The sequence below is a fragment of the Micromonospora sp. NPDC047521 genome (assembly GCF_055587305.1).
Genome location: NZ_JBVJGN010000009.1, coordinates 166,835 through 222,640, shown reverse-complemented (window position 1 = coordinate 222,640; position 55,806 = coordinate 166,835). Strand labels below are relative to the sequence as shown.

At 72.7% G+C, this 55,806-nt stretch carries 56 protein-coding genes (1 of these 56 running past the window's edge); 22 read left to right on the top strand and 34 right to left on the bottom strand.

The features are described from left to right. Nucleotides 1-1,038 carry the 5' portion of an MFS transporter gene (locus ACZ6N8_RS20975; protein ID WP_466012063.1) on the bottom strand. It extends 480 nt beyond the left edge of the window, so 1,038 of the gene's 1,518 nt are visible here — the first part of the coding sequence; its start codon is at nt 1,036-1,038; its stop codon lies beyond the left edge, outside the window. A gap of 79 nt (nt 1,039-1,117) precedes the next feature. Between ACZ6N8_RS20975 and ACZ6N8_RS20970 the strand changes: the two genes are divergently transcribed. From ACZ6N8_RS20970 to ACZ6N8_RS20960, 3 genes are all read left to right on the top strand, one after another. Next, entirely contained in the window at nt 1,118-1,552 is a 435-nt protein-coding gene (locus ACZ6N8_RS20970) for a winged helix-turn-helix transcriptional regulator (protein WP_357989438.1), read from the top strand. Between the two features lie 100 nt (nt 1,553-1,652). Then, nucleotides 1,653-2,240, top strand: a complete 588-nt coding sequence (locus ACZ6N8_RS20965; RefSeq protein ID WP_466012061.1) for a TetR/AcrR family transcriptional regulator — start codon at nt 1,653-1,655, stop codon at nt 2,238-2,240. Next, nucleotides 2,240-4,441: an MMPL family transporter gene (locus tag ACZ6N8_RS20960; protein ID WP_466012059.1), complete on the top strand. Its 2,202-nt coding sequence runs from the start codon at nt 2,240-2,242 to the stop codon at nt 4,439-4,441. Before ACZ6N8_RS20965 ends, ACZ6N8_RS20960 begins: the two co-directional genes overlap by 1 nt. 66 nt (nt 4,442-4,507) lie before the next feature. Here ACZ6N8_RS20960 and ACZ6N8_RS20955 read toward each other — a convergent pair whose 3' ends face one another. After that, nucleotides 4,508-5,764, bottom strand: a complete 1,257-nt coding sequence (locus ACZ6N8_RS20955; RefSeq protein WP_466012057.1) for an erythromycin esterase family protein — start codon at nt 5,762-5,764, stop codon at nt 4,508-4,510. Nucleotides 5,765-5,864: 100 nt separating this feature from the next. On the opposite strand from ACZ6N8_RS20955, the gene ACZ6N8_RS20950 reads away from it, so the two are divergent. Next, nucleotides 5,865-6,056: a DUF2795 domain-containing protein gene (locus ACZ6N8_RS20950; protein ID WP_400307814.1), complete on the top strand. Its 192-nt coding sequence runs from the start codon at nt 5,865-5,867 to the stop codon at nt 6,054-6,056. Nucleotides 6,057-6,064: 8 nt separating this feature from the next. Here ACZ6N8_RS20950 and erm read toward each other — a convergent pair whose 3' ends face one another. Continuing rightward, a complete protein-coding gene (erm, locus tag ACZ6N8_RS20945) occupies nt 6,065-6,862 on the bottom strand; it encodes an ErmE/ErmH/ErmO/ErmR family 23S rRNA (adenine(2058)-N(6))-methyltransferase (protein ID WP_466012055.1) in 798 nt (265 codons plus the stop codon). Between the two features lie 394 nt (nt 6,863-7,256). Then, a complete protein-coding gene (locus ACZ6N8_RS20940) occupies nt 7,257-8,159 on the bottom strand; it encodes a Gfo/Idh/MocA family protein (RefSeq protein WP_466012182.1) in 903 nt (300 codons plus the stop codon). 182 nt (nt 8,160-8,341) lie between these two features. Here ACZ6N8_RS20940 and ACZ6N8_RS20935 point away from each other — a divergent pair, with 182 nt between their 5' ends. The 3 genes from ACZ6N8_RS20935 to ACZ6N8_RS20925 all read left to right on the top strand — a co-directional run bounded on the left by ACZ6N8_RS20935 (nt 8,342) and on the right by ACZ6N8_RS20925 (nt 9,643). Then, complete coding sequence (locus tag ACZ6N8_RS20935) at nt 8,342-8,704, top strand: cupin domain-containing protein (RefSeq protein ID WP_466012054.1); 363 nt, start codon at nt 8,342-8,344, stop codon at nt 8,702-8,704. A 137-nt stretch (nt 8,705-8,841) separates the two neighbouring features. Beyond that, a complete protein-coding gene (locus tag ACZ6N8_RS20930; RefSeq protein WP_354826187.1) occupies nt 8,842-9,234 on the top strand; it encodes a hypothetical protein in 393 nt (130 codons plus the stop codon). Beyond that, nucleotides 9,227-9,643, top strand: coding sequence for a hypothetical protein (locus tag ACZ6N8_RS20925; protein WP_364373999.1), 417 nt, complete (start codon nt 9,227-9,229; stop codon nt 9,641-9,643). The genes ACZ6N8_RS20930 and ACZ6N8_RS20925 overlap by 8 nt, the downstream gene beginning before the upstream one ends. A 6-nt stretch (nt 9,644-9,649) precedes the next feature. On the opposite strand, the gene fabG is transcribed toward ACZ6N8_RS20925, so the two are convergent. Continuing rightward, nucleotides 9,650-10,408 (bottom strand): 3-oxoacyl-ACP reductase FabG, encoded by a 759-nt coding sequence (gene fabG, locus ACZ6N8_RS20920; RefSeq protein WP_466012051.1) that lies wholly within the window; start codon nt 10,406-10,408, stop codon nt 9,650-9,652. A 42-nt stretch (nt 10,409-10,450) separates the two neighbouring features. After that, the gene (locus ACZ6N8_RS20915; protein ID WP_466012049.1) at nt 10,451-12,103 is read right to left on the bottom strand and encodes an alpha-amylase family protein; all 1,653 of its coding nucleotides are present in this window, start codon (nt 12,101-12,103) and stop codon (nt 10,451-10,453) included. Between the two features lie 63 nt (nt 12,104-12,166). Between ACZ6N8_RS20915 and ACZ6N8_RS20910 the strand changes: the two genes are divergently transcribed. Together ACZ6N8_RS20910 and ACZ6N8_RS20905 are read left to right on the top strand one after the other, a co-directional pair. Beyond that, on the top strand, nt 12,167-12,781 hold the full coding sequence (locus ACZ6N8_RS20910) for a DUF1349 domain-containing protein (RefSeq protein WP_466012047.1): 615 nt from the start codon (nt 12,167-12,169) through the stop codon (nt 12,779-12,781). A gap of 70 nt (nt 12,782-12,851) precedes the next feature. Then, nucleotides 12,852-13,523, top strand: a complete 672-nt coding sequence (locus ACZ6N8_RS20905) for a DedA family protein (RefSeq protein WP_466012045.1) — start codon at nt 12,852-12,854, stop codon at nt 13,521-13,523. 12 nt (nt 13,524-13,535) lie between these two features. On the opposite strand, the gene ACZ6N8_RS20900 is transcribed toward ACZ6N8_RS20905, so the two are convergent. From ACZ6N8_RS20900 to ACZ6N8_RS20880, 5 genes are all read right to left on the bottom strand, one after another. Next, nucleotides 13,536-15,101, bottom strand: a complete 1,566-nt coding sequence (locus ACZ6N8_RS20900) for a cellulose binding domain-containing protein (RefSeq protein WP_466012043.1) — start codon at nt 15,099-15,101, stop codon at nt 13,536-13,538. Between the two features lie 107 nt (nt 15,102-15,208). Continuing rightward, nucleotides 15,209-16,594: a chitinase gene (locus tag ACZ6N8_RS20895; protein ID WP_466012041.1), complete on the bottom strand. Its 1,386-nt coding sequence runs from the start codon at nt 16,592-16,594 to the stop codon at nt 15,209-15,211. A gap of 148 nt (nt 16,595-16,742) precedes the next feature. Continuing rightward, entirely contained in the window at nt 16,743-18,161 is a 1,419-nt protein-coding gene (locus tag ACZ6N8_RS20890) for a carbohydrate-binding protein (protein WP_466012039.1), read from the bottom strand. Nucleotides 18,162-18,247: 86 nt separating this feature from the next. Continuing rightward, nucleotides 18,248-18,988, bottom strand: a complete 741-nt coding sequence (yidC, locus tag ACZ6N8_RS20885) for a membrane protein insertase YidC (protein ID WP_466012037.1) — start codon at nt 18,986-18,988, stop codon at nt 18,248-18,250. Between the two features lie 99 nt (nt 18,989-19,087). Continuing rightward, nucleotides 19,088-19,381, bottom strand: coding sequence for a DUF6412 domain-containing protein (locus ACZ6N8_RS20880; protein ID WP_466012036.1), 294 nt, complete (start codon nt 19,379-19,381; stop codon nt 19,088-19,090). 229 nt (nt 19,382-19,610) lie between these two features. On the opposite strand from ACZ6N8_RS20880, the gene ACZ6N8_RS20875 reads away from it, so the two are divergent. The 3 genes from ACZ6N8_RS20875 (at nt 19,611) to ACZ6N8_RS20865 (ending at nt 23,193) form a co-directional block, all read left to right on the top strand. Beyond that, complete coding sequence (locus tag ACZ6N8_RS20875; RefSeq protein ID WP_364374029.1) at nt 19,611-20,747, top strand: carboxylate-amine ligase; 1,137 nt, start codon at nt 19,611-19,613, stop codon at nt 20,745-20,747. A gap of 23 nt (nt 20,748-20,770) precedes the next feature. Continuing rightward, a complete protein-coding gene (locus ACZ6N8_RS20870) occupies nt 20,771-22,150 on the top strand; it encodes an FAD-dependent oxidoreductase (RefSeq protein ID WP_466012034.1) in 1,380 nt (459 codons plus the stop codon). 71 nt (nt 22,151-22,221) lie between these two features. Beyond that, nucleotides 22,222-23,193: a LacI family DNA-binding transcriptional regulator gene (locus ACZ6N8_RS20865; RefSeq protein ID WP_466012180.1), complete on the top strand. Its 972-nt coding sequence runs from the start codon at nt 22,222-22,224 to the stop codon at nt 23,191-23,193. A 21-nt stretch (nt 23,194-23,214) separates the two neighbouring features. Here the strand turns inward: ACZ6N8_RS20865 and ACZ6N8_RS20860 are convergent, their stop codons facing one another. After that, complete coding sequence (locus ACZ6N8_RS20860) at nt 23,215-24,168, bottom strand: carbohydrate kinase family protein (protein WP_466012032.1); 954 nt, start codon at nt 24,166-24,168, stop codon at nt 23,215-23,217. Beyond that, nucleotides 24,165-25,430, bottom strand: a complete 1,266-nt coding sequence (locus ACZ6N8_RS20855) for an AGE family epimerase/isomerase (protein ID WP_466012030.1) — start codon at nt 25,428-25,430, stop codon at nt 24,165-24,167. The genes ACZ6N8_RS20860 and ACZ6N8_RS20855 overlap by 4 nt, the downstream gene beginning before the upstream one ends. A 255-nt stretch (nt 25,431-25,685) precedes the next feature. Between ACZ6N8_RS20855 and ACZ6N8_RS20850 the strand changes: the two genes are divergently transcribed. Further along, complete coding sequence (locus ACZ6N8_RS20850; protein WP_466012028.1) at nt 25,686-26,552, top strand: aminoglycoside phosphotransferase family protein; 867 nt, start codon at nt 25,686-25,688, stop codon at nt 26,550-26,552. Nucleotides 26,553-26,556: 4 nt separating this feature from the next. Here the strand turns inward: ACZ6N8_RS20850 and ACZ6N8_RS20845 are convergent, their stop codons facing one another. From ACZ6N8_RS20845 to ACZ6N8_RS20835, 3 genes are all read right to left on the bottom strand, one after another. Further along, nucleotides 26,557-27,366, bottom strand: a complete 810-nt coding sequence (locus tag ACZ6N8_RS20845; protein WP_466012027.1) for an Fpg/Nei family DNA glycosylase — start codon at nt 27,364-27,366, stop codon at nt 26,557-26,559. 69 nt (nt 27,367-27,435) lie between these two features. Beyond that, the gene (locus tag ACZ6N8_RS20840) at nt 27,436-27,636 is read right to left on the bottom strand and encodes a DUF397 domain-containing protein (protein ID WP_354826237.1); all 201 of its coding nucleotides are present in this window, start codon (nt 27,634-27,636) and stop codon (nt 27,436-27,438) included. Next, nucleotides 27,629-28,516, bottom strand: a complete 888-nt coding sequence (locus ACZ6N8_RS20835) for a helix-turn-helix domain-containing protein (RefSeq protein ID WP_466012025.1) — start codon at nt 28,514-28,516, stop codon at nt 27,629-27,631. Before ACZ6N8_RS20835 ends, ACZ6N8_RS20840 begins: the two co-directional genes overlap by 8 nt. Before the next feature lie 210 nt (nt 28,517-28,726). On the opposite strand from ACZ6N8_RS20835, the gene ACZ6N8_RS20830 reads away from it, so the two are divergent. From ACZ6N8_RS20830 to rocD, 5 genes are all read left to right on the top strand, one after another. Continuing rightward, nucleotides 28,727-28,897: a hypothetical protein gene (locus ACZ6N8_RS20830; protein WP_466012023.1), complete on the top strand. Its 171-nt coding sequence runs from the start codon at nt 28,727-28,729 to the stop codon at nt 28,895-28,897. Next, on the top strand, nt 28,894-29,127 hold the full coding sequence (locus tag ACZ6N8_RS20825; protein WP_466012021.1) for a hypothetical protein: 234 nt from the start codon (nt 28,894-28,896) through the stop codon (nt 29,125-29,127). The genes ACZ6N8_RS20830 and ACZ6N8_RS20825 overlap by 4 nt, the downstream gene beginning before the upstream one ends. 140 nt (nt 29,128-29,267) lie before the next feature. Continuing rightward, nucleotides 29,268-30,092, top strand: a complete 825-nt coding sequence (locus ACZ6N8_RS20820) for a thrombospondin (protein ID WP_466012019.1) — start codon at nt 29,268-29,270, stop codon at nt 30,090-30,092. Nucleotides 30,093-30,411: 319 nt separating this feature from the next. Then, a complete protein-coding gene (gene ddaH / locus ACZ6N8_RS20815) occupies nt 30,412-31,227 on the top strand; it encodes a dimethylargininase (protein ID WP_364374304.1) in 816 nt (271 codons plus the stop codon). Further along, the gene (gene rocD, locus ACZ6N8_RS20810; RefSeq protein ID WP_466012178.1) at nt 31,227-32,441 is read left to right on the top strand and encodes an ornithine--oxo-acid transaminase; all 1,215 of its coding nucleotides are present in this window, start codon (nt 31,227-31,229) and stop codon (nt 32,439-32,441) included. The genes ddaH and rocD overlap by 1 nt, the downstream gene beginning before the upstream one ends. Nucleotides 32,442-32,491: 50 nt before the next feature. Here the strand turns inward: rocD and ACZ6N8_RS20805 are convergent, their stop codons facing one another. From ACZ6N8_RS20805 to ACZ6N8_RS20775, 7 genes are all read right to left on the bottom strand, one after another. Further along, nucleotides 32,492-33,646, bottom strand: a complete 1,155-nt coding sequence (locus ACZ6N8_RS20805) for an FHA domain-containing protein (protein ID WP_466012018.1) — start codon at nt 33,644-33,646, stop codon at nt 32,492-32,494. After that, nucleotides 33,643-33,936 (bottom strand): 4a-hydroxytetrahydrobiopterin dehydratase, encoded by a 294-nt coding sequence (locus ACZ6N8_RS20800; protein ID WP_466012016.1) that lies wholly within the window; start codon nt 33,934-33,936, stop codon nt 33,643-33,645. The genes ACZ6N8_RS20805 and ACZ6N8_RS20800 overlap by 4 nt, the downstream gene beginning before the upstream one ends. Before the next feature lie 139 nt (nt 33,937-34,075). Beyond that, nucleotides 34,076-35,125, bottom strand: coding sequence for a fatty acid desaturase family protein (locus ACZ6N8_RS20795; RefSeq protein WP_466012014.1), 1,050 nt, complete (start codon nt 35,123-35,125; stop codon nt 34,076-34,078). 129 nt (nt 35,126-35,254) lie between these two features. Beyond that, complete coding sequence (locus ACZ6N8_RS20790) at nt 35,255-38,824, bottom strand: SCO7613 C-terminal domain-containing membrane protein (protein WP_466012012.1); 3,570 nt, start codon at nt 38,822-38,824, stop codon at nt 35,255-35,257. Between the two features lie 48 nt (nt 38,825-38,872). Then, the gene (gene cutA, locus ACZ6N8_RS20785; RefSeq protein ID WP_139587248.1) at nt 38,873-39,193 is read right to left on the bottom strand and encodes a divalent-cation tolerance protein CutA; all 321 of its coding nucleotides are present in this window, start codon (nt 39,191-39,193) and stop codon (nt 38,873-38,875) included. 83 nt (nt 39,194-39,276) lie between these two features. Continuing rightward, on the bottom strand, nt 39,277-40,281 hold the full coding sequence (locus ACZ6N8_RS20780; protein ID WP_466012010.1) for a 1-acyl-sn-glycerol-3-phosphate acyltransferase: 1,005 nt from the start codon (nt 40,279-40,281) through the stop codon (nt 39,277-39,279). Continuing rightward, nucleotides 40,281-41,114: a patatin-like phospholipase family protein gene (locus ACZ6N8_RS20775; protein WP_364374065.1), complete on the bottom strand. Its 834-nt coding sequence runs from the start codon at nt 41,112-41,114 to the stop codon at nt 40,281-40,283. The genes ACZ6N8_RS20780 and ACZ6N8_RS20775 overlap by 1 nt, the downstream gene beginning before the upstream one ends. A gap of 144 nt (nt 41,115-41,258) precedes the next feature. On the opposite strand from ACZ6N8_RS20775, the gene ACZ6N8_RS20770 reads away from it, so the two are divergent. Continuing rightward, the gene (locus ACZ6N8_RS20770; protein ID WP_466012008.1) at nt 41,259-42,695 is read left to right on the top strand and encodes a serine/threonine-protein kinase; all 1,437 of its coding nucleotides are present in this window, start codon (nt 41,259-41,261) and stop codon (nt 42,693-42,695) included. Between the two features lie 22 nt (nt 42,696-42,717). Here ACZ6N8_RS20770 and ACZ6N8_RS20765 read toward each other — a convergent pair whose 3' ends face one another. The 9 genes from ACZ6N8_RS20765 to ACZ6N8_RS20725 all read right to left on the bottom strand — a co-directional run bounded on the left by ACZ6N8_RS20765 (nt 42,718) and on the right by ACZ6N8_RS20725 (nt 52,189). Next, the gene (locus tag ACZ6N8_RS20765) at nt 42,718-43,773 is read right to left on the bottom strand and encodes a glycosyltransferase family 4 protein (RefSeq protein WP_466012176.1); all 1,056 of its coding nucleotides are present in this window, start codon (nt 43,771-43,773) and stop codon (nt 42,718-42,720) included. 158 nt (nt 43,774-43,931) lie between these two features. Further along, a complete protein-coding gene (locus tag ACZ6N8_RS20760; RefSeq protein ID WP_466012006.1) occupies nt 43,932-44,591 on the bottom strand; it encodes a BON domain-containing protein in 660 nt (219 codons plus the stop codon). A 171-nt stretch (nt 44,592-44,762) separates the two neighbouring features. Then, nucleotides 44,763-46,313 (bottom strand): S1C family serine protease, encoded by a 1,551-nt coding sequence (locus ACZ6N8_RS20755; protein ID WP_466012004.1) that lies wholly within the window; start codon nt 46,311-46,313, stop codon nt 44,763-44,765. A 62-nt stretch (nt 46,314-46,375) separates the two neighbouring features. Continuing rightward, entirely contained in the window at nt 46,376-47,932 is a 1,557-nt protein-coding gene (locus tag ACZ6N8_RS20750) for a sensor histidine kinase (protein ID WP_466012002.1), read from the bottom strand. Then, nucleotides 47,929-48,630: a response regulator transcription factor gene (locus ACZ6N8_RS20745; protein ID WP_030336721.1), complete on the bottom strand. Its 702-nt coding sequence runs from the start codon at nt 48,628-48,630 to the stop codon at nt 47,929-47,931. The genes ACZ6N8_RS20750 and ACZ6N8_RS20745 overlap by 4 nt, the downstream gene beginning before the upstream one ends. An 80-nt stretch (nt 48,631-48,710) precedes the next feature. Beyond that, complete coding sequence (locus ACZ6N8_RS20740; protein ID WP_466012001.1) at nt 48,711-49,322, bottom strand: PadR family transcriptional regulator; 612 nt, start codon at nt 49,320-49,322, stop codon at nt 48,711-48,713. Further along, nucleotides 49,319-50,143, bottom strand: a complete 825-nt coding sequence (locus ACZ6N8_RS20735) for a DUF4097 family beta strand repeat-containing protein (protein ID WP_466011999.1) — start codon at nt 50,141-50,143, stop codon at nt 49,319-49,321. The genes ACZ6N8_RS20740 and ACZ6N8_RS20735 overlap by 4 nt, the downstream gene beginning before the upstream one ends. A gap of 310 nt (nt 50,144-50,453) precedes the next feature. Beyond that, nucleotides 50,454-51,386, bottom strand: a complete 933-nt coding sequence (locus tag ACZ6N8_RS20730) for a lysophospholipid acyltransferase family protein (RefSeq protein WP_466011997.1) — start codon at nt 51,384-51,386, stop codon at nt 50,454-50,456. Beyond that, a complete protein-coding gene (locus ACZ6N8_RS20725; RefSeq protein ID WP_466011996.1) occupies nt 51,383-52,189 on the bottom strand; it encodes a GNAT family N-acetyltransferase in 807 nt (268 codons plus the stop codon). Before ACZ6N8_RS20725 ends, ACZ6N8_RS20730 begins: the two co-directional genes overlap by 4 nt. Before the next feature lie 151 nt (nt 52,190-52,340). Between ACZ6N8_RS20725 and ACZ6N8_RS20720 the strand changes: the two genes are divergently transcribed. The 3 genes from ACZ6N8_RS20720 (at nt 52,341) to ACZ6N8_RS20710 (ending at nt 54,887) form a co-directional block, all read left to right on the top strand. Further along, nucleotides 52,341-52,988, top strand: a complete 648-nt coding sequence (locus ACZ6N8_RS20720; protein ID WP_466011994.1) for a hypothetical protein — start codon at nt 52,341-52,343, stop codon at nt 52,986-52,988. A gap of 142 nt (nt 52,989-53,130) precedes the next feature. Then, nucleotides 53,131-54,066 carry an ABC transporter ATP-binding protein gene (locus tag ACZ6N8_RS20715; RefSeq protein ID WP_466011992.1) on the top strand — a complete coding sequence of 312 codons (936 nt, stop codon included), beginning with the start codon at nt 53,131-53,133 and terminating at the stop codon, nt 54,064-54,066. Next, a complete protein-coding gene (locus ACZ6N8_RS20710; RefSeq protein ID WP_357984410.1) occupies nt 54,063-54,887 on the top strand; it encodes an ABC transporter permease in 825 nt (274 codons plus the stop codon). Before ACZ6N8_RS20715 ends, ACZ6N8_RS20710 begins: the two co-directional genes overlap by 4 nt. Nucleotides 54,888-54,937: 50 nt before the next feature. Here ACZ6N8_RS20710 and ACZ6N8_RS20705 read toward each other — a convergent pair whose 3' ends face one another. Continuing rightward, on the bottom strand, nt 54,938-55,342 hold the full coding sequence (locus ACZ6N8_RS20705; RefSeq protein WP_466011990.1) for a hypothetical protein: 405 nt from the start codon (nt 55,340-55,342) through the stop codon (nt 54,938-54,940). Continuing rightward, a complete protein-coding gene (locus tag ACZ6N8_RS20700; RefSeq protein ID WP_466011988.1) occupies nt 55,339-55,677 on the bottom strand; it encodes a hypothetical protein in 339 nt (112 codons plus the stop codon). Before ACZ6N8_RS20700 ends, ACZ6N8_RS20705 begins: the two co-directional genes overlap by 4 nt. Nucleotides 55,678-55,806: the final 129 nt, after the last annotated feature.

The window sequence follows — 55,806 nt, the reverse complement described above, 5'->3', positions numbered from 1 at the left end:
CAGGAAACCGACTGTCGCCAGCCCGAGCCCGGCCAGCAGCAGGCTCCGGGCACCCCACCTGGCGATGAGCCGACCGGCCAGGCTGAGCGAGACCACCGCGATCACCACCGGGGTGGGCAGGAACGCCCAGCCGGTCGCCGCGGCGTCCAGCCCGAGCACCAGTTGCAGCTCGACGGCGAGCAGGAACTGGAAGCCGAAGAACGCGGCCACCATGAGGAACTGCACGGTGTTCGCCGCGACCAGGCCCGGCACCCGCAGCACCCGGCCCGGCAGCAGCGGGGTGGCCGCCGCCCGCTGGCGTACCGCGAACCCGCCGAGCAGCAGCGCCGCGATCGCCGCCGCGCCGAGGGTCCGCGGGCTGGTCCAGCCGTGCTCGCCGGTGCCCACGATGGCCAGCACGGTGGCCATCAGGCCGGCGGTGGCGAGCAGCGCGCCGGACACGTCGAGGCCCGACCGCAGGCCGATGCCCCGTTCGGCGGGGAGCTGGCGGACGGCGACGAGCAGGATCGCCGCCCCGATCGGGAGGTTGACCAGGAAGATCGAACGCCAGCCGGCAAGGTCGGTGAGCACGCCTCCGGCCACCGTGCCGACCGACGCGCCGGCCGCGCCTGTGAAGCTGAAGACGGCGATGGCGCGGGCCCGCTCGGCCGGTTCGGGGTAGAGCCGGACGATCATGCCGAGGCTGACCGCCATGGCGAGCGCGCCGCCGACACCCTGCCCGAAGCGCGCGCCGACCAGCTGCGCCGGCCCGGTGGCCGCCGCGCAGGCCAGTGAGGCCAGGGTGAACAGGGCGACGCCGGCGAGGAAGACGTGGCGCCGGCCGAGCAGGTCGCCGAGGCGTCCGGCGAGCAGCAGCAGCCCGCCGAACGCGACCAGGTACGCGTTGACCACCCAGGCCAGGCCGGCGGGGGTGAAGCCCAGGTCGCGTTGGACGGCGGGCAGCGCCACCGAGACGACGCTGCCATCCAGGATGATCATCAGGCTGCCGGCGCAGAGCACGAGTAGGGCAGGCCAGCGGGCCGGGGCGGTACGGTCCATCGAGAATCCTCCTCCTTGGTGCACGCTTTGTTACTGACGCCATCGTCTGTGACCATGAGTCGGAGCGGAAGGAGGCACTGTGATGTCCCAGAGGAACAGCGATGTGTCCGCGCAGGTCGAGGCGGAGTTCACCTGCGCCGCCGGGAACGTGCCGTTCACCCCCGGGCAGGCCCGGGCGTGCACCGTCCGCGAGGTGCTGGACCGGGTCGGCGGCAAGTGGAGCATCGGCATCCTGGTGGCCGCGTCGAACGGCCCGGTGCGCTTCACCGAACTGGAGCGGCACATCGAGGGCATCAGCCGCCGGATGCTCACGCTGACCCTGCGCAACCTGGAGCGCGACGGCCTCCTGCACCGCACGGTCTACCCGACCGTCCCCCCGAAGGTGGAGTACACGGCGACCCCGATGGCGATGGAGCTGTACGAGTCGCTGGTCGCGCTGACGAGCTGGGCCGAGCGGCACCGCCGGGCCATCGCCGAGGCGCGGACCAGGTACGACGCCGAACACGCCGGCTAAACCAGGAGGTGGTGTGGGGAACGCCACCAGCCTTCTCTGACCGATCGGTCAGGCTCTGACCGATCGGTCAGGCATGCTGGTCCACGGAGGTGGACCGGTGATGGCAAGAGCGGTGTCCGAGACACACGGCGAGATCCTCGCCGCCGCGGCGCGACAGTTCGCGGTGACCGGCTACCGGGGCACCTCGTTGCAGGACATCGCCCGCGAGGTCGGCGTCTCCAAGGCAAGCGTCCTCTACCACTTCGCCAACAAGGAAGCCCTGCTCGCCGAGCTGATGGCCCCGGCCATCGCGATGTTGCAGTCCCTCGACGACAAGCTCGCCGGCCTGACCGGGGCCGCCGCCCAGGAGGTCGCCGCGACCGGCTTCGTCGACCTCGCGGTCCGGTTCCGCCGGGAGATCGCGGTCCTGCGCGGCGAGTTCCCCGAACTGCTGTGCCAGCCGGCCTTCATGCACATCCAGGAGATCTCCGACCGGCTGCGGAACGCGCTGGCCGGGTACTCCGACCGGCCGAGCGCCCAGATCGCCGCGCTGGTGCTGCTGGCCGGCATCTCCGAGGCGTGCGCCGAGTTCGTCGACGTGCCCGAGGACGACCTGCGCCCCGCCCTGCTCACCCTCGTCCGGCGGGCCGTCGAACCCGTCGACGCACCCCAGCCCCAAACACCCACGACCGAGGACAAGGAATCCTGATGGCCACCCTGCTCTACCGGCTCGGCCGGGGCGCGTTGCGCCGGCGACGGCTCGTCGTCGCGCTCTGGCTCGTCGTACTCGTCGGCGCCGGCATCGCCGCGGCGACCCTGCGCGGCCCGACGGCGAGCAACTTCACCATGCCGGGCACCGAGAGCCAGCAGGCGCTGGACCTGCTCTCCGAGCAGTTCCCGGCCGCCAGCGGGGCCACCGGCACCATCGCGGTCAAGGCACCAGGTGACGGCCAACTGGCCACGCCCGAGGGCCAGGCCGTGGTGCGGGAGCTGGTCCAGCAGGCCGCCACGCTGCCCGGCGTGGTCGGCGCCGTCGACCCGTTCCAGGCCGGCGCGGTCTCGCCGAACGGCCGGTACGCGCTGATCCAGGTCCAGTTCGCCACCGGTGGCGACGAGGTGACCGACGAGCAGCGCACCGCGTACGAGGAGGTCGGCTCGGCCGCCGAGGCGAAGGGTTGGCAGGTCGCCCCGGGCGGCGAGGTGCTGGGTGGCGAGCCGGAGATCGGCTCCACCGAGGCGCTCGGCGTGCTCGTCGCCGCGATCGTCCTGATCATCACCTTCGGTTCGCTGGTGGCGGCCGGGATGACGATGCTCAACGCGCTGATCGGCGTGGGCGTCGGCATGGCCGGCCTGTACGCGCTCAGCGGTGCCATCGAGTTGACCACCACGGCGCCGATCCTGGCGCTGATGCTCGGTCTCGCGGTCGGCATCGACTACTCGCTGTTCATCACGTCCCGGCACCGGCAGAACCTGCTCGAGGGCCTGTCCCCCGAGGAGGCGGTCGGCCGGGCCGTGGGCACCGCCGGTTCCGCTGTGGTCTTCGCGGGTGCCACGGTGGTCATCGCCCTCGCCGGGTTGGCCGTGGTCAACATCCCGTTCCTCACCGTGATGGGTCTCGCCGCCGCCGCCACGGTCACCATCGCCGTGCTCGTGGCGATCACCCTCCAGCCCGCGCTGCTCGGCTTCGCCGGCAACCGGGTGCTCCCGCGCCGGCTGCGCTCGGCCGTCGACGCCGCAGCCCCGGGCGACGCGGTGGGCGAGGAGAAGCTGCCGGTCGAGGACCGCTCCGGATTCGGCTTCCGCTGGGCACGCTTCGTGACCCGTTTCCGCGTACCGGTCATCCTGGTCGCGTTGCTCGGCCTGGGGCTGCTCGCGCTGCCCACGCCGGACATGCGGCTGGCCCTGCCGGACGCCAGCACGGCGACGGAGGGCTCCCCGGCCCGGGTGTCGAGCGACCTCACCACCGAGGGCTTCGGTCCGGGCTTCACCGGCCGGCTCGCAGTGGTCGTGGCGGGCGACGACGCGCAGGCGACCGCGGCCGCCGTGCCGCAGGTCACCGCACTGATCCAGCGCACCGACAACGTCCTCGCGGTCGCGCCGCCGCAGCTCAGCCCGGACGGTCGGACGGCGCTGCTCGGCGTGGTGCCGAAGACCGGCCCGACCGACGAGGCCACCGAAACCCTGGTGCAGGACGTTCGCGACGCGGTCGGCGGGGTCCAGGGCGCCGAGGTGCTGCTCACCGGCGTCACCGCGATCGGGATCGACGTCTCGGAGAAGCTCTCCGACGCGCTGCCGATCTACCTGCTGCTGGTCGTCGGGCTCTCGGTGCTGCTGCTGATGCTGGTGTTCCGCTCACTGCTGGTGCCGCTCAAGGCGGCGCTGGGCTTCCTGCTCACCGTGGCCGCCACGTTCGGCATCACGGTGGCGATCTTCCAGCAGGGCCACCTCGCCAGCCTGGTCGGGCTGGACACGCCGGCCCCACTGGTCAGCTTCCTGCCCATCCTGCTGATCGGCATCCTGTTCGGGCTGGCCATGGACTACGAGGTGTTCCTGGTCTCCCGGATGCGGGAGGACTTCGTGCACGGCGACACCGCGCGCGAGGCCACGATCAGCGGCATGGGCCACGGCGCCCGGGTGGTCACCGCCGCCGCGCTGATCATGATGTCCGTCTTCGGCGGCTTCGTGTTCCTCGACGACCCGATCATCAAGTCGATGGGCTTCGCGCTCGCCATCGGCGTGGCCATCGACGCGTTCGTGGTCCGGATGACAATCGTCCCGGCGGTGATGTCCCTGCTCGGCGACCGCGCCTGGTGGCTCCCCCGCTGGCTCGACCGGGCCCTGCCGAACGTCGACATCGAAGGCGAGGGTCTCCGCACCCACCTGGAGGACCACACTCCGACCCGGGTGTGACCCGGTAGACGAACGAAGGCGCGGTGTCCGCTCGGGCACCGCGCCTTCGTCACGTCCGGACCGTGCTCAGACGCCCGCCGGGTACGTCTCCATCTCACCGGCGGCGGCCGGGACGGGCAGCGGGTGCAGGGCAGTCGTCTCGTCGCACCAGATGAAGGCGTCGTAGCGTTCGCCCAGGCGGGTGGGCACGTAGTTGCCCCAGGACTCGAACGACGGGTCGTAGACCACCCCGATCGCCCGGTGGTCCGCCGTCCCGGTGACCCACCCCGGCTGGTCGTCGCCACCGAAGACCAGCACCGCCCGCTCGGGCATCAACTCGTGCAACCGACGCTCCACCGAGCCCTCCCGGGCCGGCGGGACGACCATCGCCTCCGACGGCGAGCCCCACCGCGGCGCGGCGATCACCGTGCCCCGGTAGCTGCCGAACCCGACGAGCGCCACCGCGTCGTCGCCGTGCCGCTCCCGCGCCAACTGACCGATGTTGACCATCCCGTCGGCGGCCATGTCGGTGGCCCGCGCGTCCCCGACGTGCGTGTTGTGCGCCCAGACGATTCCCCGCGCGTCCGGGCCGTACCTGTCGAGCAGCCGGTCCAGCGTGTCCTGCATGTGCGTGTCCCGGATGTTCCACGAATCCGGCCCACCGGCCACCATCGCCCGGTAGTAGCGCTCCGCGCCGGCCACCACCTCCGCGTTCTGCCAGGCCGAGAAGCGGTCCGGGCCGTCCGACATGGCCTGTTCCCGGGTACGGGCCAACAGCCGGACGACCTCCTCCTCACAGCGCGCGGAGACGAACCGGCTGGCCGCGCCGTACTCCTCGACCCGCTTGCCGTACGGCTCGAAGCACCGGTACGCGTCCTGCGCCGCCTCCAGCGAGGTCGGGTCCTCCTCACCCAGGTAGTCGAAGATCGCCTGCATCGACTCCCAGAGGCTGTACACGTCGAGGCCGTGGAACCCGGCCCGCTGACCGTCCGGCCGCTCCAGGTTCCAGGCGCGCAGCCAGCGGCAGAACCGGGCCACCTCGGCGTTCGCCCACATCCAGGTCGGCCAGCGTTCGAAGCCCTCAAGCGCGGTCTGCGGATCGAGGGCCCCGCCGGGCGCGGCGGTCACCGACCGGTGCACCCGGTCGCAGTCCGGCCAGTCGCCCTCCACCGCCACGAAGGAGAAGCCGCACTCCGCGATGAGCCGGCGGGTGAGCTGTTCGCGCAGCCGGTAGTAGTCGTAGCTGCCGTGGGTGGACTCGCCGATCATCACCACCCGGGCGTCCCGGACGCGCTCCAGCAACGGGTCGAAGTCGCTCGGCGCGCCGAGCCGCTGAACCAGCATGGCAGCGGCTACCCGGCGCTCGCGCCGACAAACCGTCGGCGCGCCGCCCGGCGACACGCCGTCGGCGTGTACGTGTGGTCCGAGCGGGTAGCCGGCCGGCATGACCGTCACCGGGGTGCAGTTGCAGGAGTACCTGGCCGGGCTCGACTACCCGGTCTCCCGCGAGGACCTCGTCCGCTGGGGGCAGGAGAACGGGGCCAGCACCGCCATGTTGCAGATGTTGCGGGCGTTGCCGGCGGAGCAGTTCGAGTCGCCGGCCGAGCTGAGCGAGGCGCTGACCACCCTCGCCTGACGCCCGGTTCACCTCGCGTGCAGTAGCCGGAACAGCACCAGCCACTGTTCCGGCCAGACGTACCCGACAGGGGCATCCGGCGCGATCCGCGTCGCCCGCAGGGCGGACGCGACCCGGGCCGGCGGGTGGTGTCGGCGCAGGGTCGCGGCGAGGGAACCGCCGAGGCCCTCGAACCCCAACCCCACCAGCCTCCGGTACGCCGGCAGCGCCGCAGCCGACAGCAGCGGCTCCGGCCGCCGTTCGATGCGCAGGATCCCGGCGTCGACAGCCGGCACCGGCCGGAACGCGGTACGCGGCACCCGCCCCGCCAGCCGCCACTCGACCTCCGGCCAGGTCTGCACGGTGAGCCGGGTCCACCTGCCGTAGTCGCCGCTTCGCCGACGGGCGTACTCCAACTGGGTGAGCAGGGTCGCCGAGCGTAACCGGGGCGCGGCGAGGCACCAGCGCACCACTGCCGAGGTCAGCGACCACGGGATGTTGCCGACCACAGCGAACGGCTCAGGTGGAGGCTCCGCCGCGAGGAAGTCGGCCTGCTGGTGCTCGACGTTGGGCAGGGCCGCGCAGACGGCGGCCAACTCCCGGCCCGCGGCCGGGTCCACCTCGTACGCCGTCAGTCGCCCGCAGCGGGCGGCGAGCGGCCGGGTCAGCTGACCGCGGCCGGCGCCGACCTCCAGCAGGAGCCCGGTGGGGTCGGGGTCGGCGACGCGGACCAGCCGCGCGACGGCGGCCCGGTCGGTGAGGAAGTTCTGGCTGAGTACGCGACGGGACCTGTCTCGTTCGGTCCGTCGAATGTTGCGGGGCGCCACGGGTCGTCGTCCTGTCTGTCGCCACTCGGCGACGGGCTGGACAGGCAGCCGGGATTCCGGGCCTGTCCGAGTGGATCGGGACTCGAACGGCCCTGGACGATGGCACGGGGTACGCGACGACGAGGCGGCAGCCTCGTGCCGTTGCAGAAGATCAGCGGGGTGGGGCGACGGCCCCGACTCACCGCGAGGATGGACCGATCAGCGGCAGGTTGCGTCCCAGCCGGCCAGGGCCGGACGCCGGACTCGCGGACGGGACACCAGCAGGGCACCCCGGGCGGCCGGCGCACCGACCCCCTCGATCAGGGCATGCGTGAACATGCCCGCCACCCTACCGATCCCACTCCCCCACCCCCACCGATTTCCTCCCACCCCTCCCGACCGGGGTTGGATGGGGTTACGGGAGGGGGATGGTGCGGGATTCGGTGCGGGCGGTTTCGGCGGCGGCGAGGATGGTGACCACCTCGCGGCCGAAGCGCACGTCGCAGCGGTGGTCACGGGTGCCGGCACGGACCTGCTCGACGAGCTGGTCGATGGCCACGCCGAACGCGGTCGCGGCGTCGTTCTCGCCGTACGGCACGGTCTCGATGCCGTTCTCCCCGTAGAACACGAACTCGCGGGTCATCGACTCCTGCGGCGCGTCCAGGGAGAGCGAGGCGCTGCTGGTGGCACCGCCCTCGTGGGTGAGCAGCAGGTGCACCATCCCGCTCGGCCCGTCCATCGCGGCGACCCGGGTCACCCGGCCCAGCACCGGCAGCAGGATGGAGAGCGCGTGCGGGGCGATGTCCCAGAGTGCTCCGTGCTCCCGACGCCACAACGAGCCGCCGTACGGGCTGCCGTCCTGGAAGATCGACGCGAAGGCGACGGTCCGCCCGTGCTGCCAGCCCCCGGCGGCGGCGGTGGCGGCGAGGAACGCCGTCACGTTCGGCTGGAACCGCTGCGTGAAGAAGACGACCGAGGCGACCCCTGAGGCCTCGGCGGCAGCGACCACCCGGTCGGCGTCGGCCACGCTGAGCGCCAGCGGCTTGTCCAGCAGCAGGTGCCGGCCCGCGGAGGCGGCCCGGACCGCGATGTCGGCCTGGATGTCCGGGGGCAGCGCCACGGCCACCGCCTCGCACTGCTCGATAAGCGCGTCCACGTCGCCGTACGCGGGCACCCCGTACCGTTCGGCGAGCGCGGAGGCCCGCTCCGGGTTGCGCCCCCACACCCCGACCAGCTCCGCGTCCGGGTGCGCGTGCAACGCCTTGCCGTGCGTCTCGATCGCCCAGTGACCGGTGCCGAACAACCCGAACCGCAGCACGTGTACCTCCGCTGTCTCCCCCGCCCGCGGCAACGCCACGGACGTGATCCACGCTAGTCGCACCGGCGGCCGTGACGGCGGCGGGTTCGACCAATCGAAGCAGCTCACCCTGGTCTGATCCCGGTAGCGCCGGGTCCGATTGCCGCCAGACGCACCGGGTGCGGCGAGGCAGTCTCGACGACATGCCGAGCACCAATCCAGCGATCACCAGCGGTGTCGCGACGTTTGAACACTGGTACGACTTCACCGAGGGCGGTCCCGTATACCGTGCCCTGCTGCCGTTCCCGTCGACGGCGCCCGCCCCGTTCGAGGTTGCCCGTTGGTCGGTCGCCCCGAATACCTCGAACGACCTCGACGTCCATCGGTCTCGTGAGGTGTGGATCATCGTGTCCGGTACCGGAACCCTGACGTTCGCCGACCGGACGGACGTGCTGCGGGCCGGCGACGTCGCGGCGTTCGACAGCACGGTGCCGCACCAGATCCGGAACGACGGACCGGAACCGCTCCTCGCCGTCTCCGTCTACTGGCTGCAGGCAGGCGACTGACGCCGACCCGGGAAGCGGAGGACTTGCGGAACACGGCACCTCGACGGCGCGCGTCACACGCGGAGAGGCAGGGCACGCCTTTACTACGACGGTTAGTAGGCTGTGCCGGTGACCGAGGCAACGACCGGGTGGGTCCGGTGACCGGCGTGGGCGCCGACTCGCCTGTGGACGGGATCGTCGCAACCGTGCCGATCGTGCTGTCGCTGCTCGTCGCGGCGTGGGCGCTGGTGGCGGCGGTACGCCACCGGCCACCGGACCGGGTGCAGTTCGTCGGTCTGGCCGTACTCGAGGTGGCGTTGCTCGTGTTGGGCGTGCTGGCGCTCGTCGCGGTGGGCGGCGGGGATCGGCCCGGCGAGCCCGGCGCCTTCTTCGGCTACCTGGTCACGCTTGTCTGCCTGCCGCCGCTGGCCTGGGTGCTGGCCCGGATGGAGCCGACCCGTTGGGGGTCGGCGATCGTGTGCGCCGTCTGCCTGGTGGCCCCGGTGGTGGTGGTCCGGTTGCAGCAGACCTGGGAGGTGCTCGGTGGTTGAGACCGAAACGGCCAGGCCTCGCACGAACTCCGGCCCGGGTCGACTGCTGATCGCTGTCTACCTGCTGTTCGCCATCGCGGCGACGAGCCGGGCGGGCCTGCAGATCGCCACGAAGTTCGGCGAGGCGCCTGTGGCGTACCTGCTGTCCGCGCTGGCCGCGCTCATCTACATCGTGGCGGCGGTGGGCCTGGCCCGGGCCGGGCACACCGGCCGGCGGGTCGCGTTGGCCTGCTGTTCGGTGGAGCTGGTCGGCGTGGTCGCGGTCGGCGTCCTGAGCCTCGTCGACAGGGAACTCTTCCCCGACGAGACGGTCTGGTCGCAGTTCGGCAGCGGGTACGGCTACATTCCGCTGGTGCTGCCGGTGCTCGGCCTGTTCTGGCTGTGGCGCACCCGCCACGACCACGCCTGACCAGGCTCAGTTCCGGGGGCCGCCGGCGACGTAGATGACCTGCCCGGAGACGAAGCCCGCGCCCTCGCTCACCAGGAACGAGATGGTGTGCGCGACGTCCTCCGGCCGGCCCGGTCGGCGGACCGGGATCTCGGCTGCGGCGTGCTTCTGCAGGTCCTCGAAGTCGACCTTCATCCGGGCGGCGGTGGCCGCGGTCATGTCGGTGACGATGAAGCCTGGCGCTACCGCGTTGGCGGTGATCCCGAACGGCCCCAGCTCGATGGCGAGCGTCTTGGTGAAGCCCTGGAGGCCGGCCTTGGCGGCGGCGTAGTTCGCCTGGCCCCGGTTGCCGAGCGCGGAGGTGCTGGACAGGTTGACGATCCGGCCCCACTTGCGGTCCACCATGTGCTTCTGGGCGGCCTGGCTGAACAGGAACGCACCGCGCAGGTGCACACCCATGACGGTGTCCCAGTCGGCGTTCGTCATCTTGAACAGCAGGTTGTCGCGGAGCACGCCCGCGTTGTTGACGAGCACGGTGGGCGCGCCCAGTTCGGCGGCGATCCGGGCCACCGCCGCCTCGACCTGGTCCCGGTCGGACACGTCGGCGCCCACGCCGAGCGCCCGGCCGCCGTCCGCCGCGATGGCGTCCACCGTCTCCTTGGTGGCCGACTCCTCGATGTCGACAACGGCGACGGCCAGACCGTCAGCGGCCAGCCGCCGGGCGGTGGCCGCGCCGATACCGCGCGCGGCTCCGGTGACGATGGCGACGCGGGGCTCCTCCGACATGACTACCTCCGGGTAACTTGGGGTGATCGGAGGAGCTTAGCGTCAGAACCCCCGACCCCGGCATAGGCGAATCCACCGGTATCCGTGGCCGGAGACCTTCACCGCGCCGAGCTTGCCCAGGTCGCCGTAACCCCTGTCGGCGAGCACGTCGATGGGCATGTCGGCCTCCGGCTCCAGGCTGCTCAGGTCAACCTCGACGTCGTCGGTACCGAGGTTGTGCACGAAGACCATGGTCCCGGTCGGCCCGTCCGCCCGGTGCGCCAGCACCCCGGCGGGCATCGCCACGTCGATGTGCGTCGTCGAACCGGACCCGATCTCCGGGGCCTCGCGCAGCGTACGGATCATGCGCTCGAACCAGGCGAGCAGTGACTTCGAGTCGCTCCGCTGGGCGGTGACGTTGACGTTCTGGTAGCCGAACTCACCCTTGTCGATCACCGGACGGACCAGCTTCTCCGGGTCCGCCGTGGAGAAGCCGGCATTGGGCTGGTACGACCACTGCATCGGGGTACGGATCGCCTCCCGACCGGGCAGCGACAGGTCCTCGCCCATCCCGATCTCCTCGCCGTAGCGCAGCACAGGCGTGCCGCGCATCGAGAACTGCAGGGCGTACGCCAGTTCGAGGTGCCGCCTGTCGTTGCCGAGCATCGGGGCGAGCCGGCGACGGATGCCCCGGTCGTAGATGCGCATGTTCTCGTCCGGGCCGAACTTCGCGTACACCTGGTTGCGCTGTTCGGTGGTCAACCGGGACAGGTCGATCTCGTCGTGGTTGCGCAGGAACGTGGCCCACTGACCGCCGACAGGCAGCTTCGGGGTGTCCCGCAGCGCCTCGATCAGCGACTCCGGGTCCTCGCGCGCCAGGGCGAGCATGAGCCGGCCGTTGAGCATGAAGTCGAAGAGCATGTGGATGCGGTTGCCGGAGCCGCTGCCGTCACCGAAGAACGTCGGGAGCTGGTCCGGTTCGACGTTCGCCTCGGCCAGCAGGACGGCGTCGCCGCGCCGCCACTGCACATGCTGGCGCATCTCGGTGAGGAACTCGAAGTCCTTCGGCGAGTTCGGGTTGCCCGGCTCGGTCAGCTCGATGATGAACGGCACGGCGTCCATCCGGAACCCGGAGACGCCGAGCTGGAGCCAGAACGACATGATCTTCTTGACCTCGGCCCGGACCTGCGGGTTGGCGAAGTTGAGGTCCGGCTGGAACTTGTAGAACCGGTGGTAGAACCACGCCTTGGCGGTCCGGTCGTAGCTCCAGGTCTCCTTCTGCTCGCCGGGGAAGACCATGCCCTGGTGCCTGTCGTCCGGCTCGGTGTCGGACCAGACGAACCAGTCCCGGTACGGCGAGTCCGGCGACGAGCGGGCGGACTGGAACCACGGGTGCTCGTCGGAGGTGTGGTTGACCACCAGGTCGATGATCACGCGGATGCCCCGGTTCTGCGCCTGGTGCAGCAGCTCGGCGAAGTCACCGAGGGTGCCGAAGCGCGGGTCCACGTTGTAGAAGTCGGTGACGTCGTACCCGTCGTCGCGGTTCGGTGACGGGTGGATCGGGTGCAGCCACAGGCAGGTCACGCCCAGCCGGGCCAGATAGTCCAGCCGGCCGATCAGCCCACGGATGTCACCGACCCCGTCGCCGTCCGAGTCGGCGTACGTGTCGATGTCGAGGCAGTAGACGACGGCTTCGGAATACCAACGGTCACCCATGCCGGAGGAACATCTCCCAACGATCACGGCGGCAAACCGGATCCGGCAAGTACCGTGCCGGTCATGAACACCGACCTCGTACCGCCTGGCGAACCGTTGGACTGGTCCCAGGGCCGGTGGTTGAACCCGCCGCTGCGCGCCGAGCGGGGCCCGGCCGGCGAGTTGGTCGTCGAGGCCGCCGCGGAGACCGACTTCTGGCGGCGGACCAGCTACGGCTTCGTCCACGACAACGGCCCCGCCCTGCTGGCGCCGCTGCCGGTCGGCAGCGCCATGGAGGTGAGCTTCCGGCTGGACCTGAGCGGGCAGTTCGACCAGGCCGGCGCGCTGGTGCGGGTGGACGAGCGGACCTGGACCAAGGCCGGCGTCGAGATGAGCGACGGCGAGCTGCAACTCGGCGCGGTGGTTACCAGGGAGTTCTCCGACTGGTCGGTGGGGCCCGTGCCGAGGTGGGCGGGTCGGCAGGTGACCGTCCGGGTCAGCAGGGCCGGCGACGCGCTCACCGTACGGGCCCGGGCCGACGACGAGCCATGGCAGCTGGTCCGGCTCGCCCCACTGGACCCGGCGGCCGAGGCCGTGGCGGGCCCGTTCTGCTGCGCTCCGGTCCGCGCCGGCCTGAGCGTGGTGTTCACCGGTTGGCGGCGGGGGCCGGCGGACACCGCGCTGCACCCGGAGCACTGAGCACAGGTGTGGGACAGGCGCTGCGGGGTATCACCCTCCGATCCCCGACAGCCGACCCGGAAGGACGACCATGGCGTACGCCCAGGCTGGTGACCCGTCCGAGTTCACCGGGTTGACCGGTTGGGTGGCCTCGGTGATCGAGGCGATGGGCCCGGTAGGTGTCGCGTTGCTGGTCGCCCTTGAGAGCATCGTCCCGCCGATCCCCAGCGAGATCGTGCTGGCGATGGCCGGTTTCCTGGCCCACGAGGGCCAGTTCAACGTCGTGCTCGTGGTGGTCGCCGCGACGGTCGGCTCGCTCGTCGGTGCGCTGGTGCTCTACTGGCTCGGCGCGGCGCTGGGCGAGGAACGGCTCAAGCGCTGGCTGGACCACATCCCGTTGGTCGACCGCGACGACCTGGAGAAGGCCGACCGCTGGTTCGAGCGGCACGGCCGGTGGGCGGTGCTGATCGGCCGGGTGGTCCCTGTGGTCCGCAGCCTGGTGTCCGTCCCGGCGGGGGCCAACCGGATGCCGCTTGGCGAGTTCGTCCTGCTCACCACGATCGGCAGCGGGCTGTGGAACGCCCTCATCGTCGGCGCCGGCTACGCGCTCGGCAGCCGCTGGCAGAACGTCGAGCGCTACAGCGACTGGTTCAACTATGCGATCATCGCGGTCTTCGCGGTCATGCTCGTCACCTGGGTGATCCGTAAGGTCCGCCGCCGCCGGGAACGCGACGACCGGCGGTCGGTGACCGCCGGTCGCTGATCCGCGTCGCGCTCAGTTGAACTGCGCGCTGATCGACGTGAACTCCCACGTGTTCTGCGCGATGCCTGAGCAGTTGGAGACGACTCCCCCGCCCGGGCACGGCCGGTCCCGGTTGACCGACCAGAACGTGAACCGGCTCAGCCCACGCGCCTTCGCCCAGTCCCGGATCTGGGTCCAGGTGGCCGGCGTGGTCAACTCCTGCTGGTCGGAGAGCCCGTTCATCCCGGAGATGCCCATGTGGGCGTACGCCGTCGCGTCGGACCAGCCGAAGGCCGTCTTCAGCGTGTTCTTCAGCCCCTCGGCGGCGTTGACAGTGCTCTGGTACATGTTGGCCCCGCCGCCGAAGTCGAACGGCATGATGGTGAAGGTGTCGATGTTGGCGCCGAGCGCGGCGGCCTGGTTGATCAGGCGGGTGCCGTAGTACGACGGGCCGGTGGTCGACGTGCCGAACGTGATGATCGTCTTCAGGCCCGGGTTGTTCTGCTTCACGATCTTCAGCGCGCCGAGGATCCGGTCCTGTACGACCTCGTTCTCGAACTCGTCGCTGTTCTCGATGTCGATGTCGATCGCCTTGAGCCCGAACGCGTTGATCACCTGCTGGTACGCGCCGGCCAGGGCGCTGGCCGAGGAGCAGTTCGGGCCCAGCTTGTTGCCGCTCCAGCCGCCGATGGACGGGATCACGTCGCCGCCGGCCGCCCGGATCGCCGCGATGGTGCTGGCGTGCGCGCCGCCGGTGAGCGGGCCGCCGCCGTCCCAGGCCGGGGTGCAGCCGCCACCGGAGAGCACGAAGGCGATGGTGAACCACTTCACGCCGGTCGCCGACATGACGGTCCCCGGGGCGGGCGGGTCACCCCAGCCCGGGTAGAGGTAGGGCGCGACGGCCATCGAACCGCCGCCACCGGTGCAGCCTGTGGTGTTCGCGGCGACCGCCGCCGAGCGCGCCGACTCCCCCGCCGAGTTGTACGCGGCCACCGTGTAGCTGTGCGCCGAGCAGGCGGCCAGGCCGGAGACGGTCGTCGAGGTGCCGGTGACCGTGGCGCGCACCGTCGAGCCCTCGTACACCCGGTAGCCGGTCACCGTGCCACCCACCGCGTTCCAGGCCAGCGATACCGCCGAGGCGGTCGTGCCGGTGACCCGCAGGCCGCCGGGAGTGCCGGGGGCGCCCGGGGGCGTGGTGGGGCCGCCGGAGCAGGACGCGCCGTTGACCGTGCAGTTGGTGGGGTCACCGGTGCCGGCCACGATGAAGCCGAACGAGGTGCTCGCGCCTGCCGACAGGGCACCGTTCCAGGACAGGTTGCGGGCGGTCACGTGCTGACCGGAGCTGCTCACCTGGGCGTCCCAGGCGGACCCGACGGTGCTGCCGGCCGGCAGGTCGAACTGCACGTCCCAGGAGGTGATCGCCGTGGACGTGTTGTTGGTGACTGTGAACTTCGCCTCGTACCCGCTGCTCCAGCTGCTGGTGCGGGCGAAGGCGGCGGTGGCGGCCGACGCGGCCGGCGGTGCCACGACGGTGGCCGCCACCAGTGCGGCGGCCAGCGCGACGGCGAACGTCGCCGCGCGGGGGGATCGGATTTTCACGGTGGCCTCCAGGGACCGGTGTGGTGGGGGGATGGTGCCCTGCGCGGCCGGGTGGTGCGCCGGCCGCGCAGGTGGTGCGCCGACGCCGGTACGGGCGTCGGCGCCGCTCAGGGCAGGGTGTCCAGGTGCGGGGCGACCGTGCGGGCGAAGCCGTTGCCGTTGCTGACGTCCCAGTTCACCGACCAGGTCATCGCGCCTCGGATGCCGGGGTAGGTGCGCGGCGGCCGGAAGCTGCCGCAGTTGGTGCCCCGGGCCAGGCAGTCCAGCGCGGCGTTGACCACGCTTGGCGCGACGATGCCGCCACCGGCCGCACCCGGTCCGGCGGGCAGGCCGAGGCCGACCTGGTCGGGGCGCAACCCGGCCTCCAGTTGGATGCAGGCAAGCGCGACGATGAAGTTCACGGTGCCCTGGCCGTACGCGGCGTTCTGGTCGCAGCCGAGCATCGCCCCGGAGTTGTAGAACTGGGTGTTGACGACCGTCAGGATGTCCCTGATGTCGAGCGCCAGCTTGAAGTAGCCGCCGGCCGGGTTCTGCATGTCGATGGTCTGCGGCGCCATCGCGATGATCAGACCCGACCCGATCTTGGCCCGCAGCGCGCGCAGCGCCTGTGCCATGTACGTCGGGTTGAGCCCGTTCTCCAGGTCGATGTCGATGCCGTCGAAGCCGTAGCGGGCGATCAGCGTGGCGGCCGTGTCGGCGAAGACGGTGGCCGAGGCGGCGTCGTTCACGGTGACGCGGCCGGTCTCGCCGCCCACGGAGAGGATCACCCGCTTGCCCCGTTGGTGCAGGGTACGGACGTCGGCGGTGAAGTCCGCGTCGGTGTAACCGCCGAGCGCGGCGGACAGCCCGGGGTCGATACCGAAGGTGAGCGCGCCAGGCGCCGTGGTGGCCTCGGCGAAGGCGACGGCGACGAGGTCGTACTCGGCGGGGACGTCGCGCAGTCGCAGTTCCACGGCGGGGTTGTCGAAGTTGTGCCAGTAGCCGGTGAGCAGGTGCTTCGGCAGCCCGCCGGTGGGCGGGTCCGTCGGGGGTGGCGTGGTGGGCGGTGGCGTGGTCGGCGGGGGTGTGGTGGGTGGAGGCGTGGTGGGCGGGGTGCCGCCGCCGCACGGCGCGCCGTTGAGCTGGCAGCCGGTCGGGGCGCCGGAGCCGCTGGCCAGGAAACCGAAGGAGACCGAGGCACCCGGGGCGACCGTGCCGTTCCAGGACCGGTTGGTGAAGGTGTGCCGCTGACCGGCGGAGCTGAGTGTCGCGTCCCAGTAGCTGCCCACTGTGGTGCCGGAGGGCAGGTCGAAGACGAGGCTCCAGCCGTTGATCGCCGATCCGCCGCCGTTGGTGATCGTGTACTTCCCCTCCCAACCGGAGCCCCAGTCGGCGGTCTTGACGAAGCTGGCGGTGGCCCCGGCGGCGAAGGCGGGCAGCGCGACCCAGGCCGCGCCGAGCGTCGCGGCCAACGCGGTGACCAGGGGCAGGACAAGGGATCTGGCAGGCTTCATGCGGCCCTCCGCGCCCGGCTGGGCATCCATGTACGTCAACGTTGGCGCTAATTATTAAGACAGTTAACTGTTTCTGTCCAGAGGCCGACGCGAATGATTGGGTCTCCCGCCGCGCGACGACGCGACGGGAGACCCGCACAGGCCCGCCTCAGCGGCGGAACGTGAACCAGTTGACGTTGACGAAGTCGTTCGGTTGACCGCTGGTGAAGGTGAGGTAGACCGCGTGCCGCCCGGTCACCGCCCCGACGTTCCCGGGCACCGAGCGCCAGCTCTGCCAGCCACCGGTGTTGCCGATCGCGAAGCTGCCGATGGGCGCCGCCGTCGGGCTGTCCACCCGTACCTCGACCAGGCCGCTCACCCCGCTGCCCGCCCCGGAGGCGACACGCGCCACGAAGTCCCGGGGCCCGGTGGAGCCGAACTCGACGTTGTCGTACCGCACCCAGTCCCCGTTGCGCAGCGCGCCGAGGTTCTGCCCGCCCTCGGCACACGCCTCGACGATCACACCGTTCTGGGCGCTGAACGCCTCGGCCTCGATCTGCCCGTACGCGTCCCTCGTGCCACCGGGCGGCGGCGTGGTGGGCGGCGGAGTGGTGGGCGGGGTGGTTCCGCCACCCCGGCGGTACACCGCCACGTAGTCGACGAGCATCGGTCGACCCGGGACGGTCGCCGCGGTGGGCGTGCCGCTGCCGGCCACGCCGTTCGGGAACGCTCCGCCCATCGCCACGTTGAGCAGCAGGAAGTAGCCCGCGTGCGAGGTCATCTGCGACCAGGCCGGCTCACCGACGCGACTCTGGGTGACTGTGTGGAAGAGCTGCCCGTCGACGTACCAGCGCAGTTGCTGCGGGCTGGTGGAGGCGTCCCACTCGAACCGGTAGGTGTGGAACGCGGACTGGCAGCTCGCGCCCGGGCAGGCCCGCGACGCGCCGATGCCGTTGAACTCGTCGCAGGGTCCGCCGGGAGCGACGCCGCAGTGCAGCACCCCCCACACCGAGTTGATGCCGTTGACGTTCTCCATCACGTCGAACTCGCCGATGCCCGGCCAGTTCTGGTAGTTGCCGCGGTAGGGCGCGCCGAGCGCCCAGAAGGCGGGCCAGTAGCCCGCCGCCGCGGCACCCGTGACGTTCGGCATCTGGATGCGGCCCTCGATCGCGAGCACACCGCCGGCCGGGGCCTTGAAGTCACTGCGCACGGTCTCGATGCGGGCGGAGGTCCAGCCGCCTCCACCGTCGCGCAGTGGCGTGATCCGCAGGTTGCCGCCGCCGTCGTGGCTGACGTTGGCGGTGCTGGCGGTGTAGGTCTGGATTTCGCCGGTGCCCCAGTTCGCGGGGCCGCCGGGGTAGTTGTGCCCGGTGTCGATGATCCAGTTCGCGGCCGACGGCAGGGTGCCGGCCGCGCCTGTGAAGTCGTCGCTCCAGACGGTGCTCCAGCCGGTGGGGGGAGGCGGAACGGCGGCCTGCGCGGTCACGGCGACGCCGGCCAGGGCCGTGGTGGTGGCGACGAGCAGGGCGGACGCCAGCAGGCGGCGTCGGACGGGTGGGGCGGTGGGGGCCGCCGAAGGTGGGGACATGGACGTGCCTCTCTGCGGGGGACGGTCGAGAGAGCGCTCTCTCAGTGGTTGTACGTCCCGCTGGGACAGTTGTCAACGTCGATCTGTCAGGTGCTTGCCGGAACCGCCTGCGGCCGACGGAGCACCACCTGCTCCAACGCCGACCACGCGGTCGTGGCCACCAGGTAGATCACCGCCGCGAGCGGCAGCACCAGCGCCACAAGCACGGTCGTGAACGGCAACAGCGGCAGCAGCCGGCCGAGCGTGGCGGCGCCCGGCCCCTCGGTGGGCGTACCGGCCACCGTGCCGACCGCCGCCGACGCCCGACGCGCACGGCGCGACGACCACCAGGCCAACACCAGCAGCAGGACCAGCAGAACGGCGAAGAGCGGACCGGCCGCACCTGTCAACCCGTCGCTGACATGGTGGCCCAGCGGCACACCGGCCAGCCGCTCGTCCAGCAGCCCCGTGCCGCCCTCGCTGGTGCTGAACAGCCGGTACAGCACCAGCAGGAACGGCAGTTGGAGCAGCAACGGCAGGCACCCGGCGATCGGGTTGGCGCCCGCCGAGCGGTACAGCGTGAACACCTCCCGCTGAAGCGTCGCCGAGTCGTCGGCGTACCGCCGCTGGAGCTCGCGCACCTGCGGGGCGAGCGCCGCGCGACGCCGCTCCCCACGGACCTGCGCGACTGTCAACGGTGAGATCAGCAGCCGCACGGCGACCGTGAACAACACGATGGCGGCGGCGGTGGCCATGCCGCCGGCCAGCGGTTCGAGCAGATCGGTGAGCCAGGACAGCGCCGCGCCGGCGGCGGCGACAGTGTCGTGCAGTGGTGCGAAGGCGAGCATGGGAAACCCCTCGGTCCGATTCCGGTGGGGTCCTTCCCCGGCGGCGTCCGCCGGGCGAAAGGACCGGTGACGGCGGGATCGGCCGCGCGGCGCGACGCGCTACGCGACCGAGGGGAACCCGGGTGCGCGGGGCCGGGGCCGTCCGGCGGCGTCCGGGTCGATCTGACGGGGCATCCGACGCCCCCGGGAGCGGGCCCGCAGCCCGGCCCAGCGACGCGCGACGCCCACCGCCCCCGAACGGCCCGGCACCCGCGCCGCGAGCAGCGTGGTGAGCAGCACCAGGGCGGTAAGCGCGGCGCCCGCCAGCAGGTCGGTCGGGCGTTCCGCGAGCAGGGTGAGCTGGGCGAACGCGGTCATCCACGCGACCCAGAAGAACCCCAGCGGTACCGGCACAGGCTGAGCATAGGACCCGATGTCACGCCACCTGACCGAATCGCGGGCCCTGCCCGGCACCGCGGGCGCGACGCCGCCCGGCGACGGTGTGCCGGCCGGCGACACCGACCCGGGAGAAACGACGCGCGACGCGCCGCCATCACGTTTCCAGGCATCGCCACGTTGGGTAACCGAACACCCGACCGACGCGGACGGACCGTGGACGGCAGGAACGGACGGTGGTGTCGCGATGACGGGCCAGGTGACGGAGGCGCCAAGCGGAACGACTGCGGGGGCCGAGTTGCTCACCGTGGGTGTCGAGGAGGAGTTCCTTCTCGTCGACCCGCACACCGGAGCCGCGGTCCCCGCCGTCGACCTGGTACTGGAGCAGGTGCCGGCGGAACTGCGCGGGCAGGTGGAGCGCGAGTTCCAGACCAGCCAGATCGAGATCGGGAGTCCGCCCGGCCTGGAACTCTCCTCGATCCGGCACTCCCTCGGCGTGCTGCGCGGCGCGCTCGCCGACGCCGCCGAGCGGGCCGGCGTACGACTGCTGGCCATCGGCACCGGTCCGGTGGACGGTCCGGTTCCGCCGGTGGTGGACAAGCCCCGCTTCGACCGGATGATCGAACGGTTCCGGCTGCTCGTCCCCGGCCCCGGCAACAACGGCATGCACGTGCACGTGGGCGTCCCGGACCCGGACACCGGTGTGCAGGTGCTCAACCACGTACGGCCGTGGCTGCCGCTGTTGCACGCCGTCACCACCAACTCCCCGTTCTCCAGGGGTGAGGACACCGGCTACGCCAGTTGGCGTTCGGTGGAGTGGGAGCGCTGGCCGTCGGTGGCGCCGACGCCCTGGCTGGAGTCGTACGAGCACTACCAGCGGCTGATCCGTCAGTTGATCTCCAGCGGGGTGATGCTCGACGAGGGGATGCTCTACTGGTACGCCCGGCTGTCGGCGAAGTACCCGACCGTGGAGCTGCGGATCGGCGACGTCTGCCCGTCGGTGGACGACGCGGTGCTGGTCGCCGCGCTGGTGCGGGCCCTGGTGGCCACCGCCATGTCGGACGTCGAGGCCGGCCGCCAGGCGCTGCGGACCGACCACCACCTGCTGGTCGGCGCGCACTGGCGGGCCGCGCACGACGGCCTGGAGGGCGAGGGTGTCGACGTGACCACCGGGGAGCTCCGCCCGGCCTGGGAGCTGCTGGACGAGTTCGTGCAGCGGATGCGGCCGGCGCTGGAGCAGCACGGCGACTGGGCTGAGGTGACCGACCTGCTGGGTGGACTGCGCCGCCACGGCACCGGCGCGGCCCGCCAGCGTGCGGTGTTCGCCCGCACCGGGAAGCTCACCGACGTGGTGCAGGACGTCGCACGACAGACCCGTGGCTGAACACCTCGTGACAGGATGATCCCGTGGCCCAACGGCTGATCGTCATCGGTGGGGACGCCGCCGGCATGTCCGCGGCGTCCCAGGCCCGCCGCCGCCGTGGCCGCGACGACCTGGAGATCGTGGTCTTCGAGCGCGGTCACTTCACCTCCTACTCGGCGTGCGGCATCCCCTACTGGATCAGCGGCCTGGTGCCCGGCCCGGACGCGTTGATCGCCCGGGATCCGGAGACCTTCCGCACCACGTACGCCATGGACGTGCGGATGCGCCACGAGGTCACGACAATCGACCTGGAGCGCCGCGAGGTCGTGGCCCGGGACCTGGAGGGCGGCGGCGAGGTCCGCGAGCGTTTCGACGACCTGATGTACGCGACCGGCGCGGAGCCGGTGAAGCCGCCGTGGGCGGACACCGACGCGGACGGCGTGTTCGGCATGCAGACCCTCGACGACGGGGCCGCCCTGCGCCTCTGGCTGGACGCCGAGCCGCAGCCACGCCGGGCCGTGGTGGTCGGTGGCGGCTACATCGGCGTCGAGATAGCCGAGGCCATGATCCAACGTGGTCTCTCGGTGACCCTGGTCGAGGCGGGCGACCAACCGATGTCGACGGTGGACGCCGACATGGGCGAGCTGGTCGCCGAGGCCATGCGGGGCCTCGGCATCACGATCCGCACCGGCCTGCCGGTGACCGGCCTGGAGCAGCGGGACGGCCGGGTGTCCGCCGTGGTCACGGCCGAGGGGCCGATTCCGGCCGACGTCGTGGTCCTGGGCCTCGGCGTACGCCCCAACGCCGCGCTCGCCGAGGCGGCCGGACTGCCGATCGGCCCGACCGGCGCGATCCGGGTGGACCGCCGGATGCGGGTGGCCGAGGTGCCGGGCGTCTGGGCGGCCGGTGACTGCGTGGAGACGCTGCACCGGGTCAGCGGACTGCCTGTGCACGTGCCGCTCGGCACGCACGCCAACAAGCAGGGCCGGGTCGCCGGGATCAACATCGGTGGCGGGTACGCCACCTTCGCCGGGGTGATCGGCACGGCTGTGACGAAGGTCTGCGACCTGGAGGTGGGCCGGACGGGCCTGCGCGAGCGCGAGGCATCGGCTGCCGGTTTCGACTTCGTCTCGGTGATCGCCGAGTCGACCAACCGGGCCGGCTACTACCCCGGCGCCCGACCGATGACCGTCAAGTTGATCGCCGAACGGCCCAGCGGCCGGCTGCTCGGCGCGCAGATCGTCGGCTGGTCCGAGGCGGCCAAGCGGATCGACACGCTGGCAGTGGCGCTGTGGAACGGCATGACGGTGGACGACATGACGGCGCTCGACCTGGGCTACGCTCCGCCGTACGCGCCGGTGTGGGATCCGGTGCTCATCGCTGCCCGAAAGGCGGTCGACGCGCTCGCCGCCCTCGACCGCTGACCCGCGCCTCCGTGGAGGACCACCCCGTGACGCAGACCCCCACCCGGCCGGCCGCACGCCGCCGCCCGACGATGGTCGACGTGGCCCGGCATGCCGGGGTCAGCCTGAAGACGGTGTCCCGGGTGGTAAACGACGAACCGGTGGGGCAGGAACTGGTGGGTCGGGTCCTCGCCGCCATCGCCGAACTGGGCTTCCGGCGTAACGACATCGCCCGCAACCTGCGCTCGCGGCAGCTCAACGCCACGGTGGGGCTGCTCATCGAGGAGATCGCCAACCCGTTCTACGCCACCATCGCCAGTGTGGCCGCCGAGATCGCCGCCGCGCACGGCACGATGTTGATCACCGCCTCGTCGGAGGAGGACCCGGAGCGGGAACGCGCCCTGCTCCAGGACTTCACCCAGCGCCGGGTCGACGGGCTGCTCGTGGTGCCGGCCGGCCCCGACCACTCGTTCCTGCGCCGGGAGGTCGAGCTGGGCATGCCTGTGGTGTTCCTGGACCGGCCGCCGCAGGGATTGCAGGCGGACGCCGTCCTGCTGGACAACCGGGGTGGCAGCCAGGCCGGGGTCGGCGCGCTGCTGGCCGAGGGGCACCGCCGGGTGGGCCTCCTGCTCGGCGCGCCGAGCGTGTCCACGATGCGCGAGCGGCTGGTCGGTGCGCGGGCCGCGCTGGCTGCCGTCGGTGTGGAACCGGACGAGTCGCTGGTCCGGGAGCGCCTCATCGCGCCGGAGGAGGCGGGCCGGGCGGTCGCCGAGCTGCTCGACCTTCCGGAGCCGCCGACCGCGTTCTTCTGCGCCAACAACCGGCTCACGGTCGGCGCGCTCCAGGAGCTGCACCGGCGGGGCAGTGACGCCGCGCTTGTCGGCTTCGACGACTTCGAGCTGGCCCACCTGATGCCCCGGCCGCTGACCGTCGTCGCCTACGACACCCGTGAGCTGGCGAGGGTCGCCACCGAACGCCTCTTCCAGCGGATCGCCGGCGACGACGACAGCCCTCCGTCAACCACTGTCCTCCCCACCCAGCTCCTTCCCCGAGGCCTCTCCTGACCCCGCCGGCCCCCGGTCGGCTCAGCCGGCGGGGGTCAGGAGGGCCTCCACCTCGGCGCGGCGGGGTGGGTCGGCACCTCGGCGTGCGCAGGTCAACGCGGCCACCGTGGCGGCCCGCCGCAGCACCTCCGCCCACTGCTGGGCGCTCACCGCGGCCAGCCGCTCGGCCGGACGGTCACCGAGCGCGTCGAGGTCGGCCAGCGCGGCCAGCAGACCGCCGGTGAACGAGTCGCCGGCGCCGACGGTGTCGACCACGGTGGTGCGCACCGCCGGCTGCTCGTGCAGCGACCCGTCCGGGGCGAGCAGGACGACGCCGTCCCCACCCCGGGTCACCACCGCGCAGGACACCCCGGCCGCGCGCCACTCGGTCATCACGTCGGCGAGCGTCCGGTCCGGATGGAGCCAGGCCAGATCCTCGTCGCTGGCCTTGACGACGTGCGCGAGGCGTACCTGCCGCCGTACCCTCTCCTGCTCGGCCGCCCGGTCCGTGACGATGCTCGGACGCAGGTTGAGGTCGATGGAGAGGGTCAGCCCGTCCCGACTGTGTTCGCTGGCGAGCAGGTCCTCCAGCACCTGCGCGCCGGGGGCCAGCGCGAGCGCGAGCGACCCGGTGTGGAAGGCGGTCGCCGGTGATCCGGCCAGCTCGGGCAGCTCGCGTGGCGTCCACTGCCAGTCCGCCGTTCCGGCCAGCCGGAACTCGTAGCTGGCCTGGCCGGTGGCGTCCAGGGTGGCCACCGCCACCGAGGTGGGCTCCTCGGCGCGGACCGCCCACCCCAGGTCGACCCGGTTGGCGCCCAGGTACTCGGTGAGCTGCCGGCCGTACCCGTCGGTGCCGATCCGGGCCAGCAGCCGTACCGGTTCGTCGAGCCGGGCCAGGGTGACCGCCACGTTCGCCGGGGAGCCGCCGGGCACGGCCCGCTCCCCCTCGGCGGTGACCACCAGGTCGATGAGCGCCTCCCCCGCTACCACGATCACGCGGCCACCTCGCCCGGGGCGAGCGGGCCGGGGCCGCCGAGGCCGTGGGCCGAGCGGGACAGCAGCACCGCCTGGTACGCGTGGTAGACGTCCGGTCGGCCGTGCCAGACGGTGTCGGCGGGACGGTTCCCCGGGTCCAGCTCGTGCCGCCACCCGGTGCCGTCGACGAGGTGCTGGCGGGCGTACGCCCAGAAGACCCGGTACCAGTCGGCGTAGACCTCGTCGCCGGTGCGTCGATGCAGGGTGACCGCCGCGCCGACGGCCTCGGCGAGCACCCAGTGCATCCGGGCGCGTACCACCGGCCGGTCGTCCCAGTCGATCGTGTAGACGAAGCCGTCGGCGCCGTCGACCGCCCAGCCGCGCCGCACCGAGGCGGCGAACAGCGCACGGGCGTCGTCCAGCAGCCAACGGGGTGGCTGCGGCAGAACCGCCTCCAGGTCGAGCAGCAGTCGAGCCCATTCGAGCCAGTGGCCGATGGTGGAGCCGTACGGCCGGAACTGGTCGGCGGGCTGGTCCCGGTTGTAGTCGGGCAGCGGCGTCCAGTCGGCGGTGTAGTGCTCGGGTAGCCGCCAGTCGTGCCGGGCGGCTTCGCCGTGCACGAGGTGGTCGGCGATGCGCAGGGCGCGGTCGGTCCAGCTCGCGTCGCCGGTGGCGGCGGCAGCGGCGATGAACGCCTCGACCATGTGCATGCTGCTGTTGGCGCCGCGGTAGTCCTCGGTGACCGTCCAGTCCCTGTTCCACGACTCGCGGACCGAGCCGGTGGCGGCGTCCCAGAACCGGTCCCGCACCACGGCCTGCGCGTCGGCGAGCAACCGGTCCGCGCCGGGTCGTCCGGCGCGCGTGGCACTCGACGCGGCGAGTAGGACGAACGCGTGGTCGTAGCCGGCCTTGTGGTCGTCGACGGGCGTGCCCTGCTGGTCCACGGCACTGAACCAGCCGCCGTACCGCTCGTCGCGCAGCAGCGTGGTGAGCGCGGCGATCCCGTGGTCGACGAGGGCCGCGGCGTCCGGGTCACCATTGCGGTGGGCGAGGGCGGCCACGTGGGTCATCCGGCAGGTGATCCAGGTGAAGACCGGTTCGCCGCGATCCGGGGTGCGGTCGTCGGCCAGCCACCAGAAGCCGCCCTCGGGCCGCACCGAGCGGCGGGCCGTGTCGAGCAGCGTGCGGGTCTGGTCGGCGAGGAAGTCGTCCAGATCGGGCAGATCGGGTGACCCGGCGGGAGCGGGGGTCGTGTCGGCGTCGGGTCGGGGCACGTCGGTCATCTCAGCTGGTCACCGTCGGGTAGGGAACGGACATACGGTCGGGGTCGGTGCGGATCATGTCCGCGCCGGGACATTGTGAACGCAAAGGCGGACCCAGGTTGGCCCGCCCGGCACTAATTCATGCGTTATGTCCTTTGACATCGTTGTCACTGATCAACCCTGCTCCGGCGGTCGGGTCACTGTCAACTCCGCTCGCGTCACACCGTGCCGCTGCCGCGCGCCCCGCCGACGCGATGGATGCCCCAGGATGGCCGGATGGATCTACCCAAGGGTCTCGACTGGGTACGTGCGTCACCGGCCGGCCGGGACTGGCTGGCCGTGCTCCCGAGGTGGCTGGCGGAGTGCACCGAGCGGTGGTCGCTGCGACTCGGCCCGCCATTCCGGTACGCCTACGCATCCCTGGCACTACCCGCGGACCTGCCCGACGGCACGGCGGCGGTGCTCAAGCTCCAGTACCCGGACGAGGACAGCCGGTACGAGGCCGACGCGCTGGCCCTCTGGGACGGCGACGGGGCGATCCGCCTGCTCGCGCACGACAGGGAACGCCGCGTCCTGCTGGTGGAACGCTGCCAACCCGGCACCGCCCTGCACGAGCTGCCGATGGACCGGGCGCTGGACGCGGTGACCGGGCTGCTGCCCCGGCTCTGGCGACCGGCCGGCGGGCCGTTCACCCCGTTGGCCGAGGAGGCCGCCGGCTGGATCGACCGGATGCCCCGGGCCTGGGAGCGGGCCGGTCGACCGTACGAACGGCGGCTGCTCGACGTCGCGAGCGCCCTGCTGGCCGGCCTCGCGTCGAGTCAGGGCGAGCAGGTGCTGGTCAACCAGGACCTGCATGCCGGCAACGTGCTCGCCGCCGACCGGGAACCGTGGCTGGCGATCGACCCGAAGCCACTTACCGGCGAGCGGGAGTTCTCGGTCGTGCCGATGGTGCGCGGTGCGGAGCTGGGCCACTCGCCGGCAGCCGTCCGGCACCGGCTCGACCGGCTGAGCGCCGACCTGGGGCTGGACCGGGAGCGGGTACGCGGTTGGACGATCGGCCACACGCTGGCCTGGAGCATCGCCGGTGAGGTCGTGTTCGCGCACCAGGTCGAGGTGGTCCGCTGGCTGCTCGACGAGGACTGACAGCTCAGCCGGCCTGGCAGGTACGGCACCAGTAGAGGTTGCGGCCGGCCAGCTCGCCACGGCTGACCTCGGTGCCACAGACGTGGCAGGGCGCGCCGGGGCGGCGGTAGACGTACACCTCGCCGCCGTGCCGGTCCACGCGGGCCGGGCGGCCCATCACCTCGGGCAGGTGCGCGTCGCGCACGGTGTCGATCCGACCGCGCTCGGCCGCGAGCCGCATCAGCCCGACGAGGTCGGCCCAGAGCGCGTCCCAGCCGTCGCGGGTCAGCTGTCGGCCGGGCATCGTCGGCGGCAGCCCGGCCCGGAACAGCGCCTCGGTCACGAAGATCAGACCGGTGCCGGCCACCACCGACTGGTCCAGCAGGAGAGCAGCCAGGGGCGTGGGGCTGCGGGAGATCCGGGCGTACGCCCGCTGCGGGTCGGCGTCGGCGCGCAGCGGGTCCGGCCCGAGGCGGTCCCGCAGTGCGGCCACCTCGGGTGGGGTGAGCAGTTCGCAGGCCGTGGGGCCGCGCAGGTCCAGCCAGTTGCGGTCGCTGGCCAGCCGGAGCCGGATCTGGCCGACCGGGTCCGGTGGCTCGCCCGACCCGTCGGTGACCTTGCCGTACAGCCCGAGGTGCACGTGCAGGGTCAGATCCGCGGCGTAGTGGTGCAGGAGGTGTTTGCCGTACGCCTCGGTGCCCTCCAGGACGCTGCCGGAGAGCCGGGCGGCGCCCTCGGCGAAGCGGCCCTGCGGGCTGCTGGCGTGCACCTTGTCCCCGGCGAACAGCTCGGCGTGCCGGGCCGCCAGGCGGTGGATCGTGTGTCCCTCTGGCACGGGGCAAGGATAGTCAGCAGCGCCCGGTGGGGCCGGGTGAGCCGTGCCGCTGGGTGCCCGCGCGTCGCGTCAGCCCTGGCGCTGCCCCTTGACGACGGCCACGAACGCGGCCCAGGCGGGCGGGGCGAAGGTCAGCGCGGGGCCGGCCGGGTCCTTGCTGTCCCGGACGCCCACGACGCCTGGCAGGTTGTCGGCCACCTCGACGCAGTTGCCGCCGCTGCCGCCGCTGCGGGTGCTCTTGCGCCAACTGGCACCGGCAAGGTCAGTCATGATGCTCCTCGATGATCGAAGTGATCATTTTTTCTGATTCTGCCTCACCCGACGCGAGTGCCTCCAGATCCGACCAGACATGTTCGTAGGCGGTCACCTCGGCCGGCTTGTCCAGGTAGAGCGCTCCGGTGATGTTCTCCAGGTAGGCGGTGGTCGGCTCGGTCGACGCCCGGCCGAACGCCTGCGGGAAACCCAGCAGGACGAACGTGCCGGTCTCGCTGGCCAGGGGTGGACCGGCGGCGAGCGGGAGCACCCGCAGGCTCACGTTCGGCAGCGTCGCCACGTCGAGCAGGTGCCGCAACTGCCCCACCATCGCCCGGCGGTCAGGGATCGTGCGGCGCAGCACGGCTTCGCTCAGGACGACCCGCAACGTGGGCGCGCTGGGCAGGCGGCGCACGAGGATCCCCTGGCGTTGCAGCCGGACCTCGACCAGCTTCTCCCGATCCGCAGACGTCATGGTCGGGTTCTTCCGGCGGAAGAGTTCGCCCGCGTACTCGCGGGTCTGCAGGAGACCGGGAATCAGTTCCGCGTCGTATTGTCGCAGCGTTGAAGCGGACGATTCCAGACCGACGTACAGCGAGAACCACGACGGAACGACATCGCCGTACGAATGCCACCAACCCGTCGCGCGAGACTCCTTCGCGAGCGCGGCGACGATGTCCTTCATATCGTCGGACACCCGGTAGAGGGCACACATCGCGCGGGCGTCCACCACGCGCACCGGGACCAGCCCCTTCTCGATGCGCCACACCTTCTGCCGTGAGCAGTCAAGCGCCTCGGCCGCGGCGTCGAGTGTCACCGCAGCATCCTCGCGGAGCTGGGTGAGCAGCCGGCCAAGCTGCCGTCGAGGGACCGTGGACCCGCCTGTTTCATCCGTCATGCAACATCACCGCGTTCCTCGTGCAACATCGAACGTTACGCCCCGCACGCATTTCTATTCCATTCCTCGTGCGTCAATTCGAATTGAGGCTAGGGGTGGTGGGGCGCGTTGCGCAAGGGGCCAACATGGCACAGGCTTGCCACGTATCGGCCCCCTCATGAATGAGGTCGGGAATTGCCGGTCACCCTGTTCTTCGGGAAGGACACCGCAATGCGAGTGTCGTACAACGAATATCTTCTGGTCACCGCACTGACCCTCGCCCGCCGGCACCGACCGGTCTGGAGTTGGACGCGGTGGCGCAGGATGTGCCGCTGCGGCGCGGAACTGCCCTGCCGGGCCCGCCACCGCATCCCGATCAGCCGCGGGCACTGGCCGACGTGACCGAACTGAGGCCCGGCGACCTGCTCCTGATCGGCGAGGCCTGCTCGGTGCAGTTCGCCGGCGACCGGGCGCTGCGCCTGCGACTGGTGAGTGTGGACCCGCGCCCGACGTACCACGGATGGGTCTGGCTGGTCGGCTACGTCCTCGACGACAAGGGCCTGGCCGTCGACAAGCGGGAGGTGTACGTGCAGCGGGCCGGGTTGGAGGTACTCGGCGGCATCGGCCCGTGATCGACCCCGTCGTCACCCCACCGCACCGACAGGCGTACCCCGTCCTGGTGTCAGGAAACGCCCAACGGGGTACTTCGGGGCGGTACCGCGTGGATGCCACCCTCTCCGACGGCCACCACGCATTCATCAGGAGGTGTGTAGTGGTCAGGATTCCTTCGCTGTCCCGCCGGTCCGAGCCGGCACCGACGCGGGACGAGAACCTCGACGGCCGCGTGGACGGCCGCGACGCCCCGGTCACCGACCGGAACGACACGACGCTCACCGGCAGCCGGACGGACGACGAGACCGCGGGCCCGGTGGTGACCGACCGGGACGCCGACCAGACGACGTACCGCAGCACCACGGCGACCGGCGACCAGGCCAGCGAGGCCGAGCGACGGGCCGCCGAGCGCGCGGCGGTGGCCCGCGCCGCCACCGCCCGACCGGCGGACGGCGACGCCCGAGCCGTGACCACGGCGACCCCGACCCGTGATCGCACCGCCGACCGGGACGTGGACCTCGACCGGGACCGGGTGACCCCGACCGACACGACGGACCGCGCCACCCGGCCCGCCGACACGACTGGCCGGGTCACCACCGACCGTCCGGTCGACCCCACCCCGGACCGGACCGCGCCGGAGCCGCAGGTGACGCGCGGCCCGAAGCCGCGGGCCAGCCTGCTCGCCACCCTCGGCCTGATCGTCGCTGTCGCCGGCGCGCTGTTCGTGCTGACCGGCACCCTGGCCGGCTACGGCATCGGGCTCGGCGCGTTCGGCGCGGTGCTCTCGGTGTTCGGCCTCATGGCCACCCGCCGCCGGCACATCGCCGGCAAGACCGACGCGCTGTTCGGCGTGCTGATCGGCCTCGCCGCGGTGGTGCTCGGCGTGCTGGCGATGACCGGCCAGTTCGACTGGCCGACCACCGACGGCGACTGGGTGCAGCGCTTCCGCGAGTGGCTTGATTCACAGTTTGTCGATCGTTTCTAGCGGGCACTGTTCCGCTCGCCGGTGATGCGCCGGCGAAAAGCCGGCGGTTCGCCGGCAGCCCGAACACCCGGTGGTTCACCGGCCGGGCGACACCCTTTCAGGGGCGGCGGTTCGCCGCCCCTGAAGTGTTTCCGGGGTACGCCACGCGCCCGACACAACGAATCGCTCCCGGCGGTCGCTCAGACGCAACGAATATTCGGTCTGCGCAACTCTCGGTGGTGGATCCTGCCGCTGACGCCGCATAACGTTGAGCAACGGCGCCAGCCCGTGGGCCACGGTGGCCGGGCGCGCCCGACCCCTGGGAGCAGGACCAATGACGATGGACGCCACCAGCCAGCGCCTGTTGATGTGCCGGCCGACGTACTTCGCCGTCGACTACGCCATCAACCCCTGGATGGACCCGAGCGCGCCGGTCGACGCCGCGCTGGCCGTCCGGCAGTGGGAGCAGCTGCGCCAGACGTACCGCGACCTTGGCCACACCGTCGAGGAGATCGCTCCGGTGCCCGGCCTGCCCGACATGGTCTTCGCCGCGAACGGCGGCACCGTGATCGACGGCAAGGCGATGGCCGTGCAGTTCCGCGACCCGCAGCGCGCCGACGAGGCGCCCGCCTACCGGGCCTGGTTCGAGGCCGCCGGCTTCGAGATGTACGACCCGAAGCACGTCAACGAGGGTGAGGGCGACGTCCTGCTCGCCGGCGACCACCTGCTGGCCGGCACCGGCTTCCGCACCGCGCACGCCTCACACGCCCAGTTGCAGGAAGTCTTCGGCTACCCGGTGGTCACCATGCAGCTGGTCGACCCGCGCTTCTACCACCTGGACACCGCGCTGACAGTCCTCGACGAGCGGACCGTGGCGTACCTGCCGGAGGCGTTCTCCCCCGGCAGCCAGGCAGTGCTGCGTCGGCTCTTCCCCGACGCCGTGCACGCCACAATGGCCGACGCGGAGGTGCTGGGCCTCAACGCGGTGAGCGACGGCCGGCACGTGGTGCTGCCCGCGCAGGCCACCGACCTCGCCGCCAAGCTGCGCGACAGGGGCTACGAAACCATCGGTGTCGACCTGTCCGAGCTGCGTAAGGCCGGCGGCGGACCGAAGTGCTGCACGCTGCGACTCCGTCAGGGAAAGGCAAGCAAGTGATCGTGGATGACATCCTGCGTACGCCGGGAGCGGTCCGGGACGCCGAGCGCTGGACGGCGCACAACTACCACCCCCTGCCGGTGGTGATCTCGTCCGCCGAGGGTGCGTGGCTCACCGACGTGGACGGCAGGCGCTACCTGGACTGCCTGGCCGGCTACTCCGCGCTCAACTTCGGCCACCGGCACCCGCAGCTGATCGCCGCCGCGCACGCCCAACTGGACCGGCTGACGCTCACCAGCCGGGCGTTCATCCACGACCAGTTCGCCGACTTCTGCCGGGAACTGGCCGAGCTGTGCGGCAAGGACCTCGTGCTGCCCATGAACACCGGCGCCGAGGCCGTGGAGACCGGGATCAAGGTGGCCCGCAAGTGGGGCTACCAGGTCAAGGGTGTGCCCGCCGGGCAGGCCAACATCGTGGTCGCCGAAGGCAACTTCCACGGCCGGACCACGACAATCGTGAGCTTCTCCACCGACGAGGACGCCCGCGCCGACTTCGGGCCGTACACCCCGGGCTTCACAGTCGTGCCGTACGGCGACCTGGACGCGCTGGCCGCCGCGATCGACGAGAACACAGTCGCCGTGCTGCTGGAGCCGATCCAGGGCGAGCAGGGCGTGGTGGTGCCGCCGGAGGGCTACCTGCCCGGCGTACGCCAGGTCTGCACCGACCGGAACGTGCTGTTCATCGCCGACGAGATCCAGTCCGGTCTGGGGCGTACCGGCGCGACCTTCGCCTGTGACCACGAGGGCGTCGTGCCCGACATGTACCTGCTGGGCAAGGCCCTGGGCGGCGGCATCGTGCCGGTCTCCGCGGTGGCCGCGAACAGCGACGTGCTCGGCGTGCTCAAGCCCGGCCAGCACGGCTCCACCTTCGGCGGCAACCCGCTGGCCTGCGCGGTGGCGATCGAGGTGGTCCGGCTGCTGGCCACAGGCGAGTTCCAGCGCCGCTCGGCGGAGCTGGGCGAGCGCCTGCGCGCCGGCCTGGAAGGGCTGGTCGGCAAGGGCCTCGTCGCCGTACGCGTCCGCGGCCTGTGGGCCGGCCTGGACATCGACCCGGCGCTGATGAGCGGCCGGGAGGCGTGCGAGCGGCTCGCCGCGCGCGGCGTGCTCGCCAAGGACACCCACGGCTCCACGATCCGCCTCGCCCCTCCGCTGGTCATCACCGAGGAGGAGATCGACCTGGCGGTGGCCCAGCTCGCCGAGGTGCTGGCCGGCTGACCCGGAACACGCGAAAGGCGGGCGTCGACACCGACGCCCGCCTTTTCGCGTCAGGGACGGGGCAGGCGCATCGCCATCGTCGGGGCTTCGGCCATCACCGAGGTGGGCGTGAACGGGGCGCCCGTCGGCAGCTCCTCCGCGCGGCCGATCTGCACACCCGGGTACAGCTCCACCATGTCGTTCTCGCCAAGCACCCGGGACTGCTGCGGCGCCAGGGGGATCCGGTCCGCCTCGGCCATCGAACCGGCCGGCCGGATGCCCGAGCCGTTGGTGCTCACGTCGGTCACGATGACCTCGCCGACCCGCAGCTCGAAACGGACGTGACCCCTGCTGATCCACCGCCGGGCCTCGTCGTTGAGCCACTGCCCGAGCATGATCCCGCCCTCCTGCTCGGGTGCCCGGCCGGCCACCACCGGCTGCTCCTCGCTCAACACGAACCGCCGCCGGACCAGACCGCCGACGCGCACCGCCAGCACCTCCGTACGCGGCCGGGGCCCGCCGTCGCCGAGGCGTACGCCATGTCGGGGACAGGTCGGCACGCCGTTGCGCAGCGAGGGCGGCGGCTGCGCGGCCGGGCTGCGGTCCGCCCCTCCGGCCAGGTCGGCGAACGCTCCGCCCCCACCGCCACCGCCGAACAGCGCGCAGCCCGACTCCGGGCACCGCCACTGCCGGGCCAGCAGCTTCATCCCGGTCGGCGAACGCTTGCCGGCGACCGGGGCGTGCCCGCCACCGACGTGCGCGATGAAAACCGGCCCACCCGCGCCGGGCACCGGAGCGACCACCCGGCCGGGCTGCTCGACCAGCCACGGGAACCGCCCGCGCAGCCCGTCGAATCGCACCCGGCTGAGCACCGGCAACCCGAGCAGGTCGGCCACCTCCAGCATCCGGTCACCCGGGTTGTCGAGCACCTCGACGAGCCCGTCGTCGGCCCAACGGCGAACGACCATCCGCTCGTTCGAGGTCAGGTCCGCGTCGGAGAGCAACGCCCGGTGTACGACCGCGTACACCTGGACGCTGTCCTCCTCCAGCTCGCGGGAGAGCGCGTCGATGACCATGCCGAGCCGCAGCAGGCTGGCCGGCCGGCCGCCGTCGATGTCCTGGTAACGGATCACCTCGGCCAGGTCGAGCACCGCCCGGGCCAGCGACGGATCCGTGCAGACCCGCCCCTCGATGGCGTCCAGAACCTTGCTGATCTCGAATCTCATGCCGCACTCCGGACGATGTCGTCGATCCGCCGGGCCAACTCGATGTCCCGGTGGGTGACCCCGCCGGCCGAGTGCGTGACGCAGCGGAAGGTCAGGGTCCGCCATCGGATGTCGATGTCGGGATGGTGGTCGAGGTCCTCGGCCACCGTCGCCACCCGGCCCACCACCGCGATGGCGTCCGGGAAACTGCCGAGCTGGACCGTACGGCCGATGCCTGTCGGGTCACCCGACCAGTCGGACAACCCGCCCAGCTCTTCTCGCACCGCGTCCGCGGTGAGCAGGTCTGCCATGACCAGACCCTACCGGTGACGCCTGCACCGGGCCGGACGCGCCACCGGTGCCGACGGGAGACGGGACGGCGGTGGGGCGGCATCAGGAGATGCCGCCCCACCGGTACGTCTCGCATCGGCCGCGCCGCGGCCGGTCCGCTCAGCCGCGCAGCGGCCGGCCCACCTCGTGCAGGTGACCGAGCGCCTGCCGGTACGACTCGACCAGCCCGGTCTCCGCGTACGGGATGCCCTGCTCGACGCAGTAGGCACGGACGATGGGCTGCGCCCGGCGCAGGTTGGCCCGGGGCATGTTCGGGAACAGGTGGTGCTCGATCTGGTAGTTGAGCCCGCCCAGCGCGGTGTCCACCAGCCGGCTGCCCCGCACGTTGCGGGAGGTCAGCACCTGCTTACGCAGGAAGTCCAGCTCGTCCTCGGCGGTCGGCATCGGCATGCCCTTGTGGTTCGGCGCGAACGCGCAGCCCATGTAGAGACCCCACAACGCCTGGTGCACGACGGCGAAGAGCAGCGCCTTGACCGGCGACATGACGGCCAGCAGCAACGCCACGTAGCCGACTGTGTGCGCGACGAGCAGCGCCGCCTCGACCGCCCGGTGCCGCATCGGGGTCGTGTACCGGCCGTTCTCCCGGCCGAAGATCGCCCGGATGCTCGCCACGTGCAGGTTCAGACCCTCAAGCAGCAGCATCGGGAAGAAGAAGTACGCCTGCCGCCGGGCCATCCACCGACCGAACCCCCGGGTCTGGATCGCCTGCTCGGGCGTCCACACCAGGGCGCCCGCGCCGACGTCCGGGTCCTCGTCCTCGTGGTTCGGGTTGGCGTGGTGCCTGTTGTGCTTGTCGACCCACCAGCCGTAGCTGAGCCCGACCGCCAGATTGCCGGCCGACAACCCCACCAGCTCGCTGGGGCCGCGCCGGCGGAACATCTGCCGGTGCCCGGCGTCGTGCCCGAGGAACGCGACCTGCGTGGTGGCCACCGCCATCACGGCCGCGAGCGCCAACTGCCACCAGGAGTCGCCGACCAGGAACACGCCTACCCAACCGGCCACGAAGGCGCCGAGGGTGAGCACGATGCGGGTGACGTACCAGCCGGGGCGCCGCTCGAGCAGACCCGCCTGGCTGATCCGTCGGGACAACTGTGCGTAGTCACTTCCTCGCCGTCGTACCGGCGGTTCTGCCACCGCTCCGAGCGCCATCGCTGCTCCCGTTCCACTTGGGCCCGTACCGGGGTGGTTCGGGCCTATTGCCAAGTGTCCCAGCAGCGGTAGCGCAGAGTAACCCTGACAACCCCCGGATGGGGGGTAGGGCGAGCCCTACCCCCCGCCTCAGCCGAGCCTCGTCACGGCGGCCCGCAGCCGGGCCAGGTCGCGGCGGCGGCGCTCGTAGGTGGCGGCGAGCCCGACCAGCGCCAGCCCTCCGACAGCCAGGTAGATCCACCGGGGCAGCAGGTCCCATCCGCGCGCCAACTCGTGCAGCGCGAGCAGGGTCAGCACGCCACCGCCGAGCACGACTGGCGCCTGCCAGCGGCGGACCGCACCGGCCAGCACCACCACCAGCGCCGCCGCGCCGAGCAGCAGCCGTCGCCACGGCTGCGGATCCGGCCCGCTCAGCACCGACACCAGGCTCGGCAGCAGCGCCGCGACGAGCCCCGGGCCGAGGGCCGGCCAGCTGGTCAGCTTCGGCCTGGTCCGCAACGCCAGCAAACCCGCGCCGAGGGCCAGCGCCGCGGCCGGCAGGGTGTACGCCTCCAGCACCGTCACCCCGCCGGCAGCCAGCAACACCCACGCCCCGAGCAGTTCACTGCCGGCGGCGATGCCCGCGAACGCCCACCGGCGTCCGGCCGGCTCGCCACGGCGCAGCAGCCGCAGCGCCACGGCGACACCCCAGAGCACGCAGACGGTCGCGAGGTGCCGCGCCACCTCGACGGTGAGCACTGCCGCCACCAGCGCCACCGCCTGCGCGGCGGCGTCCAGCACCCGCCCGAGCAGTGCCCGCGCCGCCAGCACCTCGACCGGCCGCGACGGGCTGACCGCCTCGACCGGCGACGGGCCGGCCGCGACAGCGCCGGACGAGCTGGTCACGGCCGCGACAGCCAGGACCAGCGCGGCCACCGCCAGCAGCGGGTACGCCGCCGCGCGCAGCGGCTGCCCGCCGGCGAGCGGTGCGGTCACCGCCAGCGCGCACGCCGCCCCCACCGTGGCGAGGCACCCCGCGACCCGCGTCCCGACAGCCCGCGCCCCCACGGCGACGACCACCGCCGCCACCAACAAGACCCCCTCGGCGGCGAGCGTGCCGGCCCGCGTGGCGAGCAGCCACACCACGCCGACGGCGACCAACACCACCCCCACGGGTACGGCGGTCGGCGCGAGAGCCGGACGCGGCGCGGCGAGCGCGGCGAACAGCAGCGCGGCCACACCGGCGAGCAGCACGGCACCCGGCATCACCGGCCAGGGCGCACCGGCCGCGACGAGCAGCACCGGCAGCGCGGCAGCGGCGAACGGCAGCGCGGCCAGCAGCGGCGGGCGACCCCGTCGACCAGCCAGCACCACGGCCACCGCCAACGCGACGAGCGCCAGCCCGGCGGGATACCCCGCCGGGTCCGCCACGGCGGCCGGCGCACCCGACCAGACCGGGCCCCCGCTGACGTACGGCGACGCGAGCGCGTTCAGCACCGCGGGCAGGGTCGCCAGCACCGCCACCGCCGCCAGCAGACCGCCCGCCACCACCAGCACGCCCGGCCGGCTACCCGCCGGCGTCCCCCCGACCAGCGGCGTCCCCCCGACCGCCGGCCGGTCGCGGTGTGCCACGAGCGCCAGGCCCAACGCCGCCAGGGCCGCGTACAGCGCGATCGGTTCGTCACCCGCCGCCACCAGCGGCGCGAGGCCGGACACGGCCACCGCGGCCACCGCGCCGGTCACCGCGTACCCGGCCAGCTCCGCCCGGTGGCGACGTGCCGCGAGGACCGCGACCAGCGGCAGCACGGCGGCGGCCAACGCGAGCCGGACCTGCCACCAGGGCTGCGCGCCCGCGACGAACGCCGCCAGCGCGGCGATCCCGGGCAGCGCGAGCTGCGCGACAAGGAGGCCTCCGCCGGCCACCAGGCGGTACGGCCCGGACGCCCGCCGCACCGTGAGTGCCAGACCGACAGCGACCAGGACGCCGAGCGCCACGAGGGCACCCACCGGATCGGCCAGAGCCACCAGCAGTCCGTGCCCGAGCAGGACCGTGCCACCCAGGGCCCGGCTGGACAGCGTGCCCGGTCGTGCCATCGGACGGGCCAGCACGGCGAGCAGCAACGCGGCCCCACCGAGCAGGTCCACTGTCAGCACGGCCGACCAGGAGGCGGGCCAACCGGCGGGCACGGCGAGCAGCACCGCCACCGCGCCGACCGTGGCCAGCAGCTCCCACGCCCGGCGGGGTACCAGCAGCGCCGTCGCCGCGAACGCCAGCGCGAGGGCAGGCGCCACCTGCCAGCCCCAGTCCAGGTCGGGTCCGGTCCCGGCCCCGTCCCACGGCGGCAGCGACCGGCCGACGGCGGCGACCGCAAGCACGACGGTGATCAGCGCGGCAATCTGCGCGGTTCCCGCCGCGACCAGCAGCGCCCCCACACGCGGGCCGGTCCACAAGCCGCCGCCCCGAACAACCGCCGACCCGGCTGTCTCCGATCCGGCCGCCACCGACCCGTCCGTTGTCGATCCGGCCCCCTCCGACCGGATCGACGTCGGCAACAGTCGCACCGCACCCACCAGGACGACGGCCACCACCGCCGCCGCGATCAGCAGCAGTGCCGGCCGCAACTCGGCCACCGGACGCAGCACCGCGACGGCCAGCACCGGCACCAGCAAGCCGGCGGCCAGCGCACGCAGCACCGGCCCGCCGACCACCCGGGTCGCGCCGAGCGCGGCCAACGCGACAAGCAGCAGCGGCGCCCCCGCCAGCAGCGGGGTGCCCGCCGAACGGCCGATCAGCAGCGGCACCAGGGCGCAGGCGGCGGCGCAGGCGAGCGCCACGACGTGCCCGACGCCGGCAACCACCCGGCCGGCCAACGGCACCGTCCCCGGCCGGCCACGCAGGGCCACCACCACGGCCAGATCCAGCAGCGCCACCCCGAGCAGGACCAACGCCCACCCACCGGCGTCGGGCCGCGCCTCGGCGGCGAGCAACGGCAGCACCGGCTGCACGCCCAGCAGCCCCGCGAACCACGGCCCGGCCAACCCACTGAACCGCCCGTACGCCACGGCGACCGCCGCGCTGGCCCCCCCGACCAGCGCGGCGTACCGGCTACCCGGCCAACCTGCCACCCCGGCCAGGTCCACCGACCAGGCCGCGTAACCGTCAAGCACCACCAGCAGCAGCCCCACCGCGGCGAACGTCTCCGCCGTCCCGCGCAACCCCCGACGGACCGCCAGCAGCGGGACGGCCAGCGCGAGCGCGGTGAACGCCGCCAGGATCAGGGCCCGGCCACCGACCCCGACAGACGCCCACGCGACGGCAGTGAACACCACCGCCGCAGTGCCCAGCAGGAGTCCACCGAGGACGAAGAGCAGACCCTGGATCGTCCGCGTCGAAGCCTCCGCCGCCCCCGGCGCCGGCTCCCTCCCGACCGTCGACACCGGAACGCTTCGCGGCACCGGCCCGACGACGGACGCCGCGACCCCGGCGCGGACGACCGCCGCCAGCTCGGCCCGCCGGCGCGAGGTGGCCGCCAACCGGCCGGCCAGCTCGGCGTACGTCCGACGGGCCTGCTCCACCCGCGGCTCAAGCTGGGCCACCTCCCGACCCAGCCGCACCACCTCGGCGGCGACCGGGTCAGGCGGGCGGCGGCAACCGGCGCAGCCGGCGCTCAGGTCAGCCGGGGCGCCGCAGGCGGGGCAGGGATAGCGGGTGTCGTCCACCCGCACATCATCGAAACACCACAGGTTCGCCGCCCAGAGTGCGCGTACTCATGGTCGGGTGTGCTCGTGTACCCAGGTCGCGTAGCCGGGGTCGCCACTCTCCACCCTGGACACCAGGATCTCCGGCACCTCGTACGGATGGCTGACCCGGATCTGGTCGACCAATGCGGAGAGCCGGTCCGGGGCGGTCTTGAACTGCACCGACCATTCGGTGCTGGTCTCCACACCGGAACGCCACCAGTAGGTGCTGTCCACCTGACCGCCGACCTGAGCGCAGGCGGCGAGCCGCCCCGCGACGGCCGCGGCCGCCAGCACGTCGGCGACCGAACGCGCATCCACCACAGTCGTCACCACGCAGATCTGGTCCACGACCGCACCCTACGCGGCACCGTTCCGCTGAGCCCGCTTTTCGTTCGCGACTGCGGGGCTCCGCTTCGCTACACTCCTCGCGCTCACCGGTTGGCCGCGATCCACGCGTCGATCTGCGCCCACCAGTCATAGAGCCAGTCGATGCGTTCCTGCCTGCCGGTCGGGACGTCCTCCGGAGGCACCGACCAGAACCGCATCACGATCCGCTTGTCCATCGGCAGTTCGCGCCACACGTCGGCGACGGTGAGCATCCGGTCCAGGCCGGTGTGCGCGACGAAGATGACCCCGGCGTCCGGGGCGGCGTCGAGCGCGGCGAGCATCCCGCCGGGCTGCGGGGCGAGCACATGGCGCATCCGTTCGGCACGCAGCGCCATCCGTTCCAGGCCGAGCGAACGCAGTCGGGCGATGGCACGCAGTCGCCGCTTGGGCGTGAAGTTGCCGCCCTCCGGGAAGATCACGAACGCGTCGTTGTCGTCCAGGCCGTCGGCGAGGTGCCCCACCTGGCGTACCGTCTCCTCGCCGCGCTCCGGTGTCGGCGCGATGAACCGGCTGGGCAGCCTGTTGAGCAGCACGTCGATAGCCGGGTCCCACTGCAGGCTGTCCTTGAGCACGATGCGCGGCTCCCGGTGGAACCAGTTGACCAGCCCGTGGATCAGGATGAACGAGTCGCCCGGCCCGGCGTGCCGGCAGAGCACCACCTCCGGCCGGCCGGGCAGCGCGGTGTCCGGGTCGGTGCCCACCACGTCGATGCTGAGCCGCAACGCCCACCGTGCCTGCCAGAACAGCACCCGCAGGAACCAGCCGGCCAGCACGTAGTGCGCCCGCTGGAAGGCCGGCGACCGGGTCCGCCAGCCACAGCCGGAGACAACCCAGAGCACGAACAGCGCGAGCAGCGCGGCGGCGTCCCACACCAGGTAGACGCAGCCGATCCAGAGCACCCGCAACGGCCGGAACCGGCCCGGGACCAGCGGTGAGACGGCGGCGGCGAGCAACGCCCAGACCGGCAGCGTGGTGACCACGACGAACGCCAGCAGCACCACGGCGGGAGCGATCAGCAACCGGCGGAGCCACCTGGGGGGCAGCGGCATCAGCGTTCCACGTGGGTGGCGAGGTAGCGGCGCGAGGCGGTGTACGCCCGGCTGATCCGCCGGCCCACGGCCGCCATGTCCCGGTACGCCCACGGGGTGTCGTCGCGCGGGTTCAGCCCGCCGGTCGGCAGGACGTGCACCTCCACCCCCTCGGGCAGCGCGGCCATCTCCCGGAAGAAGCGGTGCCGGCGGGATATCTCGAACGCCACCTGGGCGATCTCCCAGGGCCGCCGGGGCGGGGTCAGCTCACGTTCGATCCGGCCCACCTGGAGGACGAAGATCCGGCCGGCGCCGGCGGCCACCGCCTCGCCGATCGGGATGGAGTTGACGATGCCGCCGTCGACGTAGTGCGCACCATCGATCTCCATGGGTGGGAGCAGCCCCGGCACCGACGCCGACGCCAGCACCGCCGGCACCACCGGCCCGCTGTCGAACCAGTGCTCGGCGGCCCGCTCGATGTGCGCGGCGCAGCAACGGAACGGCACCCGCAGGTCGGCGAACGTCGTGTCGACGCCCAACTCGGATTCGAGCAGCCGGCGCAGGGGTCTCGGCGAGTGCAGGTGGGTACGGGCGGCGAAGCGGCGCAACTGCCGGGCGACGGAATCGCCGTACACCTCGCTGGCCTCCGGCGACGCCCAGAGCCGGACCAGCCGGTCGGTCACCGCCTCCGTCGGGTCGGCGGCCACCAGCGCGCCGTTCACCGCGCCGATGGAGGTGCCGAGCACCAGGTCGGGTTTGATGCCGGCGCGGAACAGGGCACGCAGCATGCCCACCTCGACCGCGCCGAGGACTCCCCCGCCGCCGAGCACGAACGCCACAGGTCCCCCCGCCATGTCTCTCATCCTGGCACGCGCCCGCCGCCACCGGCATTCGGCGCAGAGCGGGCACCGCCCGGCGACGGCCGGCAGGACGCCGTTGACAGGCCGGACACATTCGCGCAACCTGATACCGCTCCCACCCCGAGGCAGGTGCGATCCGTGAAGGCAGCGCTGCACCCGGGCCGGTTACTGGCCCGCAGGTACCGGCTTGTCGACCAGATCGGCGCCGGCGGCATGTCGGTCATCTGGCGTGCCCGCGACGAGGTGCTGGACCGGGTCGTGGCCCTCAAGGTGCTCGCCCCGTCGTTGGCGGCCGACGCCCGCTTCCGCGACATGGTGCGCGAGGAGGCCCGCGCCGCCGCCCAGTTGGTGCACCCGCACGTCACGTCGGTGCACGACTACGGCGAGACTGTCGACCCGGACGGCTCGATCACCTCCTTCGTGGTGATGGAGCTGCTCAGCGGCGAGGAGTTGGAGCTGCGGCTCACCGAGGGGCCGCTGCCGTGGGCCGAGGCGGTCGAGGTCGGCGCGCAGATCGCCGACGCGCTGGCAGCCGCGCACCGGCTCGGCATCGTGCACCGCGACATCACCCCGGCCAACGTGATGATGACCGCGACGGGCGTCAAGGTGCTCGACTTCGGTATCGCCACCCGGATCGGCGCCCCGGACGAGGACGAGGACGGCGGCACCTTCGGCACCCCCGCCTACGTGGCCCCGGAACGGCTCGACGGCGCCCCCGCCCAACCGGCAAGCGACGTGTACTCGCTCGGCGTCCTGCTGCACGAGGCGCTCACCGGTCGGGTCCCGTACCCGGCGGACACCTGGGAGCAGCTCAGCGCCGCGCTGGCCGACGGCCCGGCGCCGACCCTCGCCGACCTGCCGGAGCTACCCCCGGCGGTGGCCCGGATCTGCCTGCGCTGCCTGTCCCGCGACCCGGCGGGCCGGCCGACCGCGCGGCAGGTCGCCACCACCCTGCGCGACCAACTGCTGCCGGCCGAGCGGCCCGCCCCGGTGTCCACCCTGGCCATGCCACTCGAACCGGTTCCCGGGCCCACGGCGACGCAAGCCCCAGCCGAGGAGGCGACACCGTCCCCGGCGCGCTCCCGTCGCCGGCTGGCGCCGCTGCTGGTTCCGGCGCTCCTCGCGGTCGGCGTGGCACTGGCCGGCGTGGCCCTGCTGCCAGACGGGCGCTCGACACCCCGGACGCAGCCGTCGACCGGTCCCGTCGCGCCCCCGTCGTCCGGCCCGCCGGCCGTCGAGTCGTCCCGGCCCGCGACCCCGTCACCGTCCGCACCGCCGAGCGTCCGCTCGACCACCTCCGAGCCCGGCACCCTGATCGAGGCCGCCAACCGTGTGGATCGGCTGATCGGCGACGGGCTGAACGCCGGGGAGATCCGCTCCGATGTCGGCCTCGACCTGCGCAACGAGCTGCGGAACCTGACAGTCGCGGTCGGCTCCGGCCGGGACCAGCTGGCGCCGCCGGTGGCCCGGCTGCGGGAGAAGGTCGCGATCCGCCTCGGCGAGGGCGGCATCAGCCCGGCGTACGCGCAGCGGCTCGACGTCGCCATCAGCGAGCTGGGTGCGGTTGGCGTCTGACCCCGGGCCACACCTCGGCGGGTCAGCGGGCCGACACGCGGGCCGGTTCGCGGATGTCGTACCGGTCGGCGGCGAAGCGGCGGTAGACGTCCTCGTAGCCGTACGCCATCCGTTCGACCGAGAAGTTCTCCGCGACGTGCGCCACGCAGTCCTGCGGGTCGAGCTGCGCTGCCGCCCGCAATGCCGCCGGAAGGTCGTCAGGGGTCTCGCACACCAGCCCGGTCACGCCGGGCCGGACCAGCTCCGGCACCGCGCCCCGGTTCAGGGCGACCACCGGGGTCCCGGTCGCCATCGCCTCCAGCATCACCATGCCGAACGGCTCCTCCCACTGGATCGGCATGATCAGGCAGCGGGCGTCGAGGAGCATCCGCAGGGTCTGCGCCCGGTCGGCGTTGAGAACGACTGTCACGTCGTCGTCGATGAGCGGCTCGACGACCTGCTCGAAGTAGCGCCGCTCGGCGGGCTCGTTGCACTTGCCGGCCAGCAGCAACGGCAGCCCGGCTTCGCGGCACGCCCGGACGGCGACGTCCGGGCCCTTGTCCGGGCTGAACCGCGCGAGCCACAGCACCGGCCCGGGGCCGGGCTCGGTCTTGCGGGGGAAGCCTCGGATGTCCAGCGCGTTGTGCACAGTGCCGGCCCAGGGCAGGGCGGGGTTCAGGCCGCGCTGCGCGTGCGAGATGGCCACCAGGCCGACGCCCCGATCAGCGTCACCGAGCACGTCGCCGTACTCCCCCACGGGGTTGCCGTGCACTGTCGCGACAGTCGGGACGGCCCGGCGGCCGGCGACCAGCGGACCGATTGTGGTGTGGTCGTGGATCACGTCGAAGTCGGCGGCGGTGATCAGTCGGTTCACCCGGGCCAGGTGCGCCAGCTCCGGCAACGATTCGCCGAGCCGCTCGTACTGGACGTCAGGGACTGTGGAGACGAAACCGCCGGCTGACGTGCCGTGCTGACCGCCGGCGCCGAACAGGGTCACCGCGTGCCCGTGCGCGGTCAGCGCGTCCACCAGGACGGCGACGACCTGCTCCAACCCGCCGTAGCCGGGCGGCGGCACGGACAGCCAGGGCGGGACCACCATCGCGATGCGCAACGACCGCTCTCCCGAGCGGTCGGCGGGCGGGTGGTTCACGGCCACGGATCCTCCCCCGATTGGTCCGGTTCCGGTGTCGCCGCCGGTCGGCGCGGTCCGCGGCGGTTTCCCCGTGGAGTCGCGGGTAAACCGGACAAGACGGACGCTCACCCGCCGACCAGGAGTTGGTCGTGGACGACCCGTACTCCCGGCGCGGACCAGGCCACCCGCTGGACCTGGTCGCGTTCCCACCACGAACGGACCACCCCCGCGAGGACAAGCGTGTCGCCGTCCACCTCGACCGTCACCCGGTCCGCGCCGATCGTGCGCAGCAGCGCACGCTGAACGTCGTGCCGCAGCCGATCGCCGGCGGGCGGCGCCGGCGGGCGCACCTCGACGAGGTTGGTGATGCCCCGCACCCCGTCCAGTCGGGTCAACTCCCCCTCGGCGGCACGGCGCTGCCAGCCGAACTCCACCTCGCCGCGCAGCATCAGCCAGCCGTTGGCGACGGTCACCGCCAGCCGCTCGGCGGGCACGAAGCTGTCCCACTCCAACGCCCGGGAGGCCGCGAGGGCGATCTCGGCGTCGGTACGCCCCGGCGTGCCCGCCAGCCGTACCTCGATCTCGTCGGCCACCGCCCGCACCCCGCGTACCCGCTGCGCGCAGCGGGCCGCCGCCCACCGCCGGGCGACGCCGTCCACGAACCCGTGCAGGGTGACCACGCCCTGGTCGACGGTCACGCCGATCTCGTTCGGTTGCAGCCGCGCATCCCACGCCAGCTCGGCCAGGACGTCGCGCTGGATCCGCTGGTCGTCGTCGGCATTCACCGGTCCCACCCCCGTTTCGGCTCGTCCTGGCGAACCTGCCGGGCATACGGGTGACGGCGGTTCACCCGGATCGGGTGAACCGCCGTCGGAGTGAGAGGAAGCGGCGGGTGACGGAGCCAACCCCCTTGGCCCCGCCACCCGCCGCCGGAGGGAGGGAGCAGGTTTCTGGTGTTACGACGTCTCGGCGAGCGTCACGGTTGCCGTCTTCTCGACACCGTTTCGCTTGTACTGCACCTCGACCCGGTCGCCGACCTTGCCGGCCTGCACCGCGCCGACCAGATCGTCGGAGTCGTTTATCGCCTTGTCGCCGAAGCGGGTGACGACGTCGCCCCGCTGGAGGCCGGCCTTCTCGGCGGGACTGCCCGCGGTGACCGACGCGACGAGAGCGCCGCCGCCCTCGGCCTGGTTGACGCCCACCCCGAGCGACGGGTGGCTGACCTTCTCGCCGCGCTGGAGCTTGCCCGCGACGTCCTTGGCCTTGTTGCTGGGGATGGCGAACCCGACGCCGATGTTGCCGGTGCTCTGCCCGGAGGTGGCGATGGCGGTGTTGACGCCGATCACCTCGCCACGGGTGTTGACCAGAGCGCCACCGGAGTTGCCGGGGTTGATCGGCGCGTCGGTCTGGAGCAGGCCGGAGATGGAGCTGACGGCCTGGCCCTGCTGGCTCGGGTCCGGCTGGCCCTCGCCGGCCCGGATGGTGCGGTCGCGGGCGCTGAGGATGCCCGCGGTCACCGAGCCCTGCAGACCCAGCGGGCTGCCCAGGGCGAGCACCTGGTCGCCGACCTGCATGGCGTCGCTGTCGCCGAACTTGGCCGCCTTGAGGTCGCTCACCCCGTTGGCCTTCACCACGGCCAGGTCGGTCTTCGGGTCGGTGCCGACGATCTTCGCCTCGGCGCTCTTGCCGTCGGCGAAGACCACCCGCACCGTGTTGCCGGAGGCGGAGGCGACCACGTGGTTGTTGGTGAGCACGTACCCGTCGGTGCTGAGCACCACCCCGGAACCCTCACCGCTGTCGGTGGTGATCGAGACGACGCTGTCCTGCACGGACGCGGCGATCTTCGGCAGGTCCGCGCTGTTGAGAACGGGGGCCGCCGAGTAGGTGCGGGTGACGCCTCCGCCGTCGCCGTCGAGGGCGAGCGCGAGCGCCCCGCCGGCGACGCCGGACCCGAGCATCAGGGCGAACACGGCGACACCCGCGCCGGCGAACTTCGCGATGCGGCTCGGCCGGGGGCCACTGCCGGGCGGTGCGACAGGCGGACCCCACGGCGGGACCGGCTGACCCGGCTGGTGCGCGTGCTGCTGGTGCGGGTAGGCGGCACCCGGCTGGCCCCCGCCGGCCCAGCCGGACTGCTGCTGCTGACCCGCGTACCAGGGGGCGCCGGGAGCCGTCGGCTGCGGGTAGCCGTACTGGCCGGGCGTCGGGTGGCCGGAGACCGGATAGGGCGGCGCGGACGGGGTGGCCGCGGTCGGCGGCTCGTACCCGGTCGGCTGCTGCCCGGCGGCCGGCTGGCCGGCGTACGCGGTGGTCGGCGCGTCGTGCCCGGTGGCGCCGGCAGGCGCGGCGGTGGTCGCCGCGTCACCTGTGGTGGGGACGACCGGTACGGGAGTGGTCGGGGAGTCGGACTGCGCGCGCTCGTCGCGCGGCAGCTCGGCGGTGGGGTGCGACGGCTCGGCGTCGGTGGGGGCCGGCCGGCGCTGCGGGTCGGACTCGAACTCGGTCATGCCACTACCTTCTCCCCGGGCACTGCGATCAAGCTGGAACCGTCCTGGAAGTTGGCTGAAAGTCACTCGCCGGCGTCGTCGGCGATCGGCAGCAGGGGCAGCCGGACCCGGAAGGTGGCCCCGCCGCCGGGCGTCTCGGCCACCTCGACTGAGCCGTGGTGGGCGGCCACCAGAGCCGCGACGATGGCCAGGCCGAGCCCGGTGCCGGTGTTGCCGTCGGCCCGGCGGGTCCGTGCCGCGTCGGCCCGGTAGAACCGCTCGAAGACCCGTTCGGCCTGCTCCGGGGAGAGGCCCTGACCGGTGTCGGCCACCTCCACCACGGCGAGGTTCCCCTCCTCGGCGCGCAGCCGCAGGCTGATCCTGGCGTCCGTCGGGGTGTGGGTGAGCGCGTTGGTCACCAGGTTGCCGATGACCTGACGCAGCCGCGCGTCGTCGGCCAGGACGACGAGCGGTCCCGATCCGGGCTCGATCTCCAGGTCGATCTGTCGGTCCGGGGCCATCGCCCGGGCGGCGTCCACCGCGTCGGAGGCGAGCACCGGCAGCTCCACCGGGGCGAGGGAGAGCGGCCGCTCCCGGTCCAGCCGGGCGAGCAGCAGCAGATCCTCCACCAGCAGCCCCATCCGGGACGCCTCGTCCTCGATACGGCGGAGCAGGCCGGCGGTCTCCTCGGGCGCCCGCGCGGCACCCTGCCGGTACAGCTCCGCGAAGCCCCGGATCGTGGTCAGCGGGGTCCGCAGCTCGTGCGACGCGTCCGCCACGAACTGCCGCATCCGCTCCTCCGAGCGCCGGGCCCGCGCCTCGGACGCCTGGGCCGCGGCGGCGGCGTCCCGGGCAGCGCTCTCCGCCCACCGCGCCGCGGTCTCCGACGCGGCTCTGGCGGTGAACGCCGCCTCGATCTGGGTGAGCATCGCGTTCAGCGCGCGGGAGAGCCGGCCCAGCTCGGAGGTGGGATGTTCCTGGCCCTGCTCCGGGTCGGGCACCCGGCGGGTCAGATCACCGCCGGCGATCGCGGCGGCGGTCCGCTCGATCTCGACGAGCGGTTTGAGGCTGGTCCGGACGATCGCCGCCCCGATCGACGCCAACATGATCAGCACCGCGCCACCCACCAGGAGGTCTATCCAGACGAGCTGCTTCACCGCCCGGTCCACCTCGGTCAGCGGCTGGCCCACGGCCAGCACCGACCCGTCCGGCTGGGCCGCGTAGTAGACCCGCCACCGGGTCAGGCCGTCGTGGGACACGACGGTCCGCGGCTCCCCCTCCAGGTCCTCGAAGCCGTCCCGGTTGCTGGGGAAGGTGGGCAGCTGCTCGGGATCGAGGGTGATGTTGTCGTAGATCGCCCGGTAGACCTGCTGCTCGTCGGCGAGCGACACGACGTAGTCGCTGGGCAGCATGGCGTTGACCTCCCCGCTGCGCAGCTTCGGGAGTAGCTGACCCAGGCCCTGGGCGGTGGACCTGATCTGCCCGTCCACCTGGCCCTGGAGGTAGTTGCGCAGGAAGTAGGCGGTCAGCGAACTGATCACCAGCAGGGCCACGGCGACAAGCGCGAGCACCGAGGTGACCAGCTTCACCCGCAGCGGCACGCTGCGGACCCGCCCCTTGGCCTGCTGGACCGGGTTCACGCCGCCGGCTTGCGCAGCACGTATCCCACACCACGGAGGGTGTGGATCAGCCGGGGTTGGGTGGTGTCGACCTTGCGCCGCAGGTACGAGATGTAGGACTCGACGATGTTGTCGTCACCACGGAAGTCGTAGTTCCAGACGTGGTCGAGGATCTGCGCCTTGGACAGCACCCGGTTGGCGTTGAGCATCAGGTAGCGCAGCAGCTTGAATTCGGTGGGCGAGAGCTGCACGCGCTGGCCGGCCCGGTGCACCTCGTGGGTCTCCTCGTCCAGCTCCAGGTCGGCGAAGGTGAGTCGGGAGGGGGCCTGCTCGCCGGTGGTGGTGCGGCGCAGCACGGCGCGGATCCGGGCGGTCAGCTCCTCCAGGCTGAACGGCTTGGTGACGTAGTCGTCGCCGCCCAGGGTCAACCCACGGATCTTGTCGTCGGTGGCGTCCCGCGCGGTCAGGAAGACCACAGGGGTACGCGTACCGCCCTCGCGGAGCATCCGGATGACCTCGAAGCCGTCGAGGTCGGGCAGCATCACGTCGAGCACGACGAGGTCGGGCCTGTGGTCCTTGGCGGCGTTCAGGGCCGCGCTGCCGCTTGTCGCGGTGGCCACGTCGAAGCCCGCGAACCGCAGGCTCGCGGAGAGGAGTTCGAGGATGTTGGGGTCGTCCTCGACGACGAGAAGTCGCGCCTCGGTCTGGGTAGCGGGCATGGCCCCATCATGGGTGACCTCACTGCGCCGGCGCTGGACGCTTCCTGGAAAAACCCTGTGAGTCGTCGCTGGCGTGTCGGTCAGCGCAGAAGTCGGCGCAAACCGTCCAACGCGCCGTCGAGCAGACGGATCGCCGTCCGTAGCTGGGTGTCGCTGAACTGCCGGGCCCGTGCCAGCCGACCGACCTCGACGGTGAACGCGGCCAGCCGCTGGTCGAGCTCGTCGAGCAGGGCGGTACGCGGCCCGCCGGTCGACGTCGGCCGGGGCGGTGGCGGGGGCGCGTCCCACCGGGCGCGCCGGGTCTGCCGGGTCGCCTCGCTCAGTTCCCGCTTGAGGTCGCGTACCGAGCCGCGTACCTCGCTGCGGATCTCGCCCGCCAGGGTGGAGAGGTCCGCCACGGAGGCGGCGATGTCGGCCTCCAACGCGGTCAGCTCGTCGGCCCGCTGGCGCAGCTCGGCACGGCCGGCGTCGGTGATGTCGTACGTCTTGCGGCCGCCTGCCGCGGTGTGGCTGACGAGGCCCTCGGCCTCCAGCCGTTGCAGTCGGGGGTAGATGGTGCCGGCGCTTGGCGCGTAGAGCCCGAGGAAGCGGTCCTCCAGCAGGCGGATCAGCTCGTAGCCGTGCTTGGGGCCGTCGTCGAGGAGCTTGAGCAGGTAGAGCCGGAGCCGTCCGTGGCTGAACACGGCGGTCACGGCAGCTCCTCGGATTCGTCGTCGACCGCTCGGGCGAGCAGGGCGATGCTGCCCGAGGTCGCGGAGGCCCAGAGTTTACCTTCGCCGTCGCCGAGCACCCCCTCGCTGTTCGGCAGCGGGAACGTCGAGCCCCGCACCTGCGGGAACCCGCTGGTGATCCGGCCGGAGGCGGTGTTCAGCCGGACGGCGAGGTCGCTGTCCTCGCGGACCCGGACGGTGATGCTGCCGGAGATGGTGGTGAGCCGGATTTCGCTGCGTCGGGGGTTGTCGAAATCGCAGGTGATGGCGCCGGAGACGGTCTGCGCCCGGACCCGGTCGGCGGCGCTGTCGGCGATGATCACCTCTCCGGAGACGGTTTCCAGGGTGAGGTCGCCGCGTACGCCGAGCGCCTCCACCGGCCCTGAGGTGATCTTCGCGGAGGTGGTACCCCGCAGGCCCATGAGGGTGATCTGACCGGCGGCGATGTCGACTGTGGTCTGCCGGCGCAGACCGGAGACGACCACCGCGCCGGCCCCCAGGCCGAGGTCGGCGAGGACGTCGGCGGGCACGGCGAGGGAGACGTCCACCCGTGGGTAGCGGTGCAGCGACCGGAGCCAGCGCAGCGCGTCCGACCAGCTCCGGCCCCGTTCCTGGCGGATGCTGAGCCGGCCGTCGGAGTGGTCGACCAGCACCGGCCGGCGGGCGACGTGGGTGATGTCGACCCGGGTCGGGCCGTCGGCGGCGACCACGTTGAGGCGTCCGCTCAGCAGTCGGACGTCCAGTCGGGTGACCGGGCCCTCCAGGGTGAGCCGCTGCGGGCTCTCGACAGTCCATCCGGCCATGGCGTCCTCCCTCGACGGCGCGCCGACGCACGCCCGACGAGGACGACACTAACGCGATACATCGCGATAGCACAAGACTGTCGCGTGTCGTCGCGCCCCGCGCCACGATCCGCACAACTTCCTCGACGTTGCTGCCTCAGAGGCGCGGAAACAGCAGCATCCCGGATCATGCGCGGGATCCTGCTCCGCGCGCGGCGGGCGCGGGCGCGGGCGGCGGGCGCGGGCGGCGGGCGCGGGCGGCGGGCGCGGGCGGCGGGCGCGGGCGGCGGGCGCGGGCGGCGGGCGCGGGCGGCGGGCCCGGCCGGCTTCCTCAGGCCGCCAGACCCAGCTCGCTCCCTGCGGCCGGTACCGGCACGCGGACGGCAGGGGTCGCGGTGGGCACCTGACGCCGCCGGGTCCGCGTCGCGTCGGTCCCCGACGGCACCAGGTGTACGGCCGACTCGGCGGCCCGGGCCAGCAACCGCCGGTCGGCGTCGCGGGCCGGGTGCAGTGCGGCGGCGATCGTCACCGAGACCACCAGGTCCCGTGCGGCCACCACCCGGGCCACCGAACGCAGCAGGGTGTCCGCGCCCACAAAGGCCGCGGCGGTGGTCGACGAGCCGGTGGCCGCGCACCGGTAGCCCAACCGCAACGGCACCACCGGGCTGCCCGAGTCGATCGCCGCCTGGAACATCGCGGGGCGGAACCCCCCACCGGGGCGGCAGTCGCCCTCCCCCGCACACCAGGTCGTACCCTCCGGGAAGACCGCCACCGACCGACCGGCCCGCAGCGCGTCGGCGAGCCGGCGCACGGTGGCCGGCAGTTCCCGCGGCCGGGTCCGGTCCACGAAGACCGTGCCCACCGCGGCGGCCAGCACGCCGACCACCGGCCAGGAACGGACCTCCCGCTTCGCCACCATCCGGGTCGGCGCCACCGCCAGCACGGCGAGGATGTCCAGCCACGACACGTGGTTGGCGACCAGCAGCGCGCGCCGCCGGGGCAGGCGGCCCCGGACCACCAGGCGGACGCCGAACGCCCGCGCCGTGCCCCGGGCCCAGCCACGCACCGCCGCCTGCCGCTCCCAAACCGGGAGTACGGGCAGCAGCACCGCCAGGCCCACACCGGTCAGCAGCATGCCGGTCGCCGCGACCAGCCGGAGAACCCGGCGGACCACAGGCACGGCGGGCACCTCGCCGGCTGTCGGCAGGCACCCCTCGTCACACCCGGAAACAGGCCGCCACAGGTCGTACGACACGGCGGTCACCTCTGCACCCCGCCGAGGAAGTGCCGCAGGTAGCGCGGGTTCATCCGGTCCAGCGAGAAGAGCACGTAGAAATCCGCGCACCCGAAGTCCGGGTCGTACGACGGCTCGCCGCAGATCCACGCGCCGAGCCGCAGGTAGCCGCGCAGCAGCGGCGGCACCACCACCCGTCCGGCCGGGTCGGCGGGCTCGGCGGGGTCAGCGGCGACGACGGCGGCGGCGGGGTCGGCGACGGCGGCCGGCTCGGCGAACCAGGGGCGCAGCGGGCGGACCCGCAGCGGCGGTGGCGACAGGTGCCGGGCCTGCGCCTGCGCCCACACCCCGGCGACCGTCCGACCGCCGTCGGCCACCGGCACCGAGGCGCAGCCGCCAAGCCAGCGGGAGCCGCGCAGGTGCAGGTACCTGGTGATGCCGGACCACATCAGGTTGATGACCGCGCCCGAACGGTGGTCCGGGTGTACGCAGGACCGTCCCGCCTCGACCAGGTCGTCGCGGAGCGGGTCGAGCGCGCCGAGGTCGAACTCGTCCTCGGCGTACCGCCTGTCGGTGCGTCCGGGCGGCAGCAGCCGGTACGTGCCGACCACCGCGCCGGTGCTGTCCTCGCGGACGATGAGGTGGTCGCAGTGGGCGTCGAAGGGATCCACGTCCAACCCGGCCCCGCCGGGTCTGAGGGTGGCGCCCAACTCGGTGGCGAACACCTCGTGGCGCAGGCGTTGCGCGGCCGCGACCTGGGTGGGGTCGTCGGCGATCAGCAGGGTGTATCCGCTGGTCGTCAGGGGTGCGCCAGCGGCATGCAGAACGGCCATGGGATCTGTGTAGGTGCCCCGGGTTGCCATCCACGGGCACCACCGGTGTCGGCAGGGTGAACGCCGGCCGGCAGATGCGTCCCACAGGTGGTCGTGCGAGGCTGCGGGACGAACCGGCGACGGCGCCGCAACACCCCACCGGAGGTCGACGATGCTCATCGGGTCCCGCTACAACGGGCCTCCCGGCTCCGGCAACGGCGGCTGGAGCGCGGGAGTCTTCGCCGCGGCGGCCGGCGGCACCGGACCGGTCGAGGTGACGTTGCGCCGGCCACCGCCGCTGGACACCGAACTGAGCCTCACCGGCGGCGAGGTCCGCGACCCGGCCGGCGAACTGGTGGCCGAGGTACGACAGGTGGCGGCCGTCGACGCCGTCGTACCCCCGGTGGACCTGGACACCGCGCGCCTCGCCGCGACCGGCTATCCCGGCCTGGTCGAGCATCCGTTTCCCGGCTGCTACGTCTGCGGACCGGACCGGGCCGACGGGCTGCGGATCTTCCCGGGCCGGCTCCCGGACGGCCGGACCGCCGCGCCGTTCCGCGCACCCGACGAGATCGGCGACGCCACGGTCTGGGCGGCCCTGGACTGCCCCGGCGGCTGGACGGTGCTCGCGCCGGGCCGCCCGTACCTGCTGGGCCGGATCGCCGCAGTGGTCACGGCGCGGCCCGCGCCCGGCGACGAGTGCGTGGTGACCGGCGCGTTGATCGGCGTCGACGGCCGCAAGGCGTCGGTGCACACCAGCCTGTACGGGCCGGACGGCACGCTGCTCGGCGCGGCCCGGGCCACCTGGATCGCCCGCTGACCCCTCGCCGTCGTCCGCGGGGATGAGGTGCCTCCGCCCCGAGGTGGACCACGCCGTACGGACCGAGCCTGATTGACCTTGTTGCTCGGGACCGTCACGCTGTGCCACGGCGTACCTCGACGCCACACACGGGAGGAGAACGATGACTGACGGGCAGCGAAGCCCCACCAGCGACGGTCAGATCGTGGTGTCCGGTCTGACGAAGCAGTACAAGAACGTCCGGGCGGTGAACAACCTGTCCTTCACCGTGGCGCCGGGACGGGTGACCGGCTTCCTCGGCCCGAACGGCGCCGGCAAGACCACCACGCTGCGGATGCTGCTGAACCTGGTCACGCCCACGGCCGGTACGGCCACCATCAGCGGCCACCGGTACGCCGACCTCACCGACCCGCTGCGGCACGTCGGCGCGATCCTGGAGGCGTCCAGCGCGCACAAGGGTCGTACCGGCATCAACCACCTGCGGGTGATCTGCGCGGCGGCCGGGCTGCCGAAGGAGCGGGCCGACGCGGCGCTGGAGCTGGTCGGGTTGACCCCGGCGGCGAAGCGCAAGTTCAAGGGTTACTCGCTGGGCATGAAGCAGCGGCTCGGTATCGCCGCCGCGATGCTCGGTGACCCCCGCGTGCTGATCCTCGACGAGCCGGCCAACGGGTTGGACCCGGAGGGCATCAGGTGGATGCGTGGGTTCCTCAAGAACCTCGCCCACGAGGGCCGCACCGTGCTGGTCTCCAGCCACCTGCTGTCGGAGATGCAGTTGCTCGCCGACGACGTGGTGATCATCGCGGCCGGGCAGTTGGTCCGGCAGGGTCCGGTCGAGCAGGTGCTCGGGTCGATGGCGCAGGGCGCCCGGGTCCGGGTCCGCACCCCGCAGGCCGAGGCGCTGACCACCGCGCTGAAGGCGCAGTCGGCGACGGTCGACACCGACGAGCACGGCGTCCTGCTGGTCAGCGGGGTGGACGCCCCGGCGATCGGCCGGGCCGCCCTGGCCGCCGGTGTGGAGCTGCACGAACTGACCACCGAAAGGCCCGACCTGGAACGGGTCTTCCTGGAGCTGACGGCCGGAAAGGCGGGCATCCGATGAACCTCGTCCGATCCGAGCTGCTCAAGATCCGTACGACGAACACCTGGTGGATCTTCGCGCTCATCACGCTGCCCCTGTGGGCGCTCACCCTGCTCATCAACTGGTTGCAGGCCGACGCCCTCACCAGCAACAACATCGGCGAGGTGACGGCCGAGCAGGCCGCCCAGTTCGAGGCGGCGGCCAGCCCGGACGCGCTGTCGTCCAACCTGTTCACCACCGGGCAGTTCTTCGGCCTGCTGATCGTGATGCTGCTCGGCATCATCGTGGTGACAAGCGAGTTCTTCCACCAGACGGTCACCACGACCTTCCTCACCAGCCCGCACCGCACCGCGGTGATGGTCGCCAAGCTGGTCGCGGCCGGCGTGCTGGCGCTGCTGTTCTGGCTGGTCACCACCGCGCTCAACCTGGTCGCCGGATCGGCGGTGCTGAACGCGGTAGGGGTGGACTCGCAACTGGGCAACGACGCGGCCTGGCGGGCGATCGGGTTGAACCTGCTCGCGTACCTGCTCTGGGCGGTGTTCGGCGTCGGCATCGGCGTGCTGATCCGCAGCCAGATCGGCGCGACGGTGACAGGCATCCTGCTCTACCTGGGTGGCTCGATCGGTGCCATCTTCGTCATCGCGATCCTGGCCGACAGGTGGGGCGACTGGATCAACAACCTGCAACTGCTGGTGCCGTCGCTCGCCTCGTCGCTGATGGTCACCGGGGCGGACATCCCCGGCAACCCGCCGCGCTGGGCGGGCGCCGCCGTGCTGATCGGGTACGCGGTGGTCACCGGTGTGGTCGGCACCCTGCTGATGCGCCGGCGCGACATCTCCTGACCGAACCGGGGTGGCGGCGGCACGGCCGCCACCCCGCAACGGCCCGTCGGTCAGCCGCCCGGGCAGCCGTGGCCGCCGCTGCGCGGTATGCACTGCGTGATCGCCGGGGCGGGCCCGTCGTCGGCGGGAGTGTGGCCGATCAGGACGCCGGTGGCCATCCGGCCGACGAGGACGACAAGCAGGTAGAGCAGCACCATCCCGCCGATCGCCCAGCGGAAGTGCCGGTGCCAGCCCTCGTCCTCGGCCAGCCCGGCGAAGAGCAGGCCGATCAACGGGAGCGCGTTGAGCAGGAGACCGACGATCAGCAGAGCGTCGGTGGTCGCGCCGAACGCCTCCGCCGCCTCCCGGGTCGGCGCGTACGGCTTGGCGGTTCGCCGGATCAGGCCCACCAGGAGCAGGAACGGCACCCCGTACAACCAGACGAAGAAGAGGCCGCCGAGGCCGAGCCGCTTCACGAGCGCCCCGCGTACACGGCGGCGCAGATCGTGACGGTGACCAGCGCGGACAGGGTGCCGGCGAGCACCGCCGAGGGGACCAGGCGCACCAGCAGCGCCGTCACCAGCGCCGTCACGACGAGCAGCCCGGCGAGCACCGGCCCACCCCACACCAGCATGATCAGCGCCAGGGACTCCCCCGGCGACAGGCAACTGAACCAGGCCGAGCAGTCCGTCGACGGCGGGCTGGGCACGCTCGCCAGACCCACCGCCACGGCCGCGCCGACAGTCACGTACCAACCGGACGCCACCGCCATGCTCCGGCCGTAGCGCCCCCGTACCCCGATGTGATCCATGCGGCCGATCCTCGTGGGCCACCGCTCCCCGGACATCGGTACCCGTACTCAGTTGGCCATAGCAGTCACCGCCGGTGGACGCAGGGGTTGCCGAACTTCTGGCATCTTCTGTGAAACCGGCCACCCGAC

Bases quoted from the DNA above. Each gene is read 5' to 3' on its own strand.
- ACZ6N8_RS20965 (WP_466012061.1), top strand. From the start codon at position 1,653: ATGGCAAGAGCGGTGTCCGAGACACACGGCGAGATCCTCGCCGCCGCG.
- ACZ6N8_RS20960 (WP_466012059.1), top strand. From the start codon at position 2,240: ATGGCCACCCTGCTCTACCGGCTCGGCCGGGGCGCGTTGCGCCGGCGA.
- ACZ6N8_RS20955 (WP_466012057.1), bottom strand. From the start codon at position 5,764: ATGCTGGTTCAGCGGCTCGGCGCGCCGAGCGACTTCGACCCGTTGCTG.
- ACZ6N8_RS20950 (WP_400307814.1), top strand. From the start codon at position 5,865: ATGACCGTCACCGGGGTGCAGTTGCAGGAGTACCTGGCCGGGCTCGAC.
- ACZ6N8_RS20935 (WP_466012054.1), top strand. From the start codon at position 8,342: ATGCCGAGCACCAATCCAGCGATCACCAGCGGTGTCGCGACGTTTGAA.
- fabG (WP_466012051.1), bottom strand. From the start codon at position 10,408: ATGTCGGAGGAGCCCCGCGTCGCCATCGTCACCGGAGCCGCGCGCGGT.
- ACZ6N8_RS20915 (WP_466012049.1), bottom strand. From the start codon at position 12,103: ATGGGTGACCGTTGGTATTCCGAAGCCGTCGTCTACTGCCTCGACATC.
- ACZ6N8_RS20910 (WP_466012047.1), top strand. From the start codon at position 12,167: ATGAACACCGACCTCGTACCGCCTGGCGAACCGTTGGACTGGTCCCAG.
- ACZ6N8_RS20905 (WP_466012045.1), top strand. From the start codon at position 12,852: ATGGCGTACGCCCAGGCTGGTGACCCGTCCGAGTTCACCGGGTTGACC.
- ACZ6N8_RS20895 (WP_466012041.1), bottom strand. From the start codon at position 16,594: ATGAAGCCTGCCAGATCCCTTGTCCTGCCCCTGGTCACCGCGTTGGCC.
- ACZ6N8_RS20890 (WP_466012039.1), bottom strand. From the start codon at position 18,161: ATGTCCCCACCTTCGGCGGCCCCCACCGCCCCACCCGTCCGACGCCGC.
- yidC (WP_466012037.1), bottom strand. From the start codon at position 18,988: ATGCTCGCCTTCGCACCACTGCACGACACTGTCGCCGCCGCCGGCGCG.
- ACZ6N8_RS20875 (WP_364374029.1), top strand. From the start codon at position 19,611: ATGACGGGCCAGGTGACGGAGGCGCCAAGCGGAACGACTGCGGGGGCC.
- ACZ6N8_RS20865 (WP_466012180.1), top strand. From the start codon at position 22,222: ATGGTCGACGTGGCCCGGCATGCCGGGGTCAGCCTGAAGACGGTGTCC.
- ACZ6N8_RS20855 (WP_466012030.1), bottom strand. From the start codon at position 25,430: ATGACCGACGTGCCCCGACCCGACGCCGACACGACCCCCGCTCCCGCC.
- ACZ6N8_RS20850 (WP_466012028.1), top strand. From the start codon at position 25,686: ATGGATCTACCCAAGGGTCTCGACTGGGTACGTGCGTCACCGGCCGGC.
- ACZ6N8_RS20840 (WP_354826237.1), bottom strand. From the start codon at position 27,636: ATGACTGACCTTGCCGGTGCCAGTTGGCGCAAGAGCACCCGCAGCGGC.
- ACZ6N8_RS20835 (WP_466012025.1), bottom strand. From the start codon at position 28,516: ATGACGGATGAAACAGGCGGGTCCACGGTCCCTCGACGGCAGCTTGGC.
- ACZ6N8_RS20830 (WP_466012023.1), top strand. From the start codon at position 28,727: ATGCGAGTGTCGTACAACGAATATCTTCTGGTCACCGCACTGACCCTC.
- ddaH (WP_364374304.1), top strand. From the start codon at position 30,412: ATGGACGCCACCAGCCAGCGCCTGTTGATGTGCCGGCCGACGTACTTC.
- ACZ6N8_RS20805 (WP_466012018.1), bottom strand. From the start codon at position 33,646: ATGAGATTCGAGATCAGCAAGGTTCTGGACGCCATCGAGGGGCGGGTC.
- ACZ6N8_RS20800 (WP_466012016.1), bottom strand. From the start codon at position 33,936: ATGGCAGACCTGCTCACCGCGGACGCGGTGCGAGAAGAGCTGGGCGGG.
- ACZ6N8_RS20795 (WP_466012014.1), bottom strand. From the start codon at position 35,125: ATGGCGCTCGGAGCGGTGGCAGAACCGCCGGTACGACGGCGAGGAAGT.
- ACZ6N8_RS20780 (WP_466012010.1), bottom strand. From the start codon at position 40,281: ATGCCGCTGCCCCCCAGGTGGCTCCGCCGGTTGCTGATCGCTCCCGCC.
- ACZ6N8_RS20775 (WP_364374065.1), bottom strand. From the start codon at position 41,114: ATGGCGGGGGGACCTGTGGCGTTCGTGCTCGGCGGCGGGGGAGTCCTC.
- ACZ6N8_RS20765 (WP_466012176.1), bottom strand. From the start codon at position 43,773: ATGGTGGTCCCGCCCTGGCTGTCCGTGCCGCCGCCCGGCTACGGCGGG.
- ACZ6N8_RS20755 (WP_466012004.1), bottom strand. From the start codon at position 46,313: ATGACCGAGTTCGAGTCCGACCCGCAGCGCCGGCCGGCCCCCACCGAC.
- ACZ6N8_RS20745 (WP_030336721.1), bottom strand. From the start codon at position 48,630: ATGCCCGCTACCCAGACCGAGGCGCGACTTCTCGTCGTCGAGGACGAC.
- ACZ6N8_RS20735 (WP_466011999.1), bottom strand. From the start codon at position 50,143: ATGGCCGGATGGACTGTCGAGAGCCCGCAGCGGCTCACCCTGGAGGGC.
- ACZ6N8_RS20725 (WP_466011996.1), bottom strand. From the start codon at position 52,189: ATGGCCGTTCTGCATGCCGCTGGCGCACCCCTGACGACCAGCGGATAC.
- ACZ6N8_RS20720 (WP_466011994.1), top strand. From the start codon at position 52,341: ATGCTCATCGGGTCCCGCTACAACGGGCCTCCCGGCTCCGGCAACGGC.
- ACZ6N8_RS20715 (WP_466011992.1), top strand. From the start codon at position 53,131: ATGACTGACGGGCAGCGAAGCCCCACCAGCGACGGTCAGATCGTGGTG.
- ACZ6N8_RS20710 (WP_357984410.1), top strand. From the start codon at position 54,063: ATGAACCTCGTCCGATCCGAGCTGCTCAAGATCCGTACGACGAACACC.
- ACZ6N8_RS20700 (WP_466011988.1), bottom strand. From the start codon at position 55,677: ATGGATCACATCGGGGTACGGGGGCGCTACGGCCGGAGCATGGCGGTG.